We start from the raw sequence: 56,443 nt of genomic DNA, 5'->3' as shown, positions 1-56,443 counted from the left end.
GCGGGAGCTCGTGGGTATCCATCCCCTGCGCGAGAGCCTGTGGGTCCGCCTCATGGGCGTGCTCGACCGCACCGGACGACGCGCCGACGCGCTCGCCGCCTACCAGGACCTGTACCGCATCCTGCGCGAGGAGCTCGGCGCCCGGCCGGGCGCGGAGGCACAGGCGATGCACCGGCGGCTCCTCGCGGACGACGCCGGCGACGAAGTGAGCACTGACGCAAGCACCGGCGCAGGCACGAGCACCAGCGGAGGCACGAGCACCCGCACAGGCACGAGCACCCGCACCCGCACCGGCACCCGCACCGGCACTGGCACCGGCACGAACACCGACCCGGCCGGCCCCGGCGCTTCCGCGAGCGCCGCGCCCGCCATGCTCCCGCCGTCGGACGGCGCGTTCCGTGGCCGCGCCGATACCCTCGCGGCGCTGGACGCGCTGCTGGACCCGGCGCCGTACGCGCCACAGGACTCACCACCCGGCGCGGTGCCGGACACGCCATCGGACTCGTCATCCGACGGGGTGCCGGGTGCCGCACCGGACCAGGCAGACAGCCCGCCCGCCGCGACGCGGATCGCCGTCGTGGACGGCCCGGGCGGGATCGGCAAGACGACGGCGGTGCTGCACTGGGCCCGCCGCGTGGCGTACCGCTTTCCCGACGGCAGCCTCTACGCGGACCTACGGGGGTCCTCCCCCGCGAGCACGCCGCTGGCCTCGGACGTCGTGGTGCGCCGCTTTCTCGACGTGCTGGGCGTCCTGCCCGGCCGAGTCCCGGCCGACGCCGACGCCCGGGCCGCGCTGTACCGTTCGGTGCTCGCGGACCGCCGGGTCCTGGTGGTGCTGGACGACGCCCGCGACGTCGAACAGGTGCGGCCGCTGCTGCCGGGCGGGCGACGCTGCGTGGTGGTCGTCACGAGCCGGAACCGGCTTGGTGGCCTGGTCGCCGTGGAGGGCGCCGTACCCCTCGCCCTGGGTGCGCTCACGCCGTCCGACGCCGGGACCGACCCGCGCCCGGTCGGTCTCCCGCCGGTCACACCCTGACCGGCAGCCGGGCGGCGCCCGCGGTCGGGGAAGCAGCCGCCAGAGCGGCCGGGAGGACGACGGGAGACACGGCCCGGGAAGGACCTCGGGGAGCGGAGTCGGAGTCGGCCGGCGGGGCAAGGTCCGGCAGCGCCATGCCGCCGTCGAGCACCGCGTGGCCGAGGGGCGTCAGGGTGTGCCAGACGCTGTTCCGCTCCCTGCGCGACGCGACCAGGCCGGCGTCGCGCAGCACGGACGCGTGCTCCGAGGCCGACGGCGGCGAGACGCCGATGTGCCGGGCCAGCTCGCTCGTGCTCGCGCCGTAGGTCAGGGCGGACAGCGCGGCCGCGCGCGTCCGGCCCAGGAGCGAGGCGAGCGCGCGCTCGTGCCGGTCGGGCCCGGACGACCGGAGCCAGGACATCCGGTGCGGGATCGGGTAGACGAGCACGGGTGCGAGACCAGGGTCGGCCAGCGAGATGGGTGCCCGCCAGCAGAAGAACGCCGGCTGCAGGGTCAGGCCGCGGCCGTTCAGGTGCAGGTCGCGGTCGATCCTGGCCTCGATGGTCAGCACCGGCTCCCGCCAGGTGATCGTCGGGTGCACCGACGTCAGGAGCGCCGCCGTCCCACCGCCGGTCAGGGTGCGTGCGCGGGCCGCGATGTCGGTGTCGACGGCGCGGCGCACGACGGACCAGAAGGGCGCGATCGCCTGGTCGTGGTAGGCCCGGATCGCCATGCCCAGCTGCCGCCGGGCTCCCGCCGACGCGGGGAGGTCGGCCGCCCATCGCGGCACCTCGCGCTGTCGCGCCAGGATCCCGAGCTCGTTCCGGAAGCGGGCCGTCGGCGTGCTCAGCACCGCCTCCAGGCCCTCGTCGAAGTCGGTGGTCCCGCCCGCGGGCGTGAGGAAGTCGGGCGTGTACCCCTGGTGCGGCGTGAGGCGCAGGTACGTGCGCGCCTCCCCGGACAGATCGGTCAGCACCCGCGAGCGCCACTCGCGGAAGACCAGGGGGCCGGCCGCGTGGTTGACCTGGTGCGCGCTCAGCATCGCTTCCCACATGGGGTCGGGTCCGGGCGCGAGCCGGACCCGCATCATGTCCTCGGGGGTGAAGTGGATTCGCAGCATCGGCAGCCTCCGGCGCTCGCGCACGCTTGTCGGACGCCGGATCTCGGCGTTGCGCCCCATTCCACGGCGCGGCGGTTTCAAACCGCTTTCACACCCGGCACAGACCCGGCAGGATGGTCCGGGACAGGGGGGCGCGACGTTGCGAAGCGGGGTGCGGATGGACGACGGGCAGCAGCCCGCGGTCACGGTCGCCGTCCTGGGGCCGTTCGCCGTCCTGGTGGACGGCGCGGCGGTGCACCTGCCCGGGCGCCTCCGGTCGCTGCTCGCCGCGCTCGCGGTCGGTGCGGGCGCGCCGGTGACCGTGGAGCGCCTGGTCGACGTCGTATGGGGCGAGGACCTGCCCGCCGCCCCGCAGCAGTCGCTGCAGGTGCTCGTGCGCAGGCTCCGGATCGCGCTGGGCGACGGAACCGTAGAGACGGTCCCGGGCGGGTACCGGCTCAACCTCCCGGCCGAGCACGTCGACGTCGCCTCGTTCTCCGCGCTCCTCGACGTCACCTCGTTCGCCGCGCTCATGGCGGCGCGGCGCGCCGACGACCCGGCCGCCGAACGGCGGCGGCTCAGCGACGCCCTGGCCCTGTGGCGCGGCACCCCGTTCGACGGCGTCGACTCCGCGGCGCTGCGCGCGGTCGACACGCCGCGGCTGGTCGAGCAGCGGCTGACGGCGCTCGCCCGGAGGATCGAGATCGACCTGGCGGGGCCGGGTGCCGGCGCGCTGGGCGCAGACGCGGCGGGCGCAGACGCGGCGGGCGCAGACGCGGCGGGCGCAGACGCGGTGGGCGCAGACGCGGTGGGCGAAGACGCGGTGGGCGAAGACGCGGTGGGCGAAGACGCGGTGGGCGAAGACCCGCCGAGTGCAGACGCGCCTGCCGGTGCCGACACCGTTGCAGACTCCTTGGCCGCGCTCGTCGACGAGCTGCAGGAGCTCACGGCCGAGTACCCGCTGCAGGAGCGCTTCTGGGGTCAGCTCATGACCGCGCTCGCGCGGAGCGGGCGGCGCGACGAGGCGCTGGAGGCCTACCGGCGGCTGGACCGGACGCTCTCCGACGAGCTGGGCATCGGCCCCGGGGAGGGCGTCCGGCGGCTGCACCGGGAGATCGTCGCCGCCGAGGACCCGCCGGACGCCGAGCCGGCGGGCTGGATCCCGCGCCAGCTCCCGCTGGGCACCATGGGGTTCAGCGGGCGCGAGGGCGCCCTGGCCGAGCTCGACGCGCTCCTCACGGAAGGTGTCGGAGCCGGGCCCACGCCGCGGGTAGCGGTGCTGGACGGCGCGGGCGGCGTCGGCAAGACGTCGACGGCGCTGCACTGGGCCCACCGGGTGGCCGGCCGGTTCCCCGACGGCCAGCTCTACGCGAACCTGCGGGGGTTCGACCCGGCGTCGTCGTCCCCGGTGCCTGCGAGCACGGTGGCCCGGACGTTCCTGGAGGCGCTGGGTGTGGCCAAGGGCCGCATCCCGGCGTCGGACGACGCCCAGCTCGCGCTGTACCGCGGTGTCGTCGCCGGACGGCGGGTGCTCGTGGTCCTCGACAACGCCCGCGACGCGGAACAGGTGCTGCCGCTGCTGCCCGGTTCGGGTCCGAGCGTCAGCGTTGTGACCAGCCGCACCTCCCTGACCAGCCTGGTCGCCGCAGCGGGGGCGCGGCGGGTCCCGCTGGACACCCTGTCGCCGTCCGAGGGCATCGACCTGCTGGCCACGCGGGTCGGCGTCGAGCGGAGCCTGGCCGAGCCGGAGGCCGCGCGGCAGATCGTGGACCGCTGCGCCGGCCTGCCGCTGGCGATAGTGATCGCCTCGGCCCGGGTCCTGGCCCAGCCGGCGTTCCCGATGTCGGCGGTCGCCGTCGAGCTGGCCGACGACGGCGCGCGGCTGGACGCGCTCGGCGACGACGATCCGATGGCCGACGTGCGCAGCGTGTTCTCGACGTCGTACCGGGCGCTGTCGCCGCGGGCGGCGCGGATGTTCCGGCTGCTCGGGATCCACCCGGGACCGGACATCTCCCGGGCGGCCACGGTGCCGCTCCTCGGGGAGTCCGACGGCGCCGCACGGCTGGCGATGGCCGAGCTGCTGCGCGTGAACCTGGTGGCCGAGCACACGCCCGGGCGGTACGCGATGCACGACCTCGTGGCGGAGTACGCGCGGGAGCGCGCCCAGCACGACGTCGCCGAGAGCGAGCACGACGCCGCGGTGCAGCGGCTCACCGAGTGGTACCTCGGCGTCGCGCTGGAGATGGATCGACGGCGGTGGCCGGGGCGGGTCCGGCAGGCGTTCGTCCGGGACCCCGGCGTCGTCGAGGTCCCGGACCGGGAACCGGCGGCGTGGTTCAGCGACGAGCGGACGATCCTGCTCGCCGTCGTCGAGATCGCGCGGACACGCGGCCTCTTCCGTGAGGTCCTGTCGCTGGCCTGGGCGATCTACAGCACCGTGTCGAACCACTTCGATACCCGGAAGGCGCTCTGGGCGGCGCTCTGGACGGCCCGCGACGTCTCGATCCAGGTCCAGGACCGCCTGGCCGAGGTGTGGTGCACCCGGTACCTGGCGGCGCTGGCAGGCGACGCCGGCCGGATCGCGGAGTGCGAGGAACTACGGCGACGCACGGTCGAGCTGGCCGTGGAGCTGGACGACGCACGGGTGCTCCAGCAGGCATACCAGGGGTACGCCGGCGACCTGGTCCGCTGGGGACGCACCGCCGAGGCGGTGCGCCAGGCCGAGCACTCGCTCGAGCACGGCCGGCGCTCGCAGGAGGCGTACTACGAGGCCCACGCGCTGAACATCCTGGCGTGGGCGCTGTCGCACGGTGGCGAGCTGGCGCGTGCGCTGCCGCTGGCAGAAGAGGCGCTGGCGCTGCTCAACGACGTGGACAACCCGACAACGAGGGCCGTCATCTGGGACACCATCGGGTTCGTCCACGCCGAGCTCGGGGACCCAGGACGGGCGATCGTCTGCTACCAGGAGGCGGCGGTCCGGTTCCGGGCGTTCGACATGCGGCAGGACCTCGTGAAGGTGCAGCGACGGCTCGCCCACCTGCTCGGCGACGTCGGCCGCTGGGCCGAGGCGCGCGACGCCTGGCAGGAGTGCCTCGACCTGCACATCGGCCTAGGTCTCACGGGTGTAGCCGAGACCCGCGAGGAGCTGGCCCGAGCCGCGAAGCTGGCTGACGGCGCCCCAGACCTGATTCAGACCGTGCGTCCGCCTTCCCGAACCGCAAGTTAGTTGTCGACCCCGGGCGCCGAACCGAAACGACACGCCGATGTCTCGCGGATCCTCGGCGTGTCGTTTCGGTTCGACACCTGGGCATGCCAGCAGGTTGCGGTTCGGCGGGCCCGTGACCGGGCCATTCGCATGAACGACGCTCAGCCGCGGCGCCGCGAGATCGTCCGGCCCAGCCACACCAGCGGGTCGTAGCGCTGGTCCGCCACGCGCTCCTTCATCGGGATGAGCGCGTTGTCGGTGATCTTGATCCCCTCCGGGCACACCTCGGTGCAGCACTTCGTGATGTTGCACCGGCCCAGCCCGTGCTCCTCCTGCGCGGCGGGCACCCGGTCCGCGACGTCGAGCGGGTGCATCTCCAGCTCCGCGATGCGCATGAGGAACCGCGGCCCGGCGAACGACTCCTTGTTCTCCTCGTGGTCACGCACCACGTGGCACGTGTCCTGGCACAGGAAGCACTCGATGCACTTGCGGAACTCCTGCGAGCGCTCGACGTCGGCCTGCGCCATCCGGTAGTCGCCCGGCGCCAGGTCGGCCGGCGGCGTGAACGACGGGATCTCGCGCGCCTTCGCGTAGTTGAACGACACGTCCGTGACCAGGTCGCGGATCACCGGGAACGTCCGCATGGGCGTGATGGTCACCACCTCGGACTGCTCGAACACGGACATCCGCGTCATGCACAGCAGGCGCGGCCTGCCGTTGATCTCCGCCGAGCACGACCCGCACTTGCCCGCCTTGCAGTTCCACCGCACCGCTAGATCGGGCGTCTGTGTGGCCTGCAGCCGGTGCAGGACGTCGAGCACCACCTCGCCCTCGTTGACCTCCACCTCGAAGTCCACCAGCGCGCCGCCGTCCGCGTCCCCACGCCAGACGCGGAACTGACCCGGGTAGCTCATACGGTCCCTCCCTGGGGATGCGCCGTCAGCTCGGCGGCCGTGTAGTACTTCTCCAGCTCGGTCAGGTCGAACAGCGCGAGCAGGTCCGCGCGCATCGGGACGCGCTCGGCCGGTTCGACGGCGACGTGCGGCACCACTGGATCGTCCCCCGGGATACGCGGGCACCGGGACCGCAGCACCCGGTGGCGCCACTCCGGGTCGAGCACCGGGTGGTCCTCGCGCGTGTGCCCGCCCCGGCTCTCGGTGCGCAGCAGGGCCGACGACGCGACGGCCTCGCTGACCATGAGCATGTTCCGCAGGTCCAGCGCCAGGTGCCAGCCCGGGTTGTACTGCCGGTGGCCCTCGACGACGACGCCGCGCAGCCGCGCGCGCAGCTCCGCGAGACGGCCGAGCGCTGCGGTCATCTCCGACGCCGTCCGGATGATGCCGACCAGATCGTTCATCACCTGCTGCAGCTCGGCGTGCAGCGTGTACGGGTTCTCGCCGACGGCACCGCTCCCTGACCCGCCCTGACCACCCACGGGGTCGAACGGCGCGAGCGCCATCCGCGCCGCCGCGTCGACGTCGACCTCCCGGACCGCGGGACGGCGTTCCAGGCCGGTGACGTAGTCGGCGGCGCCCAGCCCGGCGCGGCGGCCGAACACCAGCAGGTCAGACAGGGAGTTGCCGCCGAGGCGGTTCGAGCCGTGCATCCCGCCGGAGCACTCCCCCGCGGCGAACAGGCCCGGCACGTTGGACTGCCCGGTGTCCGGGTCGACGCCGATCCCGCCCATCACGTAGTGGCACGTCGGGCCGACCTCCATCGGCTCCGCCGTGATGTCGACGTCGGCCAGTTCCTTGAACTGGTGGTACATCGACGGCAGGCGGCGCCGGATCTCGTCGGCGGGCAGGCGGCTCGCGATGTCGAGGAACACGCCCCCGTGCGGAGAGCCGCGGCCCTCCTTCACCTCCGTGTTGATGGCCCGGGCGACCTCGTCGCGCGGCAGGAGGTCAGGGGTGCGGCGGTTGGCGTCCTGGTCCGCGTACCAGCTGTCCGCCTCGTCCTCGGTCTGGGCGTACTGCCCCTTGAACACGTCCGGGACGTACCCGAACATGAACCGGTCGCCGTCGGAGTTCTTGAGCACGCCGCCGTCGCCCCGCACGCCCTCGGTCACGAGGATGCCCTTGACGCTGGGCGGCCAGACCATGCCCGTCGGGTGGAACTGCACGAACTCCATGTCGATGAGGTCGGCGCCCGCGCGCATCGCCAGCGCGTGCCCGTCGCCCGTGTACTCCCACGAGTTGGACGTCACCTTGAAGGACTTCCCGATCCCGCCCGTGGCGAGCACGACGGCGGGGGCGGAGAACACCACGAACCGACCCGACTCCCGCCAGTACCCGAACGCCCCGGCGATCGCGCCGTCGTCGCCGGTCAGCAGCTCCGTGACCGTGCACTCGGCGAACACGCGCAACCGCGCCTCGTAGTCGCCGGCGGCCGCGTAGTCCTCCTGCTGCAGCGCCACGATGCGCTGCTGCATGGTGCGGATCAGCTCCAGCCCGGTCCGGTCGCCGACGTGCGCGAGCCGCGGGTAGGTGTGCCCGCCGAAGTTGCGCTGGCTGATCCGGCCGTCCTTGGTGCGGTCGAACAGCGCGCCGTACGTCTCCAGCTCCCAGACCCGGTCCGGCGCCTCTCGTGCGTGCAGCTCCGCCATCCGCCAGTTGTTCAGGAACTTCCCGCCGCGCATGGTGTCGCGAAAGTGCACCTGCCACGAGTCGTTGTCGTTGACGTTGCCCATCGCCGCGGCGCACCCGCCCTCGGCCATGACGGTGTGCGCCTTGCCGAACAGCGACTTGCACACGATCGCCGTCCGCAGCCCGCGTTCGCGCGCCTCGATCGCGGCCCGCAGCCCGGCGCCGCCCGCACCGATGACAAGGACGTCGTAGTCGTGCCGTTCGGTCTCGGTCAAGACCGGGCCCCCTGTTCGATGAGTCTTATCCGACGAGTCGGAAGTCGGTGATTGTCCCGCTGGCGACGAGCGCCACGTACAGGTCGGTCAGGATGAGCGACGCCAGCGTGACCCACGCGAAGAGCATGTGCCGCGTGTTCAGCGCGGAGATCTTGGTCCAGAGCCAGTACCGCACCGGATGCTTCGAGAAGTGCGTGAGCCGGCCACCCATCACGTGCCGGCACGAGTGGCACGAGACCGTGTAGCACCACAGCAGCACCACGTTCGTCAGCAGCACGAGGTTGCCGACGCCGACGACGAACCCGTCGGTGGGATGCCGGAACGCGACTATCGAGTCGTAGGTGTTGACGAGCGAGACGACCACCGCGACGTAGAAGAAGTACCGGTGGGCGTTCTGCATGATCAGCGGGAAGCGCGTCTCACCGGTCTGCCGCGCGTGCGGCTCCGGCACCGCGCACGCCACGGGCGCGAGCACGAACGACCGGTAGTACGCCTTGCGGTAGTAGTAGCAGGTCAGCCGGAAAAGCAGCAGGAACGGCAGGCTGAGCGCCGCGTACGGGATGAGCGGGTGGTCCGGGAGGAACATCCCGAAGTGCGACGACCCCGGCTCCGAGGCGCACCCGAGCGATACGCACGGCGAGTAGAACGGCGTCAGGTACCGCTCGTCCGCGAAGAAGTACTGCTGCTGGAACGCCCGCACCCCGCCGTAGACGAGGAAGATCAGCAGGCCGACCGTGGTCGCCGTCGGCGGCAGCCACCACCGGTCCGTCCGCAGCGTTCGCGCCCCGACCGCTGCACGCCCGGGAGCGTCGACACCGCGCGCGCCGACACGTCGCGGGTCGTCGCGTACGGTCGCCGTCACGACCGGTCGCCGTGGTAGCCGCCGAGGCCTTCGTCGTCGGCATCGCTGAACATCGCCTCGTCCAGCGGGGTGTCGGGCACGACGACGTGCTCGAGCACGCTCACCTGCCGGACGGGCTCGGCCGAGGCGAGCTCGGTCGCGTCGATCTCCAGCCGTTCGAGATCGTTCACGAGCCGGCGCACCTCGGGCCCGTCGCCGAAGGCATCGCGCACGTGGGCGACGCTCTGGCGCAGCTGCTCGATCGAGCGGCGGAGCGCCGCGAACTCGGTGGTCGTCATGGAACACCTCCTGGGCGACGCGCCTCACCCCGTCGTGAGGTGCGTCACAGGAGACTCTGCCGCGAATGCGGCCGTGAGGCAAGGCGGCACGTGCGCCTCTCGAGACCGAGACCTACGAGGCCAGCCGCTCGCGTGCCCGGTGAGCGGAGCCGGTCGGCTCGACGCCACGTTCGGGCTGGTTGATCTCCGCCCACACCGCATCGAGGGAGAGCCCGAGGACATCGGCGATCGCGGCGATGGTCGGGAACGCGGGGGTCGCGACGCGCCCCGTCTCGATCTTCCGGAGGGTCTCGGGCGAGACGCGTGCGTCGAGCGCGGTCTCGAGCATCGAGCGTTCTCCCCTGGCGCGACGCAGCAGCGCACCGAGGCGCTGTCCGCGCTCGACCTCTGCGGGGGTGAGCGGCAATCTGACCATGCCCCCGATACTAGTACCGGTATAACATTGCCGGGATAGTTATTGGATGCTGAGAGAGGCGCCGCATGATCGAGATCCTGAACCCCACCGAGCTGGCCCGAGCGAGGGACACGGGCGCCCTGGTCGCCGACATCCTGCAGACCCTGAAGGGGCGCAGCACGGCCGGCACGAACCTCCTGGACATCGACCGGTGGACCAGGACCATGATCGGCGAGGCCGGAGCGCAGTCCTGCTACGTCGACTACGCGCCGCCCTTCGGCCGCGGGCCGTTCGGCCACTACATCTGCACGGCGGTCAACGACGCCGTCCTCCACGGGATGCCGCACGACTACCCGCTCGCCGACGGCGACCTGCTGACCCTCGACCTCGCCGTCTCCCTCGGCGGAGTCGCCGCGGACTCCGCCATCAGCTTCGTCGTCGGCGGCGCAGGGACCGCGGAGAGCGACGCGATGATCAGCGCCACCGAGCGCGCACTGAGCGCGGGGACAGCCGCCGCCCGCCCTGGGGCCCGCATCGGCGACATCTCCCATGCCATCGGCTCGGTCCTCAGCGCGGCGGGGTACCCGATCAACACCGAGTTCGGGGGGCACGGCATCGGATCGACCATGCACCAGGACCCGCACATCCCGAACACCGGACGGCCGGGCCGTGGCTACCGGCTGCGCCCAGGGCTCCTGCTCGCGCTGGAGCCCTGGGTCATGGCCGACACCGCCGAGCTCGTCACCGACGCCGACGGGTGGACGCTCCGCAGCGCGACAGGCTGCCGGACTGCGCACAGCGAGCACACGATCGCCATCACCGACGACGGGGCCGAGATCCTCACCCTGCCGACGGCCGGTCAGCGGTGAGGCGGCGGGTCAGCGGTCGATCGAGGCCATGTTGGCTTCGTCGTGCCGCTCGCCCGCTGCGGGCTCCAGGTTGTTCAGGCGCTCGAGCTGGTCGGCGGTGAGCTCGATGCCGTCAGCGGCCGTGTTCTCCTCGACCCGCGAGACACGTCGGGTGCCGGGGATCGGTGCGATGTCGTCGCCGCGGGTGAGGATCCACGCCAGGGCGGTCTGGGCCGGGGTGGCGCCGATCTCTGCGCCGATCTCCCTGACCGTGTCGACGATGGCGAGGTTGCGGGTGAAGTTCTCACCCGTGAACCGGGGGTTTGTCTTGCGCCAGTCGTCGTCCGGGAAGTCGTCCACCGAGCGGATCTGGCCGGTCAGCAGCCCGTGGCCGAGCGGCGAGTACGGGACGAAGCCGATGCCGAGCTCACGCAGCAGCGGCAGGATCTGCGCCTCCACGCCCCGCGTCCACAACGAGTACTCCGTCTGCAGTGCCGAGACCGGCTGCACCGCGTGCGCCCGCCGGATCGTCTCGGGCGATGCCTCGGACAGCCCGAAGTGGAGAACCTTGCCCTCCTTGATCAGGTCGGCCACCGCTCCGGCGGTCTCCTCGATCGGGGTGTTCCGGTCGACCCGGTGCTGGTAGTAGAGATCGATGTGGTCGGTGCCGAGGCGCTGGAGCGAGCCCTCGACGGCGGCCCTCACGTTGGCGGCGCTGCTGTCGATGACACCCGGGCCGCCGCCGGAATGGGACACCAAGCCGAACTTCGTAGCTATGACGACGTCGTCGCGGCGGCCCTTTACGGCCTCGCCGACGATCTCCTCGCTCAGGAACGGGCCGTAGATCTCGGCCGTGTCGATGTGGGTGACCCCGAGGTCGAGGGCGCGGTGGATGGTGCGGATCGACTCCGCGTTGTCCAGCGTGCCTTCGCTGGTGTACGTGCCTGCCATGGTCATCGCGCCGAGGCCGATGCGGGAGACGTCCAGGTCTCCGAGGTGTGCCTTCTTCATGGCTCCAGCAAAGATCGCTTTCCGCGTGCCAGGGAGTCCCCCTCTATAGGGTTAATGCCAGTGACCCCCTTGATCGGGGCCGGTGACGTACGTTCGAGTCATGGACACCCGGAACGACATCCGCGAGTTCCTGACCACCAGACGGGCCAGGCTCACGCCCGGACAGGTCGGCCTGCCCGATTTCGGCGGGCGGCGACGGGTCCCGGGCCTGCGCCGCGAAGAGGTCGCCCTGGTCGCGGGAATGAGCGTCGAGTACTACGTGCGACTGGAGCGCGGGAACGCCACGGGCGTCTCCGAGGCGGTTCTCGAAGGCATCAGCCGCGCCCTCAAGCTCGACGACGCCGAGCGCTCCCACCTGTACGACCTCGTGCGTGCCGCGAACAAGGGCGCCCACCCGCGTCGTCGTCGCCCACGGGCCAGGACACAGCAGGTCCGGCCTGGCGTGCAGCAGCTGCTCGACGCGATGGACAACGTGCCCGCCCTGGTGCAGAACGGCCGGCTCGACATCATCGCCGTCAACACGCTCGGCCGAGCAGTGTTCTCGCAGATGTTCGAGCAGCCCCAGCAGACGCCGAACTTCATCCGGTACGTCTTCCTCGACCCGCGCGCCCAGGACTTCTACCGCGACTGGGACGATGCGGCCCAGCAGACCGTCGCGCTGCTGCGCACCGAGGCCGGCCGGACCCCGCACGACCGCGTCCTCAGCGACCTGGTCGGCGAGCTCTCCACCCGCAGCGACGCCTTCCGTACCCTGTGGGCATCGCACGACGTCCGCGAGCATCGCACCGGGATCAAGATCATCCACCACCCCGTCGTCGGCGACCTCGACCTGAGCTACGAAGCGATGAACCTCACCTCGGACCGCGGACTCCTCCTGCTCGCCTACACGGCCGAGCCCGGATCGCCCTCACGCGACGCGCTCACCATGCTGAGCAGCTGGGCGGCCACCACCTCCGTCAACGAGCACTCCGACCAGAACACCACGGATCGCGGCTGAGCCCAGCTGCCTGAGCTCAGCCGCCTGAGCCATCAGGCGGTCTTGTGGCGGGCTCCGCCCTCGAGGTGGACCGTCTCGCCGGTGATGAAGCCGGCGCGGAGCAGCCACATCACCGCTTCGACGACGTCGTCGGGCTCGCCGTACCGTCCGACCAGCGTTCCGGCGGCACTCCTGCTGAGCAGGCCGGCCTTGCCGTCGCCCAACCGGTCCCAGGCGCCCGAGTCGACGACGCCGGGCGAGATGGCGTTGACGCGCACCGGGGCGAGGTCGGCCGCGAGATGGCGGGCGAGGTACTCGACCGCACCGTTGGTCACCCCCTTGACCAGCGAGCCCGGTCCCGGCCGCCATCCGACGACCCCGGAGAACAGCACTATCGACCCGTTCGGCCGCAGCACCGGCACGAAGTGCTTGGCCACCAGCATCGGTCCGATCACCTTCGCCGTGAACGCGGCGATCAGCTTGGCGTGGTCCAGCTCGCCGGCCCGGACGTCGTGCGGCGCCGAACCGGTCGTCACGATGTGGTCGATCCCGTCCGCGAGCCGTGCGGCCGCGGCCGCCATCGTCGTCTCGTCCTGCAGATCGATCCGCACCGCGGTCGCGCCGATCTCGGCCGCCACCGCCTCGGCGGCAGCCAGATCACGCGCACCGATCACCACCTCGTATCCGTCCTTGACCGCGCGCCGCACGACTGCCGCCCCCAGCGCCCGTGCGCCGCCGATGACCAGAATCCGTTCCATGTTCGCCACTCCCTCTCGTAGGATCGGCCCTCACGGTATGGAATTGATACCGGTATCTACAACGGAACCGGGAGCGCCCATGGGCAAGGCGTACAACGTGATGGCGGCGACCTGTCCGAGCCGGACCGTGCTCCACCGCATCGGCGCCCGCTGGACCGTGTTCGTCGTCAACGCCCTCGACGACGGCCCTCGCCGCTTCACCGACCTCAAGGCGCACATCCAAGGCATCACCCCGAAGGTCCTGACCGAGACCCTCCGCTCCCTCGAGGCCGACGGCCTGATCAGCAGGCACGAGTACGCCGAGAACCCGCCACGTGTCGAGTACGCCCTGACACCCCTGGGACGCTCCCTCCTCGTCCCGCTGCGCGCCATACGCCTCTGGGCCGAACAACACGTCCCCGACATCGAGGCCGCCCGAGCCCGCCACGAGGATCGGGTCCAGATCTCCGTTCCCGGGTCGCGGTAGCGGCCTTCGAGAGGTCCGAACCCCGATCCCCGCGCGATCCCGCATGTCGCGATCGCCGAGCCGAGCGCGCGACATTAGCGTGGGGCGCATGACGACGACGGCGGAAAACTCTCAGTACCTGCGGCTGCTCGGCGAGCAGGTGGGCCACGAGCTGGCGGCGCACCTGCAGTACGTGGCGATCGCGGTCTGGTTCGACAGCCACGACCTTCCGCAGCTCGCGGCGCACTTCTACCGGCAGGCGCTCGAGGAGCGCAACCACGGGATGATGATCGTCCAGTACCACCTCGACCGGTCGCTGCCCGTGAAGATCCCCGGCACCCCCGACGTCCGCAACGACTTCGCGAACGTGCTCGAGCCGCTCCAGCTCGCGCTCGACCAGGAGCAGCAGGTCACCCGGCAGATCGAGGCGATCTTCCGCGCGGCGCGCGAGGAGGGCGACGCGCTGGGCGAGCAGTTCCTGATGTGGTTCCTCGAGGAGCAGGTCGAGGAGGTCGCCGCCGCGACGACGCTCGTCACCGTCGCCACGCGCGCGGGCGACAACCTGTTCGACCTGGAGAACTACGTCGCGCGCGAGACGATCGGCGACGCCGGCGAGTCGGCGGCCGCGCCGCGGGCGGCCGGCGGTTCGCTCTGACCGCTCCGGCACCGATCACGGCCAGGCCCCTGTTCCGCAATTGTGCTGCCGACGGGCCGGCGTGCGCCTCTGGCGCCGGCGTCGTGCCCCCCGGCCTACCGACACGCGCTCGACCCCTCTACGCTGCATCGGAGTCGCACGCGTAGAGGGGTACAGATGAGTCTTCGGCAACGTCGAGTTCCCGCACTCCTGGGCCTGATCGCCCTGCTCGCAGGCCTGGCGGCCGCGGGGGCGAGCATCGCGCTCGTGTTCGTCGACGAGTCGAGGGACCTCCGCGTCACCCTGTGCGCGATCATCGCCGCCGCGGTCGCGATCATCACCCTGGTGTCCGCACCGGCCGCCAAGCCCTACCCCGCGCTGGCCGGCCGCCGTCGGCCTGGTGTGGCGCGGTTCGGTCGCCTGCTCGTGCGGGTCTGCTGGCTGCTGCGCGTCGGTGTCGCCGGCACCGCCGCCTGGTTCATCACCTGGAACTCGGGCTCGGCGGCCATCCAGCCGCTCGCGGCCGCGCTCGTCGCGCTGTCGATGGTTCTCGTGGTCATGGCGCAGCTGGGGCAGCACCTTGCCGGGTTCGTCACCGCGGTCGACGACCTGCGCGGACCGGGTCTGTGGCGCCGGGCGTCCGCCATCGTCGTCGCGGCCGTCGCCGCCGGGACGGCCGGCTACCTGGCCGCCCTCCTGGAGCGCTTCCGGAGCCTGGTCGTGGACCCCGTCTGGGAGTTCCTGCGCGAGGAGTGGGGGCTACCGGCGTTCCTGGCCGGCCTCCTCGTCGCGGTGCTGACGATCCTGGTCGTGACGCTGGTCGCGAGCCTGGTCGGCGCCGCGATGCTGTCCATCGCCTTCACGATCGGCCCGAGCACCGCCGTCGGGCGATGGCTCATCAAGTACTCGCCCGTCAGGTACACGCGATGGGTCGACTCCGCCCGCGTCAGCGTCGTCGGCTTCACCGCCTCCTTTCCCCTCGCTCCCGACGAGCGCGCCACCCGCTGGATCTACGAGGGAGTTCGCGACAGCTCGGGCCCGCTGGACCCGGTCTTCCTTGGCATGCTGGCCGACGACGTCGCCCGGGCCGTCGCCACCCTGGCACCCGCGGGCGACCGGAGGACGAGCGTCGCCCTGCGCGCGGTCGGTGATCACGAGGAGGTCGTCCTGGAGCAGCTGCCCGCGGGCGCCGGCGGCAAAGGAGCGGACGGCGAAAGAACGGACGGACGGCACGAGTCGCGGCTGCTGCCCGACTTTCCCGAGGCGGCGGCGTTGCGGCGGATCAGGCTGGCGCTCCACGACGTCGAGGCCGGGCTCCCCTCGGTGGTGCGCTGCTCGGCACAGGACGGCGAGCTCGAGCTCGGCTACTGGGACAAGGACCCCAAGTGGTCCTTCGCGGCGGACGAACCCGAGTGGTTCACCGAGCCCGGCCACGAAGACCTCGTCAGGGAGGTCGTGCGGTACCCGCCCGGGGCGCCCTGGGTACGCGAACGGCTCGGGCTGCCCGCCGTCGAGCTGGACTGGTGAAGCACGCCAACACTTGCCGGTAGTCCGACAACCTGGTTTCGAGCGGACCTGCGATCCGTCGCGGTGACCCGGCCCGGGTCACCGCGACGAGTCGGGTCAGGTCTTGGTGCGGTGCATCCGGATGCTGGTGGTGATGAGGCCGGCACCAAGGAGGATCGTCACGACCGCGGCCACGAGCAGCGGCGCGTTGACCGACGGGCCGGTGACGGCCAGCGTGTCCGGCGTGCCGTCCCCTGGTGATCCACCACCGCCGCCGATCCCGTCGTCGTCGCCCGGCGGGGTCCCGTCGTCGTCGTCGGGCGGGGTCCCGTCGTCGTCGCCAGGCGGGGTGCCGTCGTCATCGCCGGGCGGCGTGTCGGTCGGGTTGTCCGTCGGGTTGTCGGTCGGGTTGTCCGTCGGGTTGTCGGTCGGCGGAGCGGTCACGCAGGCGCTGCTGGTGAAGACGTTGGTGTCGAGGGTGACCGAGCCGTTGCGCGCCAGGGCACGCCCGTCCACGGTGGTCCCCGTAGTCACACTGATCGAGGTCAGCGCCATGATCGTCCCGACGAACGTGGTGCCGGTGCCCAGGGTGGCGGAGCTGCCGATCTGCCAGAACACGTTGCAGGCCTGCGCGTCGTTCAGGAGCGCGACGGTGCTCGCGCTCGCGGTGGTCAGCGTCGAGCCGACCTGGAACACGAAGACCGCGTCGGGGTCACCCTCGGCGTCGAGGGTAAGCGTCCCGGTGAGCCCGATCGAGCTGGACGCGTTGTAGACGCCCGGCGTGAGGGTGAGGCCGCCCAGGTCGCCCGCGATGCTGGAGTCGGGCGCTTGCCCGGCGGCATCGTTGTAGGCGATGGTGAGGTCGCTCTGCGCCTGGAGCGCCTGGGCGTCCGCCGCATGGGTGGTGCCGAGGGCGATGCCGGGCGGGAAGCCCGTGATCGCGGATCCCGGGCTGACACCGAGGTCGCCACTGAGGACCGAGGGCCCCGTGTTGGTGACGGTCTGACCGCCCAGGACCGAGTAGGAAGCTGCCGTGCCCAGCGGTACGGCGGTACCGATCGCCGAGGCCGGTTGTGTTGCGAACAGGAGCGCGATCGAGCCGATCAGGGCGAGCGCCGCGCCCACGGCGGCACGTAGACGTGAAGACGACCGCGTGGACGGCCCGGAGTGCTGGACTTTTCGGCTTCTCATAGAAGCCCCCTAAATCCCCCGTATCGCGGGGGCGCAATCACAGTCTGTGAATGCGCCCGACAGTACGCATAAGGGGGATAATAAAGCGCGCTGGACGGCCAGGTATTCTCCATTCGAAATCATCCTGTGCATTTGGCGGTATTTCGGGTGGTTCTGTGCGCCGCGGCCGTCGGCGGCCGATTTCCTGGTGATACGTTGCGCATGGTGGCTCCCGTTCTGGGGACGGGAGCCGCCCAGTGACCGCCCCTGCCCGGGAGGCGGTCCTTTTGGTGAATGGCGGCGGGCCAGGCAGGTCAAAATGCACGCAATTCAAAAGAATTCGTCGCGGAAAAAGCCCTGCCGCGACCGGCGGCCGATTGCTTTAATTCTCGCAGCAACGAGTTCGACCCGACACTTTTCCCGTGCCCGCCCTGCGAGATGTCGACCCATGTCCCACCGTCAGGCCGGCCGACTCGTCGGCGCGCTCTTCCTGGCTGTCTTCCTCTGGAGCCGGCAGTCGCCGGGGCCGGCATCGCGCTCGCGATCCCCGGCGGCCTCTTCGAGGTCACGCTGGGCGTGCTGCTGCTCGCCCGCGGCTGGCCGGCGAACGCGCCCGAGACGCCGCCGTCGGCCGCCACCCCGCCGTCGGCCGCAGTGAGCCGATAAGCCAGACGGTCGCTCTTCGCCCCCGCGCCGTCGGCCTGGCAGGATCCGATATCACGCATGAGTTTCTGCAACTGCTGACTCGTGCTGACAGGATTACGCGATCGGTCGAACCGGACACTATGCGCAGAGGGGGCAGGTTCGCGTGACGACCACAGGTGACCTGCGGGACGGCGAGCTCGACGCCGGCCGCCGGGCCGCCGTCGCCATGCTGCGCTCCGCGCTGGCAGGCCTGGCGGTCGCGGGCGCTGCCGACGCAACCGCTGCCGCCGTCACCAGCACCGCCGACAGGTCCGCCGTCGCCGACGCAACCACCCGCGCCGTCGTGCCCGCCCCCGCGCGCGGCCGCCGCCGCGGCACGAACCCACCCGACTGCCGCTCCACCCGCGCTGCCCTGCACGACTACCTCAGCGGGCGCCTCCTCCCCCACCGCCGGCGCCGCCTCGAGGCCCACCTGGACGGCTGCGCCGAGTGCATCCGTGCGTTCATCGACGTCCGGGAGGAGTCCTGGATGCTCCGCGACCTGGGCCAGCACCTCGTCGCCACCGGGCACCGGGGCGGAAGGCACCGCCGGATGCTTCGGCGGCCGGTCGTGCCGGCGACCGGCTCGCGGCCGGCGTCGGCGTCCTCGACAAGCCGCGGGCGCTGACCCGACCACGGACCCGACCACGGACCCGATCAGGGACCCAGGTCAAGGACCCGGGTCAGGCGTACGGGTCACTCGCGTGACCCGTACGCCTGACCCGCCGAGTGCGGGCGGGGGTTGCGTCAGGACGCCCGGACGGCCACCTCGAAGACCCGGGCGACGTCCGGGGTGTAGTTCGACGGGTCCGTGATGACGAGCCGCACCTGGTCGACGGCCGCCGCGGGCCCCGGCGCGCTGACCAGGCCGAGCGTGTTGTCCTGGAAGGACCCGGCCTGCTGCCACCCGGCCGAGGTGTGCACCTCGACCGTGAAGTCGCGCAGCACGTTGACCGTGCCCCCGCCGACGAACCCGCTGTACACGTCGACCTGGTCGACCACGGTCGGCGCGTCGAGCGTGATCGTCAGGGTGGGCGTGGTGTCGCCGACGGCGGACAGCCAGCGCCCGGCGTTGGTGCAGTCGCCGTCCACGGCCTTGGCCGCACCGCTCGTGGCGCTGTAGGCCGACGAAGCGACCGCCGTCGCGCCGATCGCCGCGTGGTCCGCGCACGGGGACGCGTACGGCTGCTCGGCGAGCCACGCCTTGATCATCTCGCCCTGGTGCTCGCCGCCGAGCAGGTTCCAGTCGTGGTCGAACATCTGCGGCTTCCAGTAGTTGTCGAAGAGCCACGCCGTCCAGCTGATGTGCGGGCGGGCGTCGAGGTACTGGCGCAGCGGGATGCCCCAGCCGGACGTCGTGCCCTGCGTGACCACCGGGTCGGAGAACTCGCCGGGCGGGTTCCAGCCGAACTCGGTGAGGATCACCGGGATCTGCTGGGCCGCGTTGCCGAACTTGGCGTCGAGGTTCGCCGCCGTGGCGTCCCCCTGGTTGGGGTACAGGTGGTAGACGTAGGCGATGTCGTTCCCGGCGATCGGGTCGGCCGCCGCCTGGTTGACGTACGTGCTCCACTGCGGGCCGCCCATCAGCAGCAGCGTCTCGGGCGCGACCGCCCGGATGTCGTTCACGACCGGCTGGATGTACGACTTCCAGGACGCCCAGCTCGCGGGCGCGATCGGCTCGTTGAACACCTCGTAGATGACGTTCGGCACGTCGGCATACAGCGGCGCCACGTAGTCCCAAAACTCCGCCACCGTCGACTGCGGCACCCCGGTGGAGCCGTAGTCGGACACGTAGTGCAGGTCCACGATGATGTAGATGCCCAGGTCGACGGCCTGCTGCACGTAGGGGTCCACGTACTGGGCCACGTTGTCCTCGACGCTGAGCGACCCCCAGACGGTGACGGGCAGGCGCACGACGTCGGACTGCCAGCCGTCCGAGACGGTCATGTCGATCACGTCCGAGATCGGCCGGGGGTTGCACTCGGGGCACTCGGCGTTGTGCCGCGGCGCGAGCACGGACACGCCGCGCAGCTGCACGGGGCTGCCGGCGGCGTTCACGATCTTGTTGCCGGAGGTGCCGAGCCGGGACACGGCTGCGGGCGCGGCCTCGTCGGCCTGGACCGCCTCGGCACCCCGGCCGACGGCACCCCGGCCGACGGCACCCGAATCGACGGCACCCGGACTGACGGCGGCCTGGCCGACGTCGGCGGCGCCCGCCGCCGGGACCGCGAGGCCCAGGCCCGCCACGACCAGCGCGAGCGCCGAGGCGGCGATCGCGTGCCGCCGCGGCGGGCGCGCGGGAGGGCGGGAGACGGCGGGTACGGCGGTGGTGGACAGGGGCGCGCGGCCCCGGAAGGGAATGTTGCGCAGCACGATGGTTCTCCGTTCTTCGTTGAACGAGCGGTCGAGCTCCGTGGTGGAACAGGTCAGCCGGGTGGGACCACCTCCTCGGTCGCGGTGGGTGACTCAGTCGCGGTGGGTGCGGATGTCGTCGGGCCAGGCGAGCGTGATGCCGAGCGTGTCGCTCAGCAGCCGCTGGTAGTCGGCCAGGCGGGCGGGGTCGCTGCGCACCTTGCGCGGCGGCAGGCCACGGTCGAGGCAGAACGCGACGAGCGCGCCGACCGCCTCGCCGATCCCCCACTCCACGGGGTGCAGGCGGTAGCAGCCGTTGGTGACGTGCGTGGTGCCGATGTTCTTGCCCGCGGGCAGCAGGTTCTCCACCCGCACCGGGACGAGGGCGCCGAGCGGCACCTGGAACGGGTACGCCTCGATGTCGACGTAGCTGCGCCCGGCCGTGCTGGGGTGCAGGTCGATCCGGTACCGGCCCAGGCCCACGGCGTCAGGGAAGATCTCGCTCCCGGCGCCGGCCGGCCGGGCCAGCACGCCCACGTGCTGCTCGGTGACGGTCAGCTCCGCCCGGATGCGGCGGGCCTCGCGGATGTACGGGGTCTTGGCCAGGCCGTCCGGCGTCCCGGTGATGTCCGGCCGCAGCCGCAGCCCCGGGTACCCCGTACCGCCGTCGGGCCGGGGCGCCTCCGTCTGCAGCCAGTGCAGGAACGAGTACGAGAGGTCGCGGGCACCCGCGAGCGCCGCAGCGCGGGCCGCGTCGTCGACGCCGGGGCCGAGCAGGGGCGCCGCCCAGTAGTCGATCTGGGGCCAGTTCACGATGGTGACGTCGGCCATGGCGCCGTCGGCGAAGTTCTCGCGGGCCAGGACGCGGCGGAACGTCCACAGGGGGAAGGGTGCGCGGTGGGCGTGGTCGGGTTCGAAGAGGCGCCAGGTGCGCTGCTCCAGGGTGGTGGGCACGACGTCGTCGAAGGAGAGCTGCGGCCCCGGCCAGAACGGGGCGACGGCGGTACGCCAGTGGTCGTAGCCCGAGGGGCGGTCGACGGTGTGGTCCTCGCCGGGGCGGTGCTCCAGGGCGAAGCACCAGGACACGGCCTGCTGGTCCAGGGAGTCGGCGACTGCGGGGGCATGCGGCTCGCCGGTCTCGTCGCGGCCCTCGGCGCCGATGACGTGCTCGACGCCGGCGAGCTCCAGCAGGTCGCCGAGCTCGGTGGCGTCCACCACGTAGTCGGCCCAGACGGTTGTCTCGGCGCCGGTGCGCAGGTCGCGGACGGTGACGGCGTCGACCTCGTCGCCGGAGGTGTGGGCGGCGACCGCGTCGTGGCACAGCAGCAGGTCGATCTGCCCGCCGGCGCGCCACGGGGCGAGCATCTCCTCCAGGACGGCGGCGGCCACGCGCGGCTCGTGGCACATGCGGCTGACGATGCCGAGGCCGGGGTCGAGCAGGGGGTCGGCGGCGGCGCGCGGCGTCAGCGGGTAGTTGCGCCGGTAGTAGTCGCGCACGCGTTGGCGCAGCTCGGCGTACCCGGGCGGGGCGTAGCCGTCCTCGATCCAGGTGTGCTCGTCGGGCGGCACCGCCTGGGCGGTGAGCTGGCCGCCGAGCCAGTCGGTGGGTTCCGTGAGGACCACGCGGCGGCCCAGCCGGGCCGCCGTCAGCGCGGCGGCGACGCCGCCCAGCCCGCCGCCCACGACCAGCACGTCCGTCTTGCGCTCGCTCATGCGGTGCTCCCCCTCGTGTGTGTGGCCTTCGTGCGTGCAACCCCCGTGCGCGGGGACCTCGTGTGTGTGGCCTTCGTGCGCGCTGCCCTAGTGCGTGCAACCCCCGTGCGCGGACCCCTCGTGCGTGCAGCTGCCGTGCGCGCGGCCCTCATGCGCCGCGTCTGCCGCCCGGCGGAGCGGCGACGGTCTCGCCCGGGACGACGACGCACGGCACGAGCACGTCCGCAACGGGCCGTCCGGGCTCGTCGAGCATGTCGACGAGCGTGTCGATGGCGAGCCGGCCCACCTCGCGGCGCGGGATCTGCAGGCAGTCCCAGCGCACCGGCGCGTCGGGACCCACACCCTCCAGCACGGCGACGGACACGTCGCGCGGCACCTCGAGCCCGCGCGCGGCGAGCTGCTCGGCGAGCGGGTGCGCCAGCCACTCGGCGTCGGCGATCACGGCGGTGACCGCGCCGTCGGCAACGGCGTCGAGCCAGGCGGGGTCGAGCCCGCCGCCGTCGGCCGCGGCCGAGCCCGGGTCGCTGGGCGAGACGTCCCGCAGGCCGCGCCGCGCGACGGCGGACTCGTAGCCGCGCTGCCGGTCGGCGTACGACTCCTCCTCGATTCCGGTGCGCAGGTAGCCGATCCGCTGGTGCCCGAGGTCGGCCAGGTGGTCGACGATCGCGGCGGCGGCCGACTCGTAGTCGGGCACTATGCACGTGATGCGCGTGCCCGGCACCTCACGCCGTCCGATGTGCACGAACGGGTAGCCGTCGGCCTCCAGCCGGGCCAGCTCCGCGCGGTCGGCGGCGACGCCGAGCAGCACCGCGCCGTCGGCCACGTTGAGGCGGTTCACGCCGTCGCGGTAGACGCGGCGGCGCCCGTCGCTGCCGCCCGTGGAGGTGAACAGCACCAGGTCGTGGTCGATCTCCTCGGCCCGCTCCTCGATGCCGAGGAGGAACTCGAAGTAGAAGTCCTCGCGCGCCCGCGGGAACACGGCCTCGAACGTGTGCACGCCGAGCATGCGGTTGCGGCCGGTGCGGAGCTTGCGCGCCGTCGGGTTGGGCACGTAGCCCAGCTCCTTGATCGCCTCCTGGATGCGCCGGCGGGTGCTCTCCGGGATGCGGGCGGCGTCGGTGTCGCCGCCGATCACGCGGGACACGGCGGACTGCGAGACGCCGGCCAGCCGGGCGACGTCGGACTGGCGGGGCGCCCGGGCGCGGCGCGGGGTGGTGGTCACTGGGTCTCCTGGGTGGTGCGGGTGGCGGTCGGGGCGGCGGCAGGCTCCGCGAGCGCACCTGGCGCGACGGGCTCGACGCCCGCCCCGGGGCGGGCGAGCTCGCCGGCCCGGCCCTCCTGGTGCAGCCAGCAGCGGGCCCAGCGGCCGTCGCCGAGGTTGATGCGCTCCGGCGCCTGCGTGCGGCACACGTCCATGGCGAACGGACAGCGGGGATGGAACCGGCAGCCGGCCGGCGGGTCGATCAGGCTGGGCGGCTCGCCCAGGCTGTCCGCGTCGGCGTCGAACAGCGCCTCGCGGTCCCGCGCGCCCCGGCCGGGGTCGGGCGAGGACTCCACGAGCAGTCGGGTGTACGGGTGCTGAGGGTCGGCGATGACGTGCTCCTTCGGCCCGCCCTCGACCATCTCCCCGGCGTACATCACCACTATGTCGTCGCACAGGTAGCGGGCGCTGGCGATGTCGTGCGTGATGTAGAGCAGGGCGAGCCCGTCCTCGGTGCGCAGCCGGTCCAGCAGGTTGAGCATCTCCAGGCGGATCGACACGTCGAGCATCGAGATGGGCTCGTCGCCGAGCAGCACCTTGGGCTCAACGGCCAGGGCGCGGGCGATGACGACCCGCTGCCGCTGCCCGCCGGACAGCTCGTGCGGGAACTTGTCCACGAACTGCTCAACGGGCGTCAGGGCGACACGCTCCAGCAGCTCCCGCACCCGCCGGTCGAGCTCGGCCTTGCCGCGCACACCGTGGTGCAGCCTCAGAGGCCGCTCGATGTTGTGCCGCACCCGGTGCAGCGGGTTCAGGGAGCCGAACGGGTCCTGGAAGACGAGCTGCACGTCCCGGTGGTGGCCGCGCTCGACGCGCCCCCGGCGCTGCCGCACCGGCACGCCCTCCAGGCGGATCTCGCCGCTGGTAGGGGCGTAGAACCCCGCGAGCAGGCGCGCGAGCGTCGTCTTGCCGCTGCCGGACTCCCCCACCAGCGCCACGACCCGGCCGCGCGGCAGGGAGAGCGTCGCGCCCTCCACGGCGCGCACCACCGAGCGTGTGCCGACGGCGGACCGCACCGTGAAGTGCTTGGTGACGTCCACTGCCTCCAGCACCGGCGCGTCCGGCGCGGGCGTGCCGGGGGCGGACGGTGCGGGAGTGGTGGTCATCGTGCTCCTCCTTCGGTCCGGTGTTCGGCCCGGCGTTCGATCCCGTCTTCGATCCGGCGTTCGGCCCGGCCTTCGGTCCCGTCTGCGGTCCGGGCCGGCAGCCCGACGTCGGCCATGCCGCCGTCGGCCGCGTCGTACAGCCGGCAGGCGACGGCGTGCCCACCGGCGTCGACCAGCTCCGGGAGGTGCGTGTCGCACCCCTCGAACCGGAGCGCGCACCGCGGGTGGAACGGGCAGCCCGACGGCGGCCGGCGCAGGTCGGGCGGCGTGCCCGGGATCCCGGTCAGCCGGCGCAGGGGCGCCCGCAGCGGCGGGAACGAGTCGCGCAGCCCGCGGGTGTAGGGGTGGCGCGGGTCGTCGTAGATCTCGTCGGCGGTACCGAGCTCCACGACCCGCCCGGCGTACATGATGGCGATCCGGTCGGCAAGCTCCAGCAGGAGCGACAGGTCGTGCGTCACGAAGACGACGGCGAACCCCAGCTCTCGGCGCAGCCGCAGCACCTGGGCGAGGATCTGCCGCTGCATGACGACGTCGACCGCCGTCGTCGGCTCGTCCATCACCACCAGCTCGGGCCGGCAGGCGAGCGCCAGCGCAATGCTGGCCCGCTGTCGCATCCCGCCGGACAGCTCGTGGGGGTAGCTGCGCACTCGGTCCCCCGAGATGCCGACCGTGGCCAGCAGCTCCGCGGCGCGCGCCCACGCGGCGTCCCGGCTCAGGGACCGGTCGTGGGTGCGCAGCGCGTCGGCGAACTGGGCGCCGAGCCGCATCACGGGGTTGAGCGCGTCCATGGCGCTCTGCAGCACGATGGACAGCGAGGTCCAGCGCAGGGCCCGCAGCTCCTTCGGGCTCGCGGCGACCAGGTCGACGGCGGGTCCGCCGTCGCGCGGATGGAACACGATGCTCCCGGCGGTGGTGACCGCGGGCGGCCGCTGCAGGCGGGTCAGGGCCGTGATCAGGGTCGACTTCCCGGAACCCGACTCGCCCGCCACGCCGAGGATCTCCCCGCGGCGCAGCGTGAAGGTGACTTCCGCGCAGGCCCGCACCGGGTCGCCGTCGGTCACGTACTCCACGCCCAGGCCGGTGACCTCCAGGACGTCGCCGGACACGCTGCGCGCGCCGGTCAGGTTGATGCCGGTCCGGCCCGTGCCGGTCCGGTCCGCGTCGCGCACGATCTGGGTGACCATCAGGCATCACTCCCCACGGGGCTCTGGCCGACGACGCCGTCGGCACGGTCGGTGCTACCGGCACGGTCGGCGCTACCGGCGCTACCGGCGCTACCGGCACGATCCCGGGTGCGGCGCACCACGGAGCGCCGCACCGTACGCAGCTTCGGGTTGGACAGCTCGTCGACGCCGAAGTTCACGAGCGTCGCCGCCGTCGCGACCAGGGCGATGCACAGCCCCGGCGGGACGAACCACCACCACATCCCGCGCAGCACCGCGCTCTGCTGCTGGGCCGCCTGGATCATGGTGCCCCAGCTGATCGCGCCGGAGTCGGAGATCCCGAGGAAGGCGAGGCCCGCCTCGGCCATCACCCCGCCGATCACGCCCTGCAGGAACATCGCGGCGATCCACCCGGTGAGGTGCGGCAGCACCTCGTGGAAGAGCAGCCGGTGGTGCGGCTCGCCGAGGGTGCGCATCGCCAGCACGAAGTCCCGGTTGCTCACGCTCATGGCCTGCGCGCGGATGGTGCGGGCACCACCCGACCAGCCGAAGAAGCCGATGATCAGCGCGATCACCCACAGCCCCGTGCCCTGCATGTAGCCGGCGACGATGAGGATGAGCGGCAGCACCGGCATGACGATGAACAGGTTGGACAGGAAGTTCAGCCAGGAGTCGGTACGTCCGCCGAAGTACCCGGCCGGCAGCCCCACCAGGATCGCGAGCGCCGTGCCGATGACGGCCGACAGGAACCCGACGAACAGCGACCCGCGGGTGCCCTCGATGGTCTGGGCCAGCACGTCCTGGCCGAACTGGGTGGTGCCGAGCCAGTGCTCGGCGCTCGGCGGCAGGCCGATGGCGGTCAGGTCGTTGGCCCGGGGGTCGAGGCCGGGAACGCTGGCGGTGAGCCACGGCCCGAACAGGGCCAGGAGCACGAAGAAGGCGAGCACGGACAGGCCCGCGCGGACCTTCCAGCCTCTGAGCAGGTCTCTGCGCACGGCACTCACCCCGCTTCCCGGATGCGCGGGTCGAGCACCACGTACAGGGAGTCGGCCAGGAGGTTGGCCAGGAGCGTCGCGAGCGTCACGATGAGGAAGACCCCCTGCATCATCGGGTAGTCGCGCTTGTTGAGGGACTCGAACAGCAGGTAGCCGATGCCGGGATAGCTGAACACCGTCTCGGTCAGGAGCGCCCCGCCGATCACGCCGCCGAGCGCCATCGCGAAGCCGGTGAAGCTCGGCAGCATCGCGTTGCGCGCCGCGTAACGCAGGATGACGCGGCCCCGGGACAGGCCCTTGGCCTGGGCGAGCAGCACGTAGTCCTCGCGGACGGTGGTCACCGTCATGTTCCGCATGCCCAGCAGCCACCCGCCGAACGCCGAGAACACGATGGTCGCGGCGGGCAGCGCGCCGTAGTGCAGCACGGAGGCGAGGAACGGCAGGTTGAACCCCTCGGCGAGGTTGGCGTCGTAGCCGCCGGACAGGGGGAACCAGCCGAGCACGAACCCGAACACCCACAGGGCCAGCAGCGCGACCCAGAAGTACGGCACTGACGACAGGAACGCCGTCAGCGGCGTGAGGATCGAGTCGAGCCGGCTGCCGGCCTTCCAGCCGGCGATCACGCCGAGGCCGGTGCCGAGCACGAACGCCAGCACGGTGGTGGTCCCGACCAGCAGCAGGGTCCACGGCAGCGCCTCCAGGACGAGCTCGCTCACCGGCACGGGAAAGTTGACGACGGAGACGCCCAGGTCGAACCGCGCGAGCTGCCCGAGGTACTGGACGAACTGCTGGCCGAGGTTCTGGTCCGGGTCGCCGAAGATTCCCCGGATGCTCTCCAGGGTCTCCGGCGGCACCTGCTGCCCGCTGACCCGCTGCAGCTCCTCGACGATGGCCGACGACGGGTCGCCCGGCATCAGTCGCGGCAGCAGGAAGTTGAGCACTATCGCGGCCGCCGCGGCCGCGGCGTAGAAGCCGAGCCTGCGCAGCAGGAACCCCCAGCGCCGCACCGCCCGCACAGCACCGGGCACCCCGCGCCCCGGCCCGCCGCCCGCCGCTGCGCCGGCCGCCATTGCACCGCCCGCTGCTCCGCCGTCCCGGATCGCGGCGGCCGCCTCCGTCGTCGTCATGCTCAGCCTTCCGCCGGCTCGAGCGAGAGCAGCGTGAGGATGAGGTCCGGCCCCATCCCGACGAACGGGATGTGGTCGAAGTTGTCCGGCGTGGGCCAGCCCGACCAGCGGGTCGCGTTGATCTCGACGAAGTAGAAGTTGTCGTACAGCGGGCTGAACGGCACCTCGTCCACGACGAGCTCCTGCATCCGCAGGCCCAGCTCCTTGAGCTCGGCCTCGTCGTCGGTGCTCTCCATCGCCGTGATGATCTCGTCGGCCTCCGCGTTGGACCAGCGGCCCTGGTTGAGCGTCGCCTTCTCCCCAACTGGCACCACGAAGTCGCTGTCCAGGAAGTTGTACACGCCGTAGACGCCGGCGCCGCCCGTCGACGCCGCGGTGATGTCGAAGTCCCCTAGGTTCATCGCGTCGTAGTAGCCCGCGGTGGGCTGCCCGGCGGGCTTGACCTCGACGCCGAGGGTGTCGCGCCAGCCGTTGATGAGGATGTCGGCGTAGCTGCCCCACGCCCAGTCGTTGTTGAACAGGATGGTGGGCCGGTAGCTCTCGCCGTCCTTGACGAGCGCGCCGTCCTCGACGGTCCAGCCGCCGTCGGCCAGCTCGGCCAGCGCCCCCTCGGCGTCCACGGGCCAGGGCTCGACGAGCTCGGGATCGATCCAGTCGGCGTAGACCGTGGAGTTCAGCCCGGTGGGGCCGGCCTCGGTGCCGGGCCGCTGGAGCGTGGTGGTGATGGCCGAGCGGTCCATGGTCATGGCCAGGGCGCGCCGGACGTGGACGTCGTCGAACGGGGGCCGGCCGGCGTTGAACATCGCCGACATCGCGCCGCCGTTCGGGTAGAGCTGATAGAGGTTGTGCTCCGGGTCCTTGGCCGTGTACTCCTGCTCGCCGTTGGCCCACGAGCCCTGCGCGATGTCGATGTCGCCGCGCAGGAGCTGCGCCTTGGCGGCGTCCGCGCTGGTGGGGATGATCTTGTAGGTCGACATCGGCAGCTCGCCGCCCCAGTAGTCGTCCCGGGCGGTCAGCGTGACCTGCTGGGGCTTGAACTCCGCGAGGGTGAACGGGCCGGTGCCGACCGGCTCCGGGTTGGTCCAGGTGTTGAGGTCCTGGTCGCGCCAGATGTGCTCGGGCACCATCGGCAGCAGGATGTTGGCGAACTGCTTCACGGTCGCGAAGGCCGGCTCGGCGAACGTGACGGTGAACGTCAGGTCGTCGACCTTGTCGGCCTTGTCGTAGGTGACGCCCGCTATCGAGAACTCCGGCTGCTCGATGGGCAGGTTCAGGGAGAACACCGCGTCGTCGGCAGTGAACGGCTCGCCGTCCGAGAACGTTACGCCGTCACGCAGGTGGACGGTCAGCTCGGTGCCGGCGTCGTCGAACTCCCAGCTCTCCGCGAGCCAGGGCTCCACCACCGCGCCGTTGCTGTAGTCGATCCGCATGAGCGGCTCGTAGACCAGCTCCATGTTGGGTGCCTTGTCGATCGCGGGGCCCACCACGTTGTAGTTGTGGACGAACGTGGTGCCGCCGTCCGTCTTGCCGTAGATCATCGTGTCGTCGCGTCCGCCGGCGCCGCCTTCGTCGGACGGCGAGCCGCCCGCGCAGCCCGAGGTCAGCAAGGTGAGTCCAACGACCAGCGCTGAAACGCGCCGTCCGAACGATCGTGCGTGTCCCATGCCAGATCCCTTCCGCTTCGTCGAGGTGTGGATCGATGCTTCTGCTGCTCATACGTATGAGCAGTTCCCCGCAGCATTGCCAGGAGTTGCTCTTACGTATGACCGAGGAGATTAGGGGCGGTTCGGACACCCTGTCAACACCCAGATCGCCGCGAACGTTACGGTGTGCCGATGAGCAGCGGACAGTCCATACGGGAGCGGTCTCGGCGAGCCGTGCGCGACCAGATCAAGGCCGTCGCGATGCAGCTCTTCGTCGAGCAGGGGTTCGAGGCGACCACCATCGACCAGATCGCGGCGGCCGCCGGCATGTCCTCGCGCACCTTCTTCCGCTACTTCGCCACGAAGGAGGACGTCGTCATCGGCGACCCCCACGAGTTCGGCGCCAGCCTGCGCGACGCGCTCGAGCAACGCCCCGCGGACGAGCCGGCGCCCGACGCGCTGGTCCGGGCGCTCGACGCGTTCGTCGACCACGTCAGCGCCAACCCCGCCGCGGTAGGGATCTCCACGGTCATGCTCAGCACGCCGTCCCTGCGCGCCCGGCACATCGAGAAGCAGCGCGTCTGGGTCGAGCTTCTCCTCCCGGGGACCCTCGCGCGCCTCGGCGACATCCCGCACCCGAAGCTCGTCGCGACCGCCCTGATCACGTCCACCCTTACCGTGTTCGACGCCGCCTTCACCGCGTGGGCGGCCGAGAACGGACGGGACGACCTGCGCGAGCTCCTCGACACCGCGCTCGCCGCGGTCCGCGGCGCCTGAGGGTCAGACCTGGTTCAGCCGGGGCACGACGTCCTCGGCCAGGCTGGTCGCCCAGGGCACCGGGTTCTCGTACGGCGTCGGCATCAGGGCGACAAGGGTGATGCCCAGCGCCGCGTACCGCTCCATGTCCGTCAGGAACGCGTCCACGTCGCCCGTCGCGTTGCCCTGGTAGAGCATCGTCTTCTCGATCGCGTCGTAGTCGGTGCCGAGGCGGTCGCAGTGCGCGCGCAGCACCTCCAGCTTGTGCCGGACCGTCTCCAGCGCCTCGTCGCCCGGCGCGCCGAACAGGTTGCACGCCTGCCCGTACTGGGCCACCAGCCGCAGCGTCTTCTGCTCGCCGCCCCCGCCGATCATTACCGGGACGGTGCCGCGCGGCGGCTGCGGAAGGTTGATCGTCTCCGCGAGCTGGTAGTGCTTGCCGTCGAACGGTCCGTCGTCGTCCGACCACATCTGCCGGCAGATCTGGATGGTCTCCTCGAGCCGCTCGAACCGCTCCGCCGTCGGCGGGAACGGCACGCCGAGGCCCGCGTGCTCCCGGTCGTACCAGGCCGCCCCGATCCCCAGCAGCGCGCGGCCGCGCGAGAGCACGTCCAGCGTGGAGACCGTCTTGGCCAGCAGGCCGGGACGCCGGTAGGTGACACCCGTGACCAGCAGGCTCAGCCGGACGTTCTTCGTCACTCCGGCGAGGTAGCCCAGCGAGGTGTACCCCTCCAGCATCGGCTCGTGGGGACCCCCCGCGTGGAGCATCTGGAACCAGTGGTCCATCACCGTCAGCAGGTTCACACCGCCCTCGTCGGCGATCTGCGCGGTCTCGGTGAAGCGGTCGGCCAGCGTGGTCTCCCACTCCGGGTGCGTGAACGTGAAGTAGTGCAGTCCAAGGTCCATCTGTCGAGCCTATGGACAAACGCGGCACTTGTCACCTCATGACACGATTGTCGCTGCCTGACAGGGTTCAGGCCTGCGCCTGGCGGACGTCACGCGCCGGGGGCGCTACCGATCCGCGCTCGACGAGGCGCACGTCGAGCGAGACGGGGGCGCGCGGGCCCTGGCCGTGCTCGATCTCGTCGAGGATGATCCGCGACGCCTCGGCGACCTTCGCCGGCATGTTCTGCGCGATGGTGGTCAGGCCCGGGGTGGTGTACCCGGCGAAGTCGAGGTCGTCGAAGCCGATGACCGACACGTCACCGGGCACGGACCCGCCCGCCTCGGCGATGCCCGCCATGATCCCGACCGCGAGGTGGTCGGCGGTAGCGAACACGGCGGTCACCTCCGGGCGGTCGCGGCGCAGCCGGAGGCCGAGGCGGCGGCCGTCCTCGAAGGTCGTGAGCACCTCCTCGGTCACGATGTCGCGCGGGTCGAGCCCCGCGTCCAGGCAGGCGGCGCGGAAGCCGTCCCAGCGCTGCCCGACAACGCCCATGCCCTGGTAGGGCGGGCCGGCGAACAGCACGTGCCGGTGGCCGGCGTCGGCCAGGCGCGCGCCGGCGAGCCGGCCGCCGCGGTGGTCGTCGCTGCGCACGCCGATCGCCCGCGGGTTCGACGAGTAGCTGTCGATCGCGACGAGCGGCACCGAGCCGATGCTCAGCCGGTCGATCTGCGCATCGGTGAACTCGACGAGGACCACCCCGTCGAGCGACCAGCCGCGGATCGTCTGGGCCACCTGGTCCTCGTTCTCTATCCCCCGCAGCAGCACGTGGTAGCCACGGTGGCGCAGATGGGTCTCCATGCCCCCGACGACGGCGACGGTGTGCGGGCTGACCAGCAGGCTGTTGTTCTCCCCCACCGGCACGAGCGCCCCGACGATGTGCGAGCTGTTCGCCGCGAGGCTGCGGGCCGGGATGTTGGGCACATAGCCGAGCCGGGCGGCGATCGCGAGCACGCGCTCGATCGTCGCGGGCGAGACCCGGGCGCTCTTGCCGTTCATGACGTTCGAGACGGTCATCACGCTGACGCCGGCCTCGTCCGCGATGTCGCTGAGTCGTGCGGTCACGCGATCCTCCCCCGTCGGCGTCCGGCTCTCGCCGCATCCTAGGTCGCCCTTGACCGGACGGTCGGCACCCCCGTACCGTCTTGCGAAGTTTACCGCTAAACCTTCCCGGCTCCAGCCGGTCCGAGACCGCGGTGAACGGTGCGCATCCCGGTCGAAGGAGATCTCATGCCGCGCAGAACATCCACAGCCACCCGCACGTACCCGGCCTGGCGCAGAAGCCTCGCCCTGCTGGCGGCCGTCGCCGTCGCCGGCACCGCCCTCGTGGCCGCGAGCGCGGCCCCGGCCGGTGCCGCGACCGCCCGCTACCAGGCCGAGCAGGCCGCCCTGGCGGGTGGCGCGGTAGTGGCCACCGAGCACACCGGCTACACCGGCACCGGGTTCGTCGGCGGCTACACCGACGGCAACAAGGGCACCGCGACGACGACGTTCGCGGTGACTGCGGCGACGTCGGGCCCGCACACGCTGGGCCTGCGGTACGCCAACGGCACCGGCTCGGCCAAGACCCTCACCCTCCTGGTGGACGGCGCCGCCCAGCAGGTCACGCTCCAGCCGACGGCGAGCTGGAGCACCTGGGCGACCCAGAACGCCGTCGTCGCGCTGTCCACCGGCAGCCACTCGGTCGCGTACCGGTTCGGCAGCGCCGACTCCGGTAACGTGAACCTCGACAGCCTGGACGTCACCGACTCGGGTGGCACGAGCGGCGCCGACTACGGGCCGGGGCCGACGTTCGAGGCGGAGTCGGCCACCCTGGCCGGCGGTGCGACGGTCTCGACCGAGCACGCCGGGTACTCCGGCGCCGGGTTCGTCGGGGGCTACACCGACGCCAACGCCGGTTCGGCGTCGACCACCTTCAAGGTGCAGGTCACCGCGGCGGGCTCGAAGGACCTGACCTTCCGCTACGCGAACGGCACCGGCTCGGCCCGCACGCTGTCGCTGTACGACGGCGGCACCCGGCTCACCCAGCTCTCCCTGCCCGCGACCGCGGGCTGGGACCAGTGGGCCGCCGTCACGCACACCGCGACCCTGACCGCGGGCAACCACGACATCAGACTCGCCTACGACTCCGGCGACAACGGCAACGCGAACATCGACCGGCTCGACGTCACCGCGAACGTGCCCCCGCAGCCCGCGGGGCCGGGCGAGGCCGAGAGCGCCTACCGCTCCGGCGGCGCCGCCGTGGCCAGCTCGACCGGCGGCTTCACCGGGGCCGGCTACGTCGGCGGCTTCACCAGCGCGGGCGCGCGCCTCCTGCGTACGGTCCGGGCCGGTGCGGCCGGCACCGCGACCGCCACCATCACCTTTGCCACTCCCGGCGGGGCGCGCACGCTCGACCTGCTGGTCAACGGCCGCGTCACGGGCCAGGTGGCCTTCCCCTCGGGCAGCGGATGGCGCACGGTCACGTCGAACGTCCCGGTGCGGGCCGGCGTCAACACGGTGGGCGTCCGGGCCGCGGGCACCGGCGCCGACGTGCTGATCGACAGTCTCGTGGTCGCCGGCGAGACCGGTCTGGCCGCGCGTGGTGCGTCCGCGGCGTACCAGCAGTACGAGGCCGAGGCGGGGACGACGAACGGCACCAGGCTGGCGCCGTCGCGCACCTACGGGACGGTGCAGGCGGAGTCGAGCGGCCGCAGCGCCGTGCGGCTGGACGCGGTCGGCGAGAACGTGAACGTCGCGCTCATCGCCCCCGCGAGCGGGCTCGTCGTGCGCTACTCGATCCCCGACAACGCGACCGGCACCGGCCTGACCTCGCCCCTCGCGGTCTACGCCGACGGCGCGAAGCTGAAGGACGTCACGCTGAGCTCGGCCCACAGCTGGGTCTACGGGGCGTACCCGTTCTACAACGACCCGACGCTCGGCGCCGCCCACCGGTTCTACGACGAGCTGCGGTTCGACATCCCCGAGCAGCCGGCGGGGACGGTGATCACGCTGCAGAAGGACTCCGGCGCCGTCTCGCACATCGACGTCGACCTCGTCGAGGCCGAGCGGATTGCGCCCGCACTCACCGCGCCCGCCGGCGCGGTGTCGATCACGGCGCACGGCGCCACCCCTGGGGGTGGTGACGACACGGCGGCCATCACGGCGGCAGTGGCCGCCGCCCGCGCGGCAGGCGTGCCGGTCTGGATCCCCGCGGGCACCTTCCACGTGAACAACGCGATCCAGGTGTCGGGCGTGGCGATCTTCGGCGCGGGCCCGTGGCACTCGGTCGTCGCGGGCACCGGCCGGGCCGGCGGCTTCTACGCGACCGGCGGCGGCGTCACCATCGCCGACGTCGCGATCCTCGGATCGGCCACCGTGCGCGACGATGCGAACGGTCAGGCCGCGATCGAGGGCGACTTCACGGGCGAGACGCTGCTGCAGAACATCTGGATGCAGCACACCAAGGTGGGGCTCTGGGTGCGGCCGGGCTCCCGGGACGTGCTCGCGGTCGGCCTGCGCGTCCGCGACACGTACGCCGACGGCGTGAACCTCCGTTCGGGCGTGACCAACACGCAGGTGACCCAGTCGACGTTCCGGAACACCGGCGACGACTCGCTGGCGATGTGGTCGGACGGCGCCGCCGTGAGCGGCAGCGTGTTCTCGTTCAACACGGTCCAGGCGCCGGCGCTGGCCAACGGCCTGGCGGTGTACGGCGGCGGAGGGGGCAACCGCGTCGAGGACAACCTCGTGGCCGACACCGTCAACGCTGCGGCCGGGATCGCAATCAGCACCCGGTTCGGGGTGCCGTTCACTGGCACGACGACGGTGCAGCGCAACACGCTCACCCGGACCGGCAGCCGCGAGCCCAACTGGCCGGCCGAGCTCGGCGCGCTGTGGATCTACGCCGACGTGCACGCCATCGACGCGCCCATAGTGGTGCGCGACATCACCATCGAGGACAGCACCTACGCGGGCGTCCTCATGTCGTGGCAGAAGTCGATCCAGCAGGTCAGCTTCGACCGGGTCGCCGTCACCGGCTCGGGCACCTACGGCATCGAGCTCCACGCGGCGGGGAGCGCGACGTTCGCGAACACGACTGTGTCAGGCTCGGGAACGGCGGGGCTGCTCAACGACATGGGCTTCGTCCTCAACCGCCTGGGCGGTAACTCGGGGTTCTAGTCCGCGGCCTGCGACCGCGGGTCTGCCCCGTCCGCCGATCCGGCCGAACCGCAACCTGCTTGTCCGCTGACCCGCCTAACCGCAGGTTGGTGGTCCGCCGGCCCGCCGAACCGCAGGTTCGTCGTCCGCCAGCCCGCCGAACCGCAAGTTCGTGGTCCACCAGCCCGCCGAACCGCAAGTTCGTCGTCCGCCAGCCCGCCGAACCGCAAGTTCGTGGTCCGCCAGCCCGCCGAACCGCAAATTCGTGGTCCGCCAGCCCGCCGAACCGCAACCTGCGGGTCCACCAGTTCGCCGAACCGAAGCGACACGCCGAATTCTCGCGGTGCGCCGGCGTGTCGTTTCGGTTCGGCGAAGGGGCGCGCGATCAACCTGCGGTTCGAGGCAACCTCGTGTTCATCCCGACCCGGCACGCTGGTCCGATGACGTCTCGCCGACTCCTCCCGACGCGGCTCCGCCCGGCACAACCAGCACGCACACCACACCCGGCCCACCCGGCGGACACACCACACCCGGCCCACCCCGCGAACACACCACACCCGGCCGACCCGGCCCACCTGGCGCGCCCGGCACGCCCGGCCCACCCGGGTGTGCGCCGCGCCGCCTGGCTCGTGACCGCCGGCCTCGTCGTCGGACTCGTGACTGCCTGCTCGACGCCGCCGCCGTCGGGTGCCGTCCCCGCCAGGCCGGCGGGCGTGGAGGCCCCGGACGAGTACGCGTTCGGGGACGACGTGGCGGCCCGTGACCTGCGCGCCTGGGGACCCGTCTACGACGCGCTCGTCGAGGAGGTCGACGAGGAGCGGCTGCGTAACCTCCCGCTCGTCCTGGACGCCGACGTCGACGTGGCGGAGGTGCGTGACGCCTACCAGAGCGAGCTCGTGGGCGTCCGTGGGTGGGACGCGATGCCGGAGCAGCCGACGGTGGACGACGCGTGGGCACAAGGCTGGACCAGCCCCGACGGGCAGGACGCGCTCGTGCTGGTCGGCCTCGAACCCCGGTCGGGGGAGACGCACGTGCCGCTGACCGTCCTGACGACGCTGCCCGACGAGGGGGCCGCCTGAGGAACCCGGATCCGGACCGGACGCCGGACCGGACCCCGACCCCGACCCGGGCCCGGGCCCAGCTCTTGGCCCAGCCACGCCGGGCTTGGCCCAGCCACGCCGGGCTTGACCCAGCCACGCCCGACTCGACCCACCCACGCCGGGTTCGACCCAGCCCCGCCCGACTCAGCTCAGCCCCGCCCGACTCGACCCAGCCCCGCCCGACACGACCCAGCCCCGCCCGACTCAGGTCAGTGCGTAGCCGCCGGCGGCAGGTCGCGGCCGATCAGCCGCACGATCGCTACCTCGGTGGCCGCAGCCATGTCGACCGAGCCGGGCTCCAGCAGCCACTGGAGCTGCAGGCCGTCCATGGTCGCGATGATCACCCGGGCGGTCGTCCCGGTGTCGACGTCCGCCGCCACCTCCCCCGCGGCCTGTGCTTCGTCGAGCGCCTCGACGACGAGGACGCGCAGCCCTTGGTAGCGGTCGCGGAACCAGTCCTGCGCGGGGTGTTTCGCGGTCACGCTCTCCGCCGCGAGCACGGTGTAGAGCCGCACGATCCCCTCGCGCCCGGTGTTGCGCCGTGTCGTCTCGACCAGGTGGCGCAGGAATGCCAGGCCGCGGGGTCGCTCGCTGCCGAGCTCCTCGATGTCCGTCGAGTCCCGCAGGTCGAGCACGCCGGTGAGCAGGCCCGCCTTGGACGAGAAGTAGTGCAGCACGCCGGCCTGGGTCAGCCCGACCCGGTCCGCGATCTCGGCCAACGACGCGCTCTGGTAGCCGCGTTCCGCGAACGTCTCCATGGCGATGCGCAGGATCTCCGCGCGGCGCTCCGCGGGAGGACGCCGGACCCTGGGTCCCCCGGCTACACGTGTCATCCGAGCGAGTCTACGGACCCGTCCGGCGCGGCCCGCACGACGGTCCGCACGGCAGTCCGCCCAGCCGCCCGCACCCCCGGCGTCGTCCTACGGGTATCCACTACCTACCGAGCACTTGGTAAGTAGGGGTACGCTCGGCCGCAAAACCCACCCATCGAGGGAGTCGCAATGACGCGTACCACCCGCACCGGGTCCGTCCGGCTGTCGCTCGCCACGCTGAGCATCCTGGCCGTTGGCGCCGCCGGGATCGGTCCGGCCGCCGGACCGGCCGCCGCCGCTCCGACCAGTGCCCACGTCTGGGTCACCACCGCCGACAGCAGCCGCAAGCTGGCCGACGGCGGAGACGTGCCCTTCAACACCAGCCCGCAGGCGGTCGACATCCGCGTGGACCCGGGCCAGGTCGCCCAGCGCTTCACCGGCGCAGGCGCCTCCGTCACCGAGGCGTCGGCCTCGCTCATCAACGACCTGCCCGCGGCGACCCGCGACAGCCTGTTGCGGTCGCTGTTCTCGCGCGCGGGCGACGGCATAGGCCTGAACTACCTGCGCCAGCCGCTCGGCAGCACCGACTTCAACTCGGGCGGCTTCTACACCTACGAGGACACGCAGGGTCAGTTCAGCATCGCCCGTGACCAGCAGGAGATCCTGCCCGTCCTGCGGCAGGCGGTAGCGATCAACCCCGGTATCCGCTTCATGGGCAGCCCGTGGTCCCCGCCGGCCTGGATGAAGACCGGCGGCTCGCTGAACGGCGGCAGCCTGCGCGCCGAGAACTACGACGAGTACGCCGACTACCTGGTCCGGACGATCCAGGCGTACGCGCAGCAGGGTGTGACGCTCAGCGACCTCACGGTCCAGAACGAGCCGCTCTTCGCCACGAGCTACCCTTCGATGAGCATGTCGGCGGCCGAGCAGGCGGAGTTCTTCCGGGTGCTCGACGCCCGGCTGACCAGCGCCGGCCTGGGCACCCAGATCTTCGCCTACGACCACAACTGGGACCGGCCCGACTACCCGCTGGAGGTCTTCAACGGCACCCAGGGCATCTCCCGCGTCGTCGGCGCCGCCTTCCACTGCTACGGCGGCTCCCCTGAGGCGCAGGCCCAGGTCGTGGCGGCCGGCAAGCGCGTCTACTTCACCGAGTGCTCCGGCACGGACAGCGACAATGCGGCGAACACCTTCGGCGACACGCTCGTCTGGCACGCGGAGAACCTCGTGGTGCGCAACATGCGCAACGGCGGCGAGACGGTCATCAACTGGAACCTCGCGCTCGACCAGAACGGCGGACCGCACCAGGGCCACTGCACCACCCGCTGCAACGGCGTCGTCGAGATCGCCGGGAGCACGGTCACCCGCAACGCGGAGTTCTACGTGCTGGGCCACCTCAGCAAGTTCGTCGACGCCGGCGCCCGCCGCATCGGCTCGACCAGCGAGGCGTCCGGCGGGCTCCAGAACGTCGTCTTCCAGAACCCGGACGGCACCCGCGTCGCGTTCGTCGTGAACGCCTCGTCCGGGAGCCGGACGTTCTCGATCACCGACGAGGGCCGCTCCCTCACCCACACCCTGCCCGGCCGGGCCGTCGCCACGTACACGTGGGACCCGCAGTCGACCACTACCCCCGCCGACCCGGACCCGGCCTCCTGGTACCAGGTCGTCTCGTCGGCGAGCGGCAAGTGCCTCGACGCCGTCGGCTGGGGCACCACCGACGGCACCGGCCTGCAGCAGTGGACCTGCGGCGACGCCGGCCAGGCCAACCAGCGCTGGCGCTTCACCCCCACCACTGACGGCTACTACCAGGTGCTCAACCAGCACGCCGGCAAGGTCTGGGACGTCGACGGCGGCCCGGGCGCCGTCGCCAACGGGGCCGCCGTCCACCTCTGGTCCTACGTGGGCGGCGCCAACCAGCAGTGGCGCCCGACGGCGACGAGCGGCGCGCTGAGCTTCACCGCCCGGCACAGCGGGTCGTGCCTGACGCTCGGCTCGGCAATCGGAGCCAACGGGACCCGGCTCACCCAGCAGCCGTGCACCGGCGCGGCCACGCAGACCTTCCGGCTCGCCCGGGTCGGCTGACCCCTGCCAGTGAGCCCCTGGCAGGGGTCAGGGGCTCACTGCGGCGCGTCCGACAGCGGGACGGCCGCCGGCCGGTCGCACCTGCTCTCGACGGTGACCGTCGTGCCGCTGTCGGCAGCCGCGAGGAGCGCCGTCATGATGTCGAGCACGTGGTACGCGACGTCGCCGTTCGCCCGTGCGGTCTCCCCCGCCGGGGTGACCGCGAGGTCGGCGACGCCGTACCCGCGCCCCGCGTCTCGGTACCCGGCGCTCGGGGCGAGCGTCTGCCACTCCCCGCCCAGCTCGTGCAGCCGCACGTCGCCGTCGAACCCGTTCGGATCGGGCACCACCAGCGATCCCGTCCGGCCGTGGACCTCGATGTTCGAGGCCCGGGTGGCGACGGAGTCGAAGCTCATCACGAGGGTCGACAACGCACCGGACTCGTGCCGCAGCACCCCCGTCACGTGCGTGTCGACGTCGACCGGGATGACCTCCCCCGCCCGCGGACCGGACCCGATCACGCGCGTCGCCCGGGTGTGGCTCGCGGCTCCGACGACCGACGCGACCGGGCCGAGCAGGGTGACCAGCGCGGTCACGTAGTACGGGCCCATGTCCAGCAGCGGGCCGCCGCCCGGCTGGTAGTAGAAGTCGGGGTTCGGGTGCCAGCGCTCGTGACCGGGTGTCATCATCGTCGCGGTCGCCGCGATCGGCTCCCCGATCGCGCCGTCGTCGATCGCCTTCCGCGCCGTCTGCACGCCCGTGCCGAGCACGGTGTCCGGCGCGCAGCCCACCCGCACCCCGGCCGCACGGCCCGCCTCGACCACGGCCCGGGCGTCCTCGAGCGTGGCCGCGAGCGGCTTCTCGCCGTACACGGCCTTGCCCGCGGCGATCGCCTGCAGGGCGATCTCGGCGTGGGCGGCCGGGATCGTCAGGTTCAGCACCAGATCGACCTCGTCGTCCGTGATCAGCTCGTCGACCGTCAGCGCGCGCACGCCCTGCTCCGCGGCGACCGACGCCGCCCGGGCCGCGTCGAGGTCGGCGACCGCGACGAGCCGGACTGCCTCCAGCCGCTCGAACGTCGACAGGTACTGGCCGGAGATCGCCCCGACACCGACGATCCCGACTCTCAGCGGCTGGCCCACAGGATGCCCCTCTCGACGATGGTGCGAACGTTCGGGTTGCTGACGGTGGCGAGGTCGTGGCCCGGCGTCGCGACGAAGACGCGGCCCTCGCCCCACAGGCGGGTCCAGACCGCCGGGCACGTGACCGGCCGGTGCCAGGGCTGGAAGTCGGGCGCGGCGAGCGTCGTGGTCGCGAGCACGTCGTTGTAGTCGTCCGAGAGCACCCAGTACTGCTCGGTCGTCAGCTCGAAGTCGGTGATCCCGGCGACGATCGGGTGGTCGGCCTGCTCGGGCACGATGTCGATCGTGTGCCGCACGAAGTTGTCGGTGGCGTCGCCCGCCAGCTCGTCGGGCGCCGCCTTCGCGGGGTGCGTGGCGAACTGCCCGCCGATCAGCTGCAGGTAGTCCGAGCTGTTCCGGTACGAGTCGGCGATGCCGCCGTGCCATCCCGCGAGGCCCGCGCCACCCCGCACCGCGGCGATGAGCCCGCGCAGCTCGTCGCCGGCGATCGTGTTCATCGTGTTGGTCTGGATGACGACGTCGACGCCGGCCATGTACTCGGGGTCCGTGTAGACGGTCGTCTCGTCCTCGATGCGCACGTCGTACCCGTGCTCGCCCAGGAACGGGAGGAACGAGTCGGTGGTCTCGACGGGCTGGTGTCCGTCCCATCCTCCGCGCACGATCAGCGCTTGCTTCGTCTTCGAAGTTGTCATGTCCTGCTCTCCCAGAGTTGCGCAACATACTGGCAACTGCGACGTTGCTTCCCTTTGATACATGACGGGTCGCGAGAGTTCAAGGCCCAAATAGTTGCGCAACTTCTGGCGCTCCGGCTAGCGTCGCCCGCATGCCGAACACACGCCGGACCACGCTGGCGGACGTCGCGAGAGCGGCGGGCACGACGGTGCCCACCGTCTCGAAGGTCCTGAGCGGCCGGTCGGACGTCTCCACCGAGACCCGTGCGCGCGTGATGCGGATCGTCGCGGAGCTCGGGTACCGCGGCCGGTCCGGGCGTGACGCGCCGGCGCGCGGCGGGCGGTCCCCGTTCGTCGACCTCGTGCTCAGCGGCGTCGAGGGCAACTGGGCGAACCGCGCGCTCAGCGGCGTCGAGCGCGCCGCCGAGGGGGCCGGCGTCGACATCGTCGTCTCCGTGGCCCGGCCGCCCGACGACGCCTGGCTCACCCGGCTGCTCGCCCGCCGGCTGCGCGGCGCCGTGCTCGCGCTGGTCGACACCACGAGCGAACAGCTCGCGACGCTGGCCGCCGCCCACGTGCCGATAGTGCTGCTCGACCCCGTCACCCAGCCGCCGAGCACCGTCGCCAGCGTGGGGGCCGCGAACTGGGCCGGCGGGCGGGCGGCGGCGGAGCACCTCCTCGCGCTCGGCCACCGGCACCTCGCCGTGCTCGCCGGACGCCGCACGCATCTCTACAGCCAGGCCCGGGTCGACGGGTTCCGGTCCGCCGTCACGCAGGCCGGCCTCGAGCTGCCGGACAGCCGGGTCGCGCACACCGGCTGGAACCGCGCGGGCGCCGCCGAGCTGGCGACGGAGCTGCTGCGGGCCACCCCGGTGCCGACCGCGGTCTTCGCCTGTTCCGACACCATCGCGCTCGGTGTGTACGACGCCGCGACCGCTCTCGGCCTCCGGATCCCCGACGACGTGAGCGTGGTCGGCTTCGACGACCTGCCGGAGGCGCAGTGGGTCAGCCCCGCGCTGACCACCGTGCACCAGCCCATCGCGGAGATGGGCGCGGCCGCGCTGCGGATGCTGCTGCGGATCAGCGCCGACCCGCCCCGCGAGGCGCCGCGTGAGGAGCTCGCCACGCGGCTCGTCGTCCGCGGGTCGACGGCGGCCGCTGCCGCCGTCGACCGGGACGAGGGCCGGAGCTAGGCCGTCACGGCCTCCGTGCACCGGGACGAGGGCCGGAGCTCGGAGCTAGGCCGTCGCTGCCTCCGTGCACCGGGACGAGGGCCGGATCTCGGAGCCAGGCCGTCGCTACCTTGGCCCGCCGTCGGGTCGGCGCGGGGCGTCGACGGGCGCCAGCCGGACGAGCGGGTCCGGGCTGTGCACGCCGCGCGGCCGGTAGCCCAGGGCATCGGAGAGGCCGAGGTAGTCGGCCAGGTGCCAGACGATGCTCAGCCACATCTCGGTGCCCTGGAGCCCGGCGACGCCGTCGGGCCCGGCGCTGTGGGGGGCGAAGGCGAAGCCCTCGCCGTCCGACCAGTTCCGGAGCGCTTGCCGCAGCTGGCCCTGGGCCCAGGCCGCGCCCTCGGTCCGGCGGTGCCCGGACTGCTTGGCGGCCAGCCACAGGGGATGGACGACGTCGAGGACGTTGCAGGCGGTGTATCCCTCCGGCGTGCCGAGGTGCAGATCGCTCGCGTGCTCCAGCACCGTGTCGATAGCTGCCTCGGGATAGGGCAGCGGCAGCCCGAGCTGGGCGTACGAGCCGCGGGTCAGCCGGTAGAACCCGTTCACGGCCTGCAGCCAGCGCGGCGCGGGCGCGGGCTCCGGTGCGCCCCACAGGCCCGTCTCGGGGTTCGCCCGGGCGGACAGCCAGCCCATCAGCCCGTACAGCGGGCCGACGCCGCTGTCGCCGAGCTCCGCGGAGAAGTCGGCGATGTTGAGCGCGCACGCGGTGGCGAGCGAGTCGACGGCGGCGCCGCTCCCCCAGGCCTGGGCGCCCCAGTCGCGCGCTTCGAGAGAGGCGATGACCTCGCGGTCGCTCAGCTCGTGCACCGCGCGGACGGGATACGGGAGCCGCCCGCCGAGCAGCCGGACCGCGTAGCCGACGCTGAGGATGTGATAGCTCGCGCTGCCGTCCGCGGAGGCCGGCGGCTCGTCCGACGTCGGCGGTTGCGTCAGGCCGTGGTCGGAGATGTCGCCCGCCGGGATGAGCCCGGTCGCCGGGTCCTGCCGGGCGGTTAGCCGCCGGATCAGGTCCGCGGCGTCGAATCCTGGTGGTGGGGTGCCGAGCAGGAGATCGGCGATCTCGACGGCGTCCGCCCACGGGCGGATGGCCGGCTCTCGCTCTCCCGCGGACGCCGACGGACGGTCGACGAACCGGCCGTCCTCGTAGCAGCGGGCCAGCAGGTCGCCGGCCTGTTCGCGGGCTCTCGCCGCGAAGGCCTGGAGCTCTGCCGCAAGATCGTGTTCCCGGGTGGCCTCGGTCTCCGCGCCGTGGTCACGCTCGGCGCGCCGGTCGCGGATGACGCGCGCCGGGTTGCCCGCGACGACGGCCCAGGCGGGCACGTCCTTCGTGACGACGGCTGCAGCGCCGATGATGACGTGGTCGCCGACCGTGACCCCATCGAGGATCGTGGCGTTCGAGCCGATCCACACGTCGTCCCCGAGCGTGATGCCCTTGCTCCAGGTGCCCTGCTCGTGGATCGGCAGGTCGTTGGCCATCCGGTGGTTGAAGCCGAGGATCGAGCTGTGCGCGCCGATCCGGACGCCGTCTCCCATCCGGATCTCGCCGCGGACCACGGCGTAGGGGTTGATCGAGCAGTCCGCGCCGATCGTCAGGTCGCCCGTGACGTAGGCGAGGGCGCCGATGTAGCTGCGATCGCCGATGGTGAGCCGGTCGCAGAAGACCGCTGCGTTCTGGGCGACGAAGACGCCGTCGCCGAACTGCGCCCCGTGCGCGGCCAGCTCTCCCTGACGGATCGCCTGCGCCTCGGCCTCCGGGGACGTCGGGTCGTACTCCCAGGGAAAGTAGTCGATGCGTCGGACGCCGTCGGCCGGTGAGTGATGCACGGCGTCAACCCTATCTGCGTGGTCTGCACCGAGGTGCGGACAATCCGACGACCGGTCTCGTCCCGGACGCATCAGGAAATGACTACACCCGCCGAGTAGGTTGCTGACAGTAGACAACGTCTACTCTCGGCAACTGGACCGACGCCGACGACCACGCCCCGCGCGGCAACCTGTGATCTGCGGCAGGGGTGGTGGTTCGCACAGCCCGTGGTCGGGCACGAGGCCGGAGGTGGGGTAGTATTTCCGTCGGCCCCAAGGGGCCAAAACCGGTAGTGTCGAGCATGCTCGGAACACCGCGGGCTGTGGCGCAGCTTGGTAGCGCACCTGACTGGGGGTCAGGGGGTCGCAGGTTCAAATCCTGTCAGCCCGACAGTGTGATGTCGCAGGACATCGGAATGGCCTGAACCTACGGATCGTAGGTTCAGGCCATTCGTCATTTCCGGGTTGGTCCGGGTGGGCGGCCTGTGCCCTGGTAGATCCGGGTGGGGTCGAGGACGAGCTCGCGCAGGATCTCGCCGGTGGCGGCGTCGATGATCTGGATGTTGAGGTCTTCGGCCAGGATCAGGACGTAGGTTCCGGCGTAGGTTCGTCCGATCTCGATGTGGTGCAGGCGGGTCTCACTGTCAGAGGGGCGCCGTACGGTTGCGACATGGCAGGCGCGCGAACCTACACCGACGAGCATCTTGTGAGCGCTGTCGCCACATCGAAGAGCTGGCGAGGAGTGCTGCGTGAGTTGGGGCTCGTCACATCCTCATCCGGAACTATGAGATCGGTGCGTGCTGAGGCAGATCGTCTTGGTCTGGACTACACGCATTTTGTCGGGCAGCGCCGTTGGACCGACGCCGAAATTCGCGCTGCTGTCGCCGAAGCGGACTCGTGGACCGCAGTGGCCACGCGCCTGGGCGTTGAGAGCGACGCCGGCGTCGCCCTGATCAAGGGGCATGCCGCGCGAATCTGCGCGGATACGACACATCTCCCGACGACGAGTCGGGCTTCGGACGCCAGCAGAATGGCACCGACGCTCGCTCATCTCGATCATGCGGGTCCTGCCCTCGCGGCCGCGTGGTTCATGTTGTGCGGCAACGATGTCTCGTGGCCGCTTGAGCCCAGCAGATACGATCTACTCGTCTCCACGGTTACGGGCATCCGCCGTGTGCAGGTGAAGACAACGAGGACTCGCGCCGGCGACAGCTGGAAGGTATATCTCTCGACCACGCGGGGTGAGCGCCGAACGTACGACCCCGACGAGATCGATGACTTCTTTATTATCGACGGAGACCTCAATTACTACTTGATCCCGGTTGCTGTCGTGGGCGGCCTCCATGCGATACACCTCAATGCGTACGGACGATATCGCCAGGTCTCTGTGATCTGAGTGGAGGCAGGCCCCGCTGCGAGCCGTATGGGACGGGGTGCGCCGGGTGGCCCGGCGCACCCCGGGGATGGTTTCTCTTCCGCTGCGGCGATGTGCCCGGCATGGGCGAGCGTGCCATCGATGTCGAGCGCCACCAGGTGTGCTGTTCCAGCCGCCGACGGCGACGCGGTCTTCACGATCACGGTCTTCTCCCGTGGGTGCGGGTCATGGAGTGCCCGGCGGCGAGGTGGGATCGACGTCGAGCATGACCACTCTCGCCCCGGCCCAGGGGACGTCGTCACCGCATTCTCAGGGAATCTGGGGACACTTCGAGTACCCGCACGACGTCGACCGACCGGAGCACCGCGATATGGTGCCTATCGCAGCGGCGCCTCGGCGCCGCGACCCGCGTTGCTGGGCCCGCGTCGCACACCTCCACCAGCAAGCCAGGGATCCACCGTGACGAGCTACCTCGATCGTCGACACCACCGCGCCCGCCTCGTCCGTGACGTCATCCGCGCGAAGATCATCGCGGGTACCTGGGGGCGTTCCCTGCCCGCCGAGGACGAGCTGGAGGCACAGTTCGGAGTCGGCCGGAATGTCGTACGCGAGGCGCTCGCCCTGCTCGTGCACGAGAACCTGCTGCGCCGCATCCCGGGGCAGGGCACCCAGCCAACCACGCACGTCCTGCTGCACCAGCTCAACTCTCTGCGCGCGATCGGTGAGGACGGCGAGACGAACCTGACCGAACGTCTCGTCTTCTACCGCCTCATCGACTGGAGCGAGCTCGACCCGACGCCGGCCGTCGCCGAGCAGCTCGAGCTCGAGCCCGGCGAGCGCGTCATCCGCTGGGAGCGGTTGACGATGGGACCGGAGCCGCTCGTGCTCTGGTCGTCATTCCTGCGCACGGACCTGGGGCTGAGGCGCCCTCCCGTCGACTCGCCGAGCCTGGGCGGCGGGACCTTCGCCTACCTCGAGTCCTTCGGCCACGAGCTCGGCGAGGCGGTCGTGACGACCGGGGCGGCGCGAGCGGACGCCGGGGTCGCGGAGCTGTTGCGTCTCGAGGTCGGCGATCCGACGATGCTGCAGCATCGCAAGACCTACCGGTCCGACGGCACGCTGGTCGAGATCGCCACCGGCTACTACCGCTCCGACCAGATCCACATCGTCAACCACTTCCAGCGCAGGCCGTTCCTCGACGGTCGGGCCGGCGACGGTCGGGCGAGCGACGGTCAGGCGAGCGACGGTCGCCGCTGATGCCAGTCGGTCTGCGACTGCAGCGCGGCGCCGAGCCGCAGCACCCCTGCCTCGTCGTCGGGCGCGCCGATCACCTGCAGCCCGATGGGCAGGCCGTCGGCGTCGAACCCGATGGGCAGGCTCATCGCCGGTAGACCGGGCACGCTCGCGAGCGCAGTGAAGCGCATCAGGCTGGTCAGGACATCGCGTTCGGCGCTGTCGATGGTGATGGTCGTCTGCCCGACGCCGGGAGCGGTGAACGGCAACGTCGGGGTGAGCAGCACGTCGACCTGGTCGAACGCGTCCGAGAACTGCCGTCGCACGTGGGCGCGGTACCGCTGCGCCTGTACGTAGTCGACCGCCGGGATGACGAGCCCGGCTTCGAGGTTGGCGCGGACGTCGGCGCCGTAGTCGCCCGGGCGGCTTCGCAGCCAGGGCGCGTGGTGGGCGCTCGGCTCGACGGCGTCGACGATGACCAGAGCGTCGACGACGGCTTCCAGGTCGAGGATCTCGATCTCGCGCACGCTCGCCCCGAGCCGTTCCAGCAGCGCGAGGGTGCTGTCGAAGGCGTCGAGCACGGCGGGCTGCAGCTGGACCCGGCTGACGCCGGAGATGACGCCGATCCGCGCGCCCCGCAGCCCGCGGTCCTCCATCGCGGCCAGGCTGTTGGTCGGGTGGCCGTAGGACTGCGGGTCGCGGGCGTCGCGCCCACTCATGGCGTCCAGCAGCACGGCGCAGTCCTGTGCGCTGCCCGCCAGCGGCCCGACGGTGTCGAGCGACCAGGCCAGCGGGTAGACGCCGGCGTTGCTGACCCGGCCGATGCCCGGTCGGATGCCCGTGACGCCGTTCATCGAGGCCGGCAGCCGCACCGAACCACCGGTGTCGGTGCCGAGCGCCGCGAACACAGTGCGTGCCGCGACTGCCGCACCCGAGCCGCCGCTCGAACCCGCGGGGCTCCGGCTCAGGTCCCAGGGATTGCGGGTCCTGCCGAAGTGCGGGTTGTCGGTCGTGCCACCCCAGGCGAACTCGTGCAGGTTCGTCGTCCCGACGATGATGGCGCCCTGCTTACGCAGGCGTGCCACCACCGTCGCGTCCTCCTCCGAGAAGTTGCCCTGCAGGATGCGGCTGCCCGCCGCAGTCAGCGTGCCCTCGACGTCGACGTTGTCCTTCACCGCGATCGGCACGCCGTGCAGCGGGCCGAGGTCGATCCCGTTGCCGAGCAACGTCTGGTGCGCCTGCGCGATCTTCAGCGCGCGATCGGCGTAGACGTCTACGTACGCCGCCAGCTCGGTGGTCTCCTCGATCCGCGTGAGGGAGGCCGACACCACGTCGACGACGCTGTACTCGCGTCGGCGCAGCCCCGCGGCGACCTCGGCGACGGACAGGTCGAGCAGCCCCCGCATCAGCGGTCCTCGCCCTGCACGACGGTGATCGGCGGCTCGCCGGCCGGGATCACGCGCTCCGCCACGGCGCGCACCCGGGCGGCTCGCGCGAGCCAGTCCTGCGCCAGCACGACCGTCGCCGTCTCGGCGTCGCCGCCGTCGAGGTGCACGCCGTGCTCACGCAACAGTCCTCTTACCTGCTGTGCATCCATCGTCTACACCCTTCCTGGCAGGCGGGTGCCGGCACGGGCTCGCCGTGCCGGCACCCGATGCTCATTCCGTCCCGGCTTCGTCGGCCTCGACGGCCGCCTGCTCGGCGAGCTCGGTGTTCACGTTCGTCTCGTAGCTCGTCGCGTCCGAGGGGTAGGCCTCGACGTTGTCCGCGTACAGGGCGATCTCCAGGTTGTTGTCCCAGGACTCGGGCGTGACGAGCACCGTCTCGGGGTAGCCCCTCGCCTCGATCTCGCGGTTGACGGAGGTCGCGATCACGTCCTCGTCGAGGTCGCTGAAGTACTGCTGGGCGATCTCGATCGCCCGCTCGGGGTCGGCGTAGATGGAGCGGCTCGCGCGCTCGAACGCTGTCACGACACCCTGCGCCGCCTCCGGGTTCTCGTCGATGTACGCCTGCGTCGTGGTGAGGCTCGAGAAGGCGAAGGGTGACCAGTCCTCGTTGGCCGAGAACGAGTACACGCTCGTCAGCCCGATCGCCTCACCCTGCGCGACCTGCGGGTCGACGGCGAGCGCGTAGTCCGCCTGCCCTGACTCGACGGCCGCCAGCTCGTTGCCGATCGCGACGTTGACGATCTCGACGTCGATGTCGTTCTGCTGCGCGAGGTAGGTCATGAACGCCCAGGTCGTGTCCGGCTCGGGGCTCGTCACCACCCGCTTGCCGTCGAGGAAGGACAGGTCCTCCTGCAGGTCGGTGTCGTCCTTGCCGATGATGAAGACGGTCGGCGCGTTCTGCACCGCGGCGACGACCACGCCCTCGCCGCCCTGCTCGTGCGACTTTGGGACGAACACCGGGTCCTGGATCGAGAAGTCGGCCGAGCCGCCGAGCACCGCGGACCACGACTGGGTACCGCCACCACCGGTGTCGATCGTGACGTCGACGCCCTCGTCCTCGAAGTACCCCTGCTCCTCGGCCACGTACAGCGGCAGATACAGCAGCGACTGGAATGCCTGGTTGATCACTACCTCGTCCGAGCCCGAGCCTGCGATCGCGCTGGTGTCTTGCGAGCTGCAGCCCGCTGCGGCCAGGACGAGGGCGCTGGCCGCGAGCGCAGCGAGACGATGGTTGCTGTGGAGACTCATGTGATTCCTTACTTTTCCCAACGAAGGACGATGTGTTCGATGCCGGAGACGATGAGGGTGAAGACGAGCACCGTGACCATGACGAGGGCGAGGCCGGCGAGCACGATGTTGACGCTGAAGTTCGAGCTGCCGAGCAGGATCATGTGGCCGATGCCAGCGTTGGAGGAGATGTACTCCCCGACGATGGCGCCGACGATCGCGAAGCCCACGTTGAGCTTCAGCGCCTGCACGACCCAGGTCATGGAGGCGGGTACGACGACCCGGCGGAAGGCCGTGCCGCGGTTGCCACCGAAGGAGCGGACGAGGTTGAGTAGGTCCTGATCTGCCATGCGGGCGCCGCGGTAGGAGGTCGTCAGCGAGACGACGACGCAGGAGAAGGCGACGATGACGATCTTGGACTCGAGACCGGTGCCGAACCAGATGATCGTCATGGGCGCGATGGCGAGCACCGGGATGCTGCCGATCGCCGCGATGAAGGGGGCGCTGAGGTCGGCGACGAACTTCGAGTACCACAGCAGCAGGCCGATCACCGAGCCGCCGACAGCGCCGATGACGAAGCCGAGCGCGACCTCCAGCGCGGTGGTGCCGACGTCGAGGACCAGGTCGCCGCTCTGCCAGCGCTCGACGATCACCTGGCCGACGCGGCTCGGGCTGGAGAACAGGAAGGTGTTCACGGCACCGGTGCTCGCACCGATCTCCCATGCCGCGACGAGCGCGACGGCGATGCCGGCCTGCAGGGCGATCAGCAGGGTGCGGTAGCTCATGGCGCGCCGCCTTGCGGCGGTCGAGGGGGCTGCGACGGCAAGGTCGTCTGCGACGTCGAGTGCGGTCATGTCTCCTCCTTTCACGCGGCGAGCGGCGCTCGGCCGATGCTCGTCCAGATGGCTTCGTAGTAGTCGTTGAACTCCGATGCGAGCCGGCGTTGGTCGATCCGCGTGCTGTCGGTCGTGAGCGAGATCGGGATCTCGTTGACGACCTCGCCGGGCCTGGCCTTGAGCACGTAGACGCGGTCGGACAGGGTCACCGCCTCCTCGATGTCGTGGGTGACGAAGACGACGGTCTTTCCCCGCTCTCGCACGGTCTCCAGGAGCTCGCTCTCGAGCTGGATCTTCAGCGGGTAGTCGAGCGCCTTGTAGGCCTCGTCCATGAGGATCACGTCGGGGTCGGTGACGAGGGTCCGCATGAGCGCCGCACGCTGGCGCATGCCGCCGGAGAGCGCCGAGGGGTACTTGTCCTCGTAGCCCTCGAGGTTGTACGCGGCGAAGATCGAACGCGCCCGCTCACGCGCCTCGCGACGTCGCATCCCCTGGATCTCGAGGCCCAGCCCGACGTTGTCGAGGACGGTCAGCCAGGGAAAGAGCAGGTCCTTCTGCAGCACGTACCCGATGTGCGGCGTCGTCGTGCCGGTGACGACCTCGCCGTCGAGGCGGACCTCGCCCCGGCTCGGGGGCAGGAGGCCGGCGACGATGTTGAACAGCGTCGACTTGCCGCACCCGGAGGGGCCGACGATCGTGACGAACTCGTTCTTCTCCGCGCGAAAGCTGACGTCCTTGAGGACCTGCGGGCCGTCCTCCGTGTACCGCTTCGAGATACCTGCAATGTCGAGCACGCTCATGCCGTCCACCTGCCTTCGAGTGCTGAGGTCGGGACGACCGAGCGGCTGATCGCGCCGCCCGCGTCGATCGGGATGTAGTCCTTGAGGAAGTCGTAAGCGATGTAGTCGCGGCTGCGGGCGCGGGCGATGGCGCCCGCGACGTCGATCTCGGCTATCGCGAGCCCCGCCTGCGGCCCGGTGTCGGCGACGATCCGCCCGAGCGGGTCGATGACGCGGCTGTGACCGTGGTACCGCAGGCGCCCGAGCGGACCGACGAGGTTGGCGCCGATGAACCAGCACTGGTTCTCCAGCGCCCGCACCCGGCCGAAGAGCGTGTAGTAGTCGACCATCGGGTCGGTGGCGGGGTCGCATGCCGCGTCCTGGTAGGCCCAGGCGGTCGGCATGACGAGGATCTGCGCGCCGCGCAGCGCGAGCGCCCGCGTGGTCTCGGGGAAGCACTTGTCGTAGCAGATCAGCATCCCGATGCGGCCGAGCTCGGTGTCGAACACCGGAAACTCGTCGCCCGGCCAGTAGACGTGCTTCTCGTCGCCGGGCTGATGCACCTTGCGGTAGCTGCCGACCAGGCCGCTTGGCCCGAGCAGGACGGCGGTGTTGTACAGCACGTGCGAGCTACGGGTGTCGCGTTCGGTCATGCCGAAGATCACGTGCAGGCCGAGCTCGGATGCGAGTGCCACGATGCGCCGCACCGACGGGCCGTCGAGCGGCTCGGCGTGCTCCTGCTGGTAGCCGACGTGGTCGAGGTCGAGCGAGAGCGTGTCGGGCAGATAGCCCTGCAACGCCTGCTCGGGCAGGACGAGCAGATCGACGCCCTGGTCCGCCGCTTCGCGCATCCGCACCTCGAACTGCGCAAGGTTGGCGGCCGGATCCCACTGCACCTCGATGGCCGCGGATGCCACCTTGATCGGCTGGTGTGCCATGAACCCCTCCGTGACGCGATACCGACGCCTTGCCGGCACGATCGAGTCTTGGGGGCTGGTGTTTCTCAGCCGTGCAAGCGCGATTACTCGACGGTTAAGCCAGCTGCGCCCGGCCGGAACACGCCTCTGACCTGCGCTTTTCTTCACCCAGGCGGCCGATGCGCCACCAAGCTGGGCGGCTCGACGGGAGCATGTGGGAGCGTCAGGTCGCTGTGGAGGGAGCTTGCACCAGCCGCATGATTGGATACAATCTGCACGAAACAGAATCCACTGCGCCGTGCGGAGGAGAGCCAATGACCGGCGTCATCGACATCAACATCCCCATACACACCGAGATGCTGCACTGGGGGCGGCGCCCCACCTTCGAGATGGTCGAGCGCATCGCAGATGGCTCTCCCTCGGATGTCTCGCGCTGGCTCATCGGGGCGCACACGGGAACGCATGTTGATGCTCCGGCCCACTTCGTACCGGGCGGCGCGACGGTCGAGCAGATTCCGCTGGAGCATCTGGTGGGCCCGACCCGCGTGCTCGACCTCCGCGGAGTGGCCGAGGAGATCACCGCTGAAGACCTGGAAGCGGCAGGCGCCGAGGGGGCGGCGCGCGTGCTGTTCAAGACCCGTAACTCGACCGAGGCACTCACCAGGAACACGCGGTCCGAGACCTGGGTCGGCCTCGCACCGAGCGGCGCGCAATGGCTCGTCGACCACGACGTCGTCTTCGCCGGCCTGGACTACATGACGATGGAGGCGCCCGCCCACACCGAGGCCTGGCCCACGCACGTCATCCTGTGCGGCGCCGGTGTTGTCATCCTCGAGAACGCCGACCTCGCGCAGGTAGAACCGGGCGACTACCTGATGGTCTGCCAGCCCGTGCCGTTCGAGGGTCGCGAGGCCGCCCCGGCGCCGACCGTGCTGCTGCCACTGCCGGGTTCGACCAGCGGAAAGGGGCCGGAGACGATCGTCCTCGACGGCGGCGGAGCGGACGCATGATCACAATGACGGATCCGGCGACGCATGTCGCGGAGCGGTACGAGCGTGCACGGGCTCGGCCCGAGGCCTGGATCGAGCTGCGCCCGCAAGGAGCCGTGGCAGCGGAGCTTGCCGCGACGCTCGGACGCGCTGCGGCCGGGCAGGAGCTGCCGCTGGCGGGTCTGCTCGTCGCGGTGAAGGGCAACATCGACGTGGCCGGTATCGCCACCACGGCGGCGTGCCCGGCGTACGCGTACCAGCCGGCCCAGGACGCCACGGCCGTCGCGCGGCTGCGTGCGGCCGGCGCCGTCGTGCTCGGCGCCACCAACCTCGACCAGTTCGCCACCGGGCTGGTCGGCACCCGCTCCCCCTACGGCCCCGTGCGCCATGCCACCGACGCGACCTGCATCTCCGGCGGCTCCTCCTCGGGCTCGGCGGTAGCCGTCGCCCTCGGTGTGGCGGACCTCGCCCTCGGCACCGACACCGCGGGGTCGGGGCGGGTGCCCGCGGCCTTCCACGGGCTCTACGGCATCAAGCCCACCAGGGGGACGGTCAGCGCGGCCGGGGTCGTGCCCGCGTGCCGCAGCCTCGACGTCGTCACCGTGATGTCGGCCGACCTGGACGTCGCCGAGGCGGCCCTCGCGGTCATGGCGGGGCCCGACCGGCGAGACCCGCTCAGCCGCGCCGGTGAGGCCGTCACCCTCCCGGCCCGGGCACGCATCGGCGTCCCGTTGCCCGGCCGGCTCGGGGATCTCGCACCCGGCTGGGCCGAGGCCTTCGACGCCGAGACCACCCGCTGGGCGGCGTCCGGGGCCGAGCCCGTCCCGGTCGACATCACCGTGCTCCTCGAGGTCGCCACGATGCTCTACGACGGCGCCTTCGTCGCGGAGCGTTATGCCGCCGTCGGCGCCTTCGTCGACGCCCACCCCGACGACGTCGACCCCGTCGTCGGGGGCATCATCGCCCGGGCCAAGGAGATCCCCGCATGGCGGCTCTTCCAGGACCAGGAGCGCCTCGACCAGGCGGCCGTCGTCGCCCGCGAGCTCTTCTCCCGGGTCGATGCGGTCCTGCTGCCGACCACTACCGAGCACCCCACGCTCGCGGCGGTGGCCGCCGAGCCGATCGCGGTCAACAGCCGGCTCGGTCGCTTCACCAACTTCGCCAACCTGCTCGACCTCGCCGCCCTCGCCTACCCCGCCGGGACCGTCGACGGGCTCCCGTTCGGCGCGCAGCTGGTCGCGCCGGCGTTCACCGACCACGGGCTCGCCGCACTCGTCCGGGGCCTCCCATGATCACGGTCTCCCTCGCCGACCGGATCCTCGGGACGGGCTTCCTCGTCGAGCCCCTCGCGACCCAGGGCGTGCAGAACATCACCGGCTACGGCGGCCGGCGCGGGTTCCTCGGCAGCCGGTCGAGCTAGCCGAGCACCCGGCCGGCCTGCACGACCATGGTCACCGCTCCGTCGTCCGCCATCCGGTCGATCGCCGTGAGCGGGTTCACGGTGGTCACCACGAGGTCGGCGAGCTTGCCCGGTTCCACCGAGCCCAGGTGCTCGTCGAGCCCGAGCAGCCGGGCGCCCTGCAGGGTGCCTGCCCGGATCGCCGCGAGCGGGTCGAGGCCCGCCTCGACGAGCCAGGCCAGCTCCCGGAGGTTGCGGCCGTGCGGGTGGACGCCCGCGTCGGTACCGAGGGCGACCGGCACTCCCGCGGCGACCGCCCGGCGTACCGCGTCGAGCCCCCGCCGCTGCAGCTCCGCACGGTCCCGCAGCCGCTCGGGCGAGGTCGTCGACGGGTCGAGCTCGCGCATGAGGGTGCTGAGCGTCGGCACGAGCACGGTGCCGTGCTCGAGCATGAGCGAGATCGTGGCGTCGCTCAGGTCGTAGCCGTGCTCGATGCTCGCCGCGCCGCCCAGCACGGCGGCCCGCACGGCCGCGTCGGTGAGCGCGTGCGCCGTGATCGGACGGCCGCCGCGCGCGGCGACCAGCTCGGCGATGAGCCGCACGTGCTCCACGGGCAGCCCGGCGTCGCCGGGCAGGTCGTTCGGCGATCCGACGCCGCCGGAGGTGCACACCTTGATGGCGTCCGCGCCGGTGCGCACCAGCTCGCGGACGGTCCGGACGACGTCGTCCTCCGTGTCGACGATGCCGGCCGCCGGCATGCCGGACCGGGTCGCCCAGGCCGGGAGCGTGCCGTTGGGGAGCACCGGATCGGCGTGCCCGCCCGTCGGCGAGAGCATCGCGATCGCCAGGTGCAGGCGGGGCCCGGTCGTCGTGCCGTGGGCGATGGCGTTGCGGTACCCGGGGGTCAGCCCGTCCAGGTCCCGCGCGGTGGTGACCCCGGCGAGGAGCGTGGAGCGCAGCGCGGCGGCGACCTCGAGCGCTCCCTCCTCGGGGAACCACTGGCGCTGGGTCTCGGGCGGGTGCGGCAGCATCGCGAGGTGCACGTGCGCGTCCACGAACCCGGGCATGAGGAAGCTGCCCGACAGGTCGACGGTGCGCACCGCGCCGTCGGCGTCCGGCCGGCGCGGGCCCGCGTAGGTGAGCACGCCGTCGCGGACCTCCACCTCGGCGTCGGCCGACGGCGGCGCACCGGTGCCGTCGATCAGCGTGGCACCCACGAAGCGGGTGGTCCCCTGGGCGACGGGGACGTGCGGTACGCGGGCGGACATGGTGCCGCTCCTCTCGGTCATCGGATGGAGCTCAGCTCGCCAGGCTGAATCCGGGAGATCCCGGGTCCGCGTCGAGCAGGCGACGGGTGTACCAGTGCTGCGGATCGGCGTAGATGCGCTCGACCGGGCCGGACTCCACGGCCTGCCCGCGGTACAGCACGAGCACCTCGTCGCTCACGCGCTGCACCACTGCGAGGTTGTGCGAGATGAACATCATGGTCAGGCCCATGGCGGTCTTGATCTCCGCGAGCAGGTCGAGGATCTGGGCCTGGACCGAGACGTCGAGCGCGGAGGTGATCTCGTCGGCGATCACGAGGTGCGGGTCGATGATGAGGCCCCGGGCGATGGCGATGCGCTGACGCTGGCCGCCGGAGAACTCGTGCGGGTAGCGGTGCAGCATGTCCGCGGTGAGGCCGACCCGCTCCAGCCAGGAGACGATGAGCTCCTCGTGGTCCGCCACGCGGGCGCGCACCGGGTCGACGGCCTCGGCGAGCGCCTGGCCGACGGTGCGCCGCGGGGAGAGCGACGAGTACGGGTCCTGCGGGATCATCTGGATCCGGCGGCGGTAGGCGCGCAGGGCCGCGCGGCCGGCCCCGACGACGTCGACCCCGTCCACCTCGACCTGGCCGGTCGCGGCGGGCACGGCTCCGACGAGGACCTTGGCGAGGGTCGACTTGCCCGAGCCGGACTCGCCGACGACGCCAACCGTGCGGCCCTTGGCCAGCGCGAGGTCGACGCCGTGCAGCACCCGCGTGTCGCCGAAGGTGACGTCGAGCCCGCGCACCTCGACCATGTTCGCGCTCATACCCGCGCCTCCGTCGTGTCGTTCGCGCCGGTCACCGTGACGGCCGGGGTCGCAGCGAGGAGCTGCTTCGTGTACGGGTGCGCCACGGTCGCCCCGGAGAGCGCCGCGACGTCGTCGAGCTGCTCGACGATCTCGCCGTCCTTCATCACGAGCACGCGGTCGCACAGGGCACGCACCACCCCGAGGTCGTGCGAGATGAAGAGCACCGCCGTCCCGGACTCGCGGTTCATCCGCTTGAGCACCGTGAGCACCTCGCGCTGCACGGTGACGTCGAGGGCGGTGGTGGGCTCGTCGGCGATGATGAGGTCGGGGCCGGTGCTCATCGCCGAGGCGATCATGGCGCGCTGCTTCATGCCGCCCGAGAGCTGGTGCGGGTACTGGCGCAGCCGGCCCTCGGGGTCC

At 71.8% G+C, this 56,443-nt stretch carries 51 protein-coding genes and 1 tRNA gene (2 of these 52 only partly in view); 20 read left to right on the top strand and 32 right to left on the bottom strand.

Going from position 1 to position 56,443, the window contains the following annotated elements:
- On the top strand, positions 1-1,036 hold the 3' portion of the coding sequence (locus C8K30_RS20800) for an AfsR/SARP family transcriptional regulator (protein WP_158281077.1). The gene continues 560 nt to the left of window position 1, outside the view; the window shows 1,036 of its 1,596 coding nt (coding positions 561-1,596); its start codon lies off the left edge, out of view; it ends in the stop codon at positions 1,034-1,036.
- On the opposite strand, the gene C8K30_RS20795 is transcribed toward C8K30_RS20800, so the two are convergent.
- On the bottom strand, positions 1,026-2,135 hold the full coding sequence (locus C8K30_RS20795; RefSeq protein WP_108494951.1) for a helix-turn-helix transcriptional regulator: 1,110 nt from the start codon (positions 2,133-2,135) through the stop codon (positions 1,026-1,028). The two genes, C8K30_RS20800 and C8K30_RS20795, sit on opposite strands and share 11 nt — an antisense overlap.
- Before the next feature lie 157 nt (positions 2,136-2,292).
- Between C8K30_RS20795 and C8K30_RS20790 the strand changes: the two genes are divergently transcribed.
- The gene (locus C8K30_RS20790) at positions 2,293-5,340 is read left to right on the top strand and encodes a BTAD domain-containing putative transcriptional regulator (protein WP_158281076.1); all 3,048 of its coding nucleotides are present in this window, start codon (positions 2,293-2,295) and stop codon (positions 5,338-5,340) included.
- Positions 5,341-5,480: 140 nt separating this feature from the next.
- Here the strand turns inward: C8K30_RS20790 and C8K30_RS20785 are convergent, their stop codons facing one another.
- The 5 genes from C8K30_RS20785 to C8K30_RS20765 form a co-directional block, all read right to left on the bottom strand.
- On the bottom strand, positions 5,481-6,233 hold the full coding sequence (locus tag C8K30_RS20785) for a succinate dehydrogenase/fumarate reductase iron-sulfur subunit (RefSeq protein ID WP_108494817.1): 753 nt from the start codon (positions 6,231-6,233) through the stop codon (positions 5,481-5,483).
- A complete protein-coding gene (locus C8K30_RS20780) occupies positions 6,230-8,179 on the bottom strand; it encodes a fumarate reductase/succinate dehydrogenase flavoprotein subunit (RefSeq protein ID WP_108494816.1) in 1,950 nt (649 codons plus the stop codon). Before C8K30_RS20780 ends, C8K30_RS20785 begins: the two co-directional genes overlap by 4 nt.
- 25 nt (positions 8,180-8,204) lie before the next feature.
- Entirely contained in the window at positions 8,205-9,041 is an 837-nt protein-coding gene (locus C8K30_RS20775; RefSeq protein WP_108494815.1) for a hypothetical protein, read from the bottom strand.
- A complete protein-coding gene (locus tag C8K30_RS20770) occupies positions 9,038-9,319 on the bottom strand; it encodes a hypothetical protein (RefSeq protein ID WP_108494814.1) in 282 nt (93 codons plus the stop codon). Before C8K30_RS20770 ends, C8K30_RS20775 begins: the two co-directional genes overlap by 4 nt.
- Positions 9,320-9,431: 112 nt before the next feature.
- Complete coding sequence (locus C8K30_RS20765; protein ID WP_108494813.1) at positions 9,432-9,734, bottom strand: helix-turn-helix domain-containing protein; 303 nt, start codon at positions 9,732-9,734, stop codon at positions 9,432-9,434.
- Between the two features lie 65 nt (positions 9,735-9,799).
- Between C8K30_RS20765 and map the strand changes: the two genes are divergently transcribed.
- Positions 9,800-10,582 (top strand): type I methionyl aminopeptidase, encoded by a 783-nt coding sequence (map, locus tag C8K30_RS20760; protein ID WP_108494812.1) that lies wholly within the window; start codon positions 9,800-9,802, stop codon positions 10,580-10,582.
- Positions 10,583-10,591: 9 nt separating this feature from the next.
- On the opposite strand, the gene C8K30_RS20755 is transcribed toward map, so the two are convergent.
- The gene (locus C8K30_RS20755) at positions 10,592-11,572 is read right to left on the bottom strand and encodes an aldo/keto reductase (protein ID WP_108494811.1); all 981 of its coding nucleotides are present in this window, start codon (positions 11,570-11,572) and stop codon (positions 10,592-10,594) included.
- Between the two features lie 100 nt (positions 11,573-11,672).
- On the opposite strand from C8K30_RS20755, the gene C8K30_RS20750 reads away from it, so the two are divergent.
- Entirely contained in the window at positions 11,673-12,569 is an 897-nt protein-coding gene (locus C8K30_RS20750; protein ID WP_108494810.1) for a helix-turn-helix transcriptional regulator, read from the top strand.
- Between the two features lie 32 nt (positions 12,570-12,601).
- Here C8K30_RS20750 and C8K30_RS20745 read toward each other — a convergent pair whose 3' ends face one another.
- The gene (locus tag C8K30_RS20745) at positions 12,602-13,306 is read right to left on the bottom strand and encodes an SDR family oxidoreductase (protein WP_199230606.1); all 705 of its coding nucleotides are present in this window, start codon (positions 13,304-13,306) and stop codon (positions 12,602-12,604) included.
- A 79-nt stretch (positions 13,307-13,385) separates the two neighbouring features.
- Between C8K30_RS20745 and C8K30_RS20740 the strand changes: the two genes are divergently transcribed.
- The 3 genes from C8K30_RS20740 (at position 13,386) to C8K30_RS20730 (ending at position 15,912) form a co-directional block, all read left to right on the top strand.
- Complete coding sequence (locus C8K30_RS20740) at positions 13,386-13,772, top strand: helix-turn-helix domain-containing protein (protein ID WP_108494808.1); 387 nt, start codon at positions 13,386-13,388, stop codon at positions 13,770-13,772.
- 88 nt (positions 13,773-13,860) lie between these two features.
- Positions 13,861-14,406, top strand: a complete 546-nt coding sequence (locus C8K30_RS20735; RefSeq protein ID WP_108494807.1) for a ferritin — start codon at positions 13,861-13,863, stop codon at positions 14,404-14,406.
- A gap of 156 nt (positions 14,407-14,562) precedes the next feature.
- Positions 14,563-15,912, top strand: a complete 1,350-nt coding sequence (locus C8K30_RS20730) for a hypothetical protein (RefSeq protein WP_108494806.1) — start codon at positions 14,563-14,565, stop codon at positions 15,910-15,912.
- 96 nt (positions 15,913-16,008) lie between these two features.
- Here C8K30_RS20730 and C8K30_RS20725 read toward each other — a convergent pair whose 3' ends face one another.
- A complete protein-coding gene (locus C8K30_RS20725; protein WP_233257321.1) occupies positions 16,009-17,016 on the bottom strand; it encodes an ice-binding family protein in 1,008 nt (335 codons plus the stop codon).
- 483 nt (positions 17,017-17,499) lie between these two features.
- On the opposite strand from C8K30_RS20725, the gene C8K30_RS30430 reads away from it, so the two are divergent.
- Together C8K30_RS30430 and C8K30_RS20720 are read left to right on the top strand one after the other, a co-directional pair.
- Positions 17,500-17,727: a hypothetical protein gene (locus C8K30_RS30430; RefSeq protein ID WP_146197544.1), complete on the top strand. Its 228-nt coding sequence runs from the start codon at positions 17,500-17,502 to the stop codon at positions 17,725-17,727.
- 142 nt (positions 17,728-17,869) lie between these two features.
- Complete coding sequence (locus C8K30_RS20720; protein ID WP_108494804.1) at positions 17,870-18,373, top strand: zf-HC2 domain-containing protein; 504 nt, start codon at positions 17,870-17,872, stop codon at positions 18,371-18,373.
- Between the two features lie 119 nt (positions 18,374-18,492).
- On the opposite strand, the gene C8K30_RS20715 is transcribed toward C8K30_RS20720, so the two are convergent.
- The 8 genes from C8K30_RS20715 to C8K30_RS20680 form a co-directional block, all read right to left on the bottom strand.
- Positions 18,493-20,118, bottom strand: a complete 1,626-nt coding sequence (locus C8K30_RS20715; RefSeq protein WP_108494803.1) for a cellulase family glycosylhydrolase — start codon at positions 20,116-20,118, stop codon at positions 18,493-18,495.
- Between the two features lie 93 nt (positions 20,119-20,211).
- Positions 20,212-21,810: an FAD-dependent oxidoreductase gene (locus C8K30_RS20710; RefSeq protein WP_108494802.1), complete on the bottom strand. Its 1,599-nt coding sequence runs from the start codon at positions 21,808-21,810 to the stop codon at positions 20,212-20,214.
- Positions 21,811-21,958: 148 nt separating this feature from the next.
- A complete protein-coding gene (locus tag C8K30_RS20705; RefSeq protein ID WP_108494801.1) occupies positions 21,959-23,032 on the bottom strand; it encodes a LacI family DNA-binding transcriptional regulator in 1,074 nt (357 codons plus the stop codon).
- Entirely contained in the window at positions 23,029-24,177 is a 1,149-nt protein-coding gene (locus C8K30_RS20700) for an ABC transporter ATP-binding protein (RefSeq protein ID WP_233257320.1), read from the bottom strand. Before C8K30_RS20700 ends, C8K30_RS20705 begins: the two co-directional genes overlap by 4 nt.
- Complete coding sequence (locus C8K30_RS20695; RefSeq protein ID WP_108494800.1) at positions 24,174-25,361, bottom strand: ABC transporter ATP-binding protein; 1,188 nt, start codon at positions 25,359-25,361, stop codon at positions 24,174-24,176. Before C8K30_RS20695 ends, C8K30_RS20700 begins: the two co-directional genes overlap by 4 nt.
- On the bottom strand, positions 25,361-26,335 hold the full coding sequence (locus C8K30_RS20690) for an ABC transporter permease (RefSeq protein ID WP_233257319.1): 975 nt from the start codon (positions 26,333-26,335) through the stop codon (positions 25,361-25,363). The genes C8K30_RS20695 and C8K30_RS20690 overlap by 1 nt, the downstream gene beginning before the upstream one ends.
- A gap of 5 nt (positions 26,336-26,340) precedes the next feature.
- Positions 26,341-27,462 (bottom strand): ABC transporter permease, encoded by a 1,122-nt coding sequence (locus C8K30_RS20685; protein WP_233257318.1) that lies wholly within the window; start codon positions 27,460-27,462, stop codon positions 26,341-26,343.
- A 2-nt stretch (positions 27,463-27,464) separates the two neighbouring features.
- Positions 27,465-29,126: an ABC transporter substrate-binding protein gene (locus C8K30_RS20680; RefSeq protein WP_233257317.1), complete on the bottom strand. Its 1,662-nt coding sequence runs from the start codon at positions 29,124-29,126 to the stop codon at positions 27,465-27,467.
- Positions 29,127-29,297: 171 nt separating this feature from the next.
- Here C8K30_RS20680 and C8K30_RS20675 point away from each other — a divergent pair, with 171 nt between their 5' ends.
- Complete coding sequence (locus C8K30_RS20675; protein ID WP_108494798.1) at positions 29,298-29,882, top strand: TetR family transcriptional regulator; 585 nt, start codon at positions 29,298-29,300, stop codon at positions 29,880-29,882.
- Between the two features lie 3 nt (positions 29,883-29,885).
- On the opposite strand, the gene C8K30_RS20670 is transcribed toward C8K30_RS20675, so the two are convergent.
- Together C8K30_RS20670 and C8K30_RS20665 are read right to left on the bottom strand one after the other, a co-directional pair.
- The gene (locus tag C8K30_RS20670) at positions 29,886-30,767 is read right to left on the bottom strand and encodes an LLM class F420-dependent oxidoreductase (RefSeq protein WP_108494797.1); all 882 of its coding nucleotides are present in this window, start codon (positions 30,765-30,767) and stop codon (positions 29,886-29,888) included.
- Between the two features lie 67 nt (positions 30,768-30,834).
- Positions 30,835-31,869, bottom strand: coding sequence for a LacI family DNA-binding transcriptional regulator (locus C8K30_RS20665; protein WP_108494796.1), 1,035 nt, complete (start codon positions 31,867-31,869; stop codon positions 30,835-30,837).
- Positions 31,870-32,034: 165 nt separating this feature from the next.
- On the opposite strand from C8K30_RS20665, the gene C8K30_RS20660 reads away from it, so the two are divergent.
- Together C8K30_RS20660 and C8K30_RS30425 are read left to right on the top strand one after the other, a co-directional pair.
- On the top strand, positions 32,035-34,965 hold the full coding sequence (locus C8K30_RS20660; RefSeq protein WP_108494795.1) for a CBM35 domain-containing protein: 2,931 nt from the start codon (positions 32,035-32,037) through the stop codon (positions 34,963-34,965).
- Between the two features lie 419 nt (positions 34,966-35,384).
- Positions 35,385-36,023 carry a hypothetical protein gene (locus C8K30_RS30425; RefSeq protein ID WP_146197543.1) on the top strand — a complete coding sequence of 213 codons (639 nt, stop codon included), beginning with the start codon at positions 35,385-35,387 and terminating at the stop codon, positions 36,021-36,023.
- A gap of 230 nt (positions 36,024-36,253) precedes the next feature.
- Here C8K30_RS30425 and C8K30_RS20650 read toward each other — a convergent pair whose 3' ends face one another.
- Complete coding sequence (locus C8K30_RS20650) at positions 36,254-36,877, bottom strand: TetR/AcrR family transcriptional regulator (RefSeq protein ID WP_108494793.1); 624 nt, start codon at positions 36,875-36,877, stop codon at positions 36,254-36,256.
- Positions 36,878-37,045: 168 nt separating this feature from the next.
- On the opposite strand from C8K30_RS20650, the gene C8K30_RS20645 reads away from it, so the two are divergent.
- Positions 37,046-38,938: an RICIN domain-containing protein gene (locus tag C8K30_RS20645; protein ID WP_108494792.1), complete on the top strand. Its 1,893-nt coding sequence runs from the start codon at positions 37,046-37,048 to the stop codon at positions 38,936-38,938.
- 35 nt (positions 38,939-38,973) lie between these two features.
- On the opposite strand, the gene C8K30_RS20640 is transcribed toward C8K30_RS20645, so the two are convergent.
- Together C8K30_RS20640 and C8K30_RS20635 are read right to left on the bottom strand one after the other, a co-directional pair.
- Positions 38,974-40,059, bottom strand: a complete 1,086-nt coding sequence (locus tag C8K30_RS20640) for a Gfo/Idh/MocA family protein (RefSeq protein ID WP_108494791.1) — start codon at positions 40,057-40,059, stop codon at positions 38,974-38,976.
- On the bottom strand, positions 40,044-40,751 hold the full coding sequence (locus C8K30_RS20635; RefSeq protein ID WP_108494790.1) for a ThuA domain-containing protein: 708 nt from the start codon (positions 40,749-40,751) through the stop codon (positions 40,044-40,046). Before C8K30_RS20635 ends, C8K30_RS20640 begins: the two co-directional genes overlap by 16 nt.
- A 131-nt stretch (positions 40,752-40,882) precedes the next feature.
- Here C8K30_RS20635 and C8K30_RS20630 point away from each other — a divergent pair, with 131 nt between their 5' ends.
- Complete coding sequence (locus C8K30_RS20630; protein ID WP_108494789.1) at positions 40,883-41,923, top strand: LacI family DNA-binding transcriptional regulator; 1,041 nt, start codon at positions 40,883-40,885, stop codon at positions 41,921-41,923.
- 105 nt (positions 41,924-42,028) lie between these two features.
- Here the strand turns inward: C8K30_RS20630 and C8K30_RS20625 are convergent, their stop codons facing one another.
- Entirely contained in the window at positions 42,029-43,786 is a 1,758-nt protein-coding gene (locus C8K30_RS20625) for a DapH/DapD/GlmU-related protein (RefSeq protein ID WP_233257316.1), read from the bottom strand.
- 296 nt (positions 43,787-44,082) lie between these two features.
- Between C8K30_RS20625 and C8K30_RS20620 the strand changes: the two genes are divergently transcribed.
- The 3 genes from C8K30_RS20620 (at position 44,083) to C8K30_RS20605 (ending at position 46,397) form a co-directional block, all read left to right on the top strand.
- Positions 44,083-44,156 (top strand) — tRNA-Pro (locus C8K30_RS20620).
- A 279-nt stretch (positions 44,157-44,435) separates the two neighbouring features.
- Positions 44,436-45,161 (top strand): group I intron-associated PD-(D/E)XK endonuclease, encoded by a 726-nt coding sequence (locus tag C8K30_RS20610; protein WP_146197542.1) that lies wholly within the window; start codon positions 44,436-44,438, stop codon positions 45,159-45,161.
- A 438-nt stretch (positions 45,162-45,599) separates the two neighbouring features.
- Complete coding sequence (locus C8K30_RS20605; protein ID WP_158281075.1) at positions 45,600-46,397, top strand: GntR family transcriptional regulator; 798 nt, start codon at positions 45,600-45,602, stop codon at positions 46,395-46,397.
- Here the strand turns inward: C8K30_RS20605 and C8K30_RS20600 are convergent.
- From C8K30_RS20600 to C8K30_RS20580, 6 genes are all read right to left on the bottom strand, one after another.
- On the bottom strand, positions 46,373-47,779 hold the full coding sequence (locus C8K30_RS20600) for an amidase (protein WP_108494785.1): 1,407 nt from the start codon (positions 47,777-47,779) through the stop codon (positions 46,373-46,375). The genes C8K30_RS20605 and C8K30_RS20600 overlap by 25 nt on opposite strands.
- Positions 47,779-47,970 carry a hypothetical protein gene (locus tag C8K30_RS30420; protein WP_146197541.1) on the bottom strand — a complete coding sequence of 64 codons (192 nt, stop codon included), beginning with the start codon at positions 47,968-47,970 and terminating at the stop codon, positions 47,779-47,781. The genes C8K30_RS20600 and C8K30_RS30420 overlap by 1 nt, the downstream gene beginning before the upstream one ends.
- Before the next feature lie 61 nt (positions 47,971-48,031).
- Positions 48,032-49,069 carry an ABC transporter substrate-binding protein gene (locus tag C8K30_RS20595; protein WP_108494784.1) on the bottom strand — a complete coding sequence of 346 codons (1,038 nt, stop codon included), beginning with the start codon at positions 49,067-49,069 and terminating at the stop codon, positions 48,032-48,034.
- Positions 49,070-49,077: 8 nt separating this feature from the next.
- A complete protein-coding gene (locus C8K30_RS20590) occupies positions 49,078-49,902 on the bottom strand; it encodes an ABC transporter permease (RefSeq protein ID WP_108494783.1) in 825 nt (274 codons plus the stop codon).
- A gap of 11 nt (positions 49,903-49,913) precedes the next feature.
- Entirely contained in the window at positions 49,914-50,684 is a 771-nt protein-coding gene (locus C8K30_RS20585) for an ABC transporter ATP-binding protein (RefSeq protein WP_108494949.1), read from the bottom strand.
- Positions 50,681-51,601, bottom strand: coding sequence for a carbon-nitrogen hydrolase family protein (locus C8K30_RS20580; protein ID WP_108494782.1), 921 nt, complete (start codon positions 51,599-51,601; stop codon positions 50,681-50,683). Before C8K30_RS20580 ends, C8K30_RS20585 begins: the two co-directional genes overlap by 4 nt.
- A gap of 293 nt (positions 51,602-51,894) precedes the next feature.
- On the opposite strand from C8K30_RS20580, the gene C8K30_RS20575 reads away from it, so the two are divergent.
- Genes C8K30_RS20575 through C8K30_RS31625 form a run of 3 tightly spaced genes read left to right on the top strand, consistent with a single transcriptional unit; the run spans position 51,895 to position 53,989 of the window.
- On the top strand, positions 51,895-52,590 hold the full coding sequence (locus C8K30_RS20575) for a cyclase family protein (RefSeq protein WP_108494781.1): 696 nt from the start codon (positions 51,895-51,897) through the stop codon (positions 52,588-52,590).
- Positions 52,587-53,861 (top strand): allophanate hydrolase, encoded by a 1,275-nt coding sequence (locus C8K30_RS20570; RefSeq protein ID WP_199230605.1) that lies wholly within the window; start codon positions 52,587-52,589, stop codon positions 53,859-53,861. The genes C8K30_RS20575 and C8K30_RS20570 overlap by 4 nt, the downstream gene beginning before the upstream one ends.
- Positions 53,858-53,989: a hypothetical protein gene (locus tag C8K30_RS31625; RefSeq protein WP_255415762.1), complete on the top strand. Its 132-nt coding sequence runs from the start codon at positions 53,858-53,860 to the stop codon at positions 53,987-53,989. Before C8K30_RS20570 ends, C8K30_RS31625 begins: the two co-directional genes overlap by 4 nt.
- Here C8K30_RS31625 and C8K30_RS20565 read toward each other — a convergent pair.
- The 3 genes in view from C8K30_RS20565 to C8K30_RS20555 are tightly spaced (at most 31 nt apart) and all read right to left on the bottom strand, a layout consistent with a single transcriptional unit that may run on beyond the window.
- Positions 53,986-55,236, bottom strand: a complete 1,251-nt coding sequence (locus C8K30_RS20565; protein ID WP_108494780.1) for an amidohydrolase family protein — start codon at positions 55,234-55,236, stop codon at positions 53,986-53,988. The two genes, C8K30_RS31625 and C8K30_RS20565, sit on opposite strands and share 4 nt — an antisense overlap.
- Before the next feature lie 31 nt (positions 55,237-55,267).
- A complete protein-coding gene (locus C8K30_RS20560; RefSeq protein WP_108494779.1) occupies positions 55,268-56,041 on the bottom strand; it encodes an ABC transporter ATP-binding protein in 774 nt (257 codons plus the stop codon).
- Positions 56,038-56,443, bottom strand: the 3' portion of a protein-coding gene (locus tag C8K30_RS20555) for a dipeptide/oligopeptide/nickel ABC transporter permease/ATP-binding protein (protein ID WP_233257315.1). The gene runs 1,361 nt beyond the window's last position; only the last 406 of its 1,767 coding nucleotides appear in the window; the start codon falls outside the window, past its right edge; its stop codon occupies positions 56,038-56,040. Before C8K30_RS20555 ends, C8K30_RS20560 begins: the two co-directional genes overlap by 4 nt.

The sequence above is a fragment of the Promicromonospora sp. AC04 genome (assembly GCF_003058225.1).
GTDB lineage: Bacteria > Actinomycetota > Actinomycetes > Actinomycetales > Cellulomonadaceae > Promicromonospora.
Note: the sequence above shows the minus strand (reverse complement) of the source record. Positions and strands in the feature narration are given on the sequence as shown.

Bases quoted from the DNA above. Each gene is read 5' to 3' on its own strand.
- C8K30_RS20695 (WP_108494800.1), bottom strand. From the start codon at position 25,361: ATGGTCACCCAGATCGTGCGCGACGCGGACCGGACCGGCACGGGCCGG.
- C8K30_RS20770 (WP_108494814.1), bottom strand. From the start codon at position 9,319: ATGACGACCACCGAGTTCGCGGCGCTCCGCCGCTCGATCGAGCAGCTG.
- C8K30_RS20765 (WP_108494813.1), bottom strand. From the start codon at position 9,734: ATGGTCAGATTGCCGCTCACCCCCGCAGAGGTCGAGCGCGGACAGCGC.
- C8K30_RS20610 (WP_146197542.1), top strand. From the start codon at position 44,436: ATGGCAGGCGCGCGAACCTACACCGACGAGCATCTTGTGAGCGCTGTC.
- C8K30_RS20790 (WP_158281076.1), top strand. From the start codon at position 2,293: ATGGACGACGGGCAGCAGCCCGCGGTCACGGTCGCCGTCCTGGGGCCG.
- C8K30_RS20600 (WP_108494785.1), bottom strand. From the start codon at position 47,779: ATGCGGGGGCTGCTCGACCTGTCCGTCGCCGAGGTCGCCGCGGGGCTG.
- C8K30_RS20635 (WP_108494790.1), bottom strand. From the start codon at position 40,751: ATGACAACTTCGAAGACGAAGCAAGCGCTGATCGTGCGCGGAGGATGG.
- C8K30_RS20735 (WP_108494807.1), top strand. From the start codon at position 13,861: ATGACGACGACGGCGGAAAACTCTCAGTACCTGCGGCTGCTCGGCGAG.
- C8K30_RS20700 (WP_233257320.1), bottom strand. From the start codon at position 24,177: ATGACCACCACTCCCGCACCGTCCGCCCCCGGCACGCCCGCGCCGGAC.
- C8K30_RS20730 (WP_108494806.1), top strand. From the start codon at position 14,563: ATGAGTCTTCGGCAACGTCGAGTTCCCGCACTCCTGGGCCTGATCGCC.
- C8K30_RS20580 (WP_108494782.1), bottom strand. From the start codon at position 51,601: ATGGCACACCAGCCGATCAAGGTGGCATCCGCGGCCATCGAGGTGCAG.
- C8K30_RS30420 (WP_146197541.1), bottom strand. From the start codon at position 47,970: ATGGATGCACAGCAGGTAAGAGGACTGTTGCGTGAGCACGGCGTGCAC.
- C8K30_RS20755 (WP_108494811.1), bottom strand. From the start codon at position 11,572: ATGAAGAAGGCACACCTCGGAGACCTGGACGTCTCCCGCATCGGCCTC.
- C8K30_RS20565 (WP_108494780.1), bottom strand. From the start codon at position 55,236: ATGTCCGCCCGCGTACCGCACGTCCCCGTCGCCCAGGGGACCACCCGC.
- C8K30_RS20795 (WP_108494951.1), bottom strand. From the start codon at position 2,135: ATGCTGCGAATCCACTTCACCCCCGAGGACATGATGCGGGTCCGGCTC.
- C8K30_RS20630 (WP_108494789.1), top strand. From the start codon at position 40,883: ATGCCGAACACACGCCGGACCACGCTGGCGGACGTCGCGAGAGCGGCG.
- C8K30_RS20750 (WP_108494810.1), top strand. From the start codon at position 11,673: ATGGACACCCGGAACGACATCCGCGAGTTCCTGACCACCAGACGGGCC.
- map (WP_108494812.1), top strand. From the start codon at position 9,800: ATGATCGAGATCCTGAACCCCACCGAGCTGGCCCGAGCGAGGGACACG.
- C8K30_RS20685 (WP_233257318.1), bottom strand. From the start codon at position 27,462: ATGACGACGACGGAGGCGGCCGCCGCGATCCGGGACGGCGGAGCAGCG.
- C8K30_RS31625 (WP_255415762.1), top strand. From the start codon at position 53,858: ATGATCACGGTCTCCCTCGCCGACCGGATCCTCGGGACGGGCTTCCTC.
- C8K30_RS30425 (WP_146197543.1), top strand. From the start codon at position 35,385: ATGACGTCTCGCCGACTCCTCCCGACGCGGCTCCGCCCGGCACAACCA.
- C8K30_RS20645 (WP_108494792.1), top strand. From the start codon at position 37,046: ATGACGCGTACCACCCGCACCGGGTCCGTCCGGCTGTCGCTCGCCACG.
- C8K30_RS20575 (WP_108494781.1), top strand. From the start codon at position 51,895: ATGACCGGCGTCATCGACATCAACATCCCCATACACACCGAGATGCTG.
- C8K30_RS20675 (WP_108494798.1), top strand. From the start codon at position 29,298: ATGAGCAGCGGACAGTCCATACGGGAGCGGTCTCGGCGAGCCGTGCGC.
- C8K30_RS20650 (WP_108494793.1), bottom strand. From the start codon at position 36,877: ATGACACGTGTAGCCGGGGGACCCAGGGTCCGGCGTCCTCCCGCGGAG.
- C8K30_RS20670 (WP_108494797.1), bottom strand. From the start codon at position 30,767: ATGGACCTTGGACTGCACTACTTCACGTTCACGCACCCGGAGTGGGAG.
- C8K30_RS30430 (WP_146197544.1), top strand. From the start codon at position 17,500: ATGTCGACCCATGTCCCACCGTCAGGCCGGCCGACTCGTCGGCGCGCT.
- C8K30_RS20740 (WP_108494808.1), top strand. From the start codon at position 13,386: ATGGGCAAGGCGTACAACGTGATGGCGGCGACCTGTCCGAGCCGGACC.
- C8K30_RS20585 (WP_108494949.1), bottom strand. From the start codon at position 50,684: ATGAGCGTGCTCGACATTGCAGGTATCTCGAAGCGGTACACGGAGGAC.
- C8K30_RS20680 (WP_233257317.1), bottom strand. From the start codon at position 29,126: ATGGGACACGCACGATCGTTCGGACGGCGCGTTTCAGCGCTGGTCGTT.
- C8K30_RS20785 (WP_108494817.1), bottom strand. From the start codon at position 6,233: ATGAGCTACCCGGGTCAGTTCCGCGTCTGGCGTGGGGACGCGGACGGC.
- C8K30_RS20590 (WP_108494783.1), bottom strand. From the start codon at position 49,902: ATGACCGCACTCGACGTCGCAGACGACCTTGCCGTCGCAGCCCCCTCG.
- C8K30_RS20660 (WP_108494795.1), top strand. From the start codon at position 32,035: ATGCCGCGCAGAACATCCACAGCCACCCGCACGTACCCGGCCTGGCGC.
- C8K30_RS20560 (WP_108494779.1), bottom strand. From the start codon at position 56,041: ATGAGCGCGAACATGGTCGAGGTGCGCGGGCTCGACGTCACCTTCGGC.
- C8K30_RS20745 (WP_199230606.1), bottom strand. From the start codon at position 13,306: ATGGAACGGATTCTGGTCATCGGCGGCGCACGGGCGCTGGGGGCGGCA.
- C8K30_RS20710 (WP_108494802.1), bottom strand. From the start codon at position 21,810: ATGAGCGAGCGCAAGACGGACGTGCTGGTCGTGGGCGGCGGGCTGGGC.
- C8K30_RS20570 (WP_199230605.1), top strand. From the start codon at position 52,587: ATGATCACAATGACGGATCCGGCGACGCATGTCGCGGAGCGGTACGAG.
- C8K30_RS20595 (WP_108494784.1), bottom strand. From the start codon at position 49,069: ATGAGTCTCCACAGCAACCATCGTCTCGCTGCGCTCGCGGCCAGCGCC.